This is a genomic window from Methanolobus sp. ZRKC4 (assembly GCF_045291305.1).
Classification (GTDB): Archaea; Halobacteriota; Methanosarcinia; order Methanosarcinales; family Methanosarcinaceae; genus Methanolobus.
Genome location: NZ_CP146983.1, coordinates 230,021 through 287,691, shown reverse-complemented (window position 1 = coordinate 287,691; position 57,671 = coordinate 230,021). Strand labels below are relative to the sequence as shown.

The 57,671-nt window shown below is 41.4% G+C and carries 58 protein-coding genes and 4 pseudogenes (3 of these 62 only partly in view); 32 read left to right on the top strand and 30 right to left on the bottom strand.

The window, feature by feature from the left end; translation table 11 throughout:
* The 4 genes and pseudogenes from mtbB to V7O67_RS01505 form a co-directional block, all read left to right on the top strand.
* Window positions 1-235, top strand: a pseudogene (gene mtbB, locus V7O67_RS01520) ([dimethylamine--corrinoid protein] Co-methyltransferase); it begins 1,169 nt to the left of the window's first position.
* 219 nt (window positions 236-454) lie between these two features.
* On the top strand, window positions 455-1,105 hold the full coding sequence (locus V7O67_RS01515) for a methyltransferase cognate corrinoid protein (protein ID WP_406655942.1): 651 nt from the start codon (window positions 455-457) through the stop codon (window positions 1,103-1,105).
* A 14-nt stretch (window positions 1,106-1,119) separates the two neighbouring features.
* Window positions 1,120-2,496, top strand: a pseudogene (locus tag V7O67_RS01510) (monomethylamine:corrinoid methyltransferase).
* Window positions 2,497-2,659: 163 nt separating this feature from the next.
* Complete coding sequence (locus V7O67_RS01505; RefSeq protein ID WP_342303788.1) at window positions 2,660-2,872, top strand: hypothetical protein; 213 nt, start codon at window positions 2,660-2,662, stop codon at window positions 2,870-2,872.
* A 517-nt stretch (window positions 2,873-3,389) separates the two neighbouring features.
* Here V7O67_RS01505 and V7O67_RS01500 read toward each other — a convergent pair.
* The gene (locus tag V7O67_RS01500) at window positions 3,390-4,763 is read right to left on the bottom strand and encodes a monomethylamine:corrinoid methyltransferase (RefSeq protein WP_406670626.1); all 1,374 of its coding nucleotides are present in this window, start codon (window positions 4,761-4,763) and stop codon (window positions 3,390-3,392) included.
* Between the two features lie 900 nt (window positions 4,764-5,663).
* Between V7O67_RS01500 and mtbA the strand changes: the two genes are divergently transcribed.
* Window positions 5,664-6,683 (top strand): methylcobamide:CoM methyltransferase MtbA, encoded by a 1,020-nt coding sequence (gene mtbA / locus V7O67_RS01495; RefSeq protein WP_406670625.1) that lies wholly within the window; start codon window positions 5,664-5,666, stop codon window positions 6,681-6,683.
* 382 nt (window positions 6,684-7,065) lie between these two features.
* Window positions 7,066-8,514: an IS66 family transposase gene (gene tnpC, locus V7O67_RS01490; RefSeq protein ID WP_406671409.1), complete on the top strand. Its 1,449-nt coding sequence runs from the start codon at window positions 7,066-7,068 to the stop codon at window positions 8,512-8,514.
* A gap of 63 nt (window positions 8,515-8,577) precedes the next feature.
* Here the strand turns inward: tnpC (V7O67_RS01490) and V7O67_RS01485 are convergent, their stop codons facing one another.
* Window positions 8,578-9,354 carry a tetratricopeptide repeat protein gene (locus V7O67_RS01485; RefSeq protein ID WP_342303791.1) on the bottom strand — a complete coding sequence of 259 codons (777 nt, stop codon included), beginning with the start codon at window positions 9,352-9,354 and terminating at the stop codon, window positions 8,578-8,580.
* Window positions 9,355-9,475: 121 nt separating this feature from the next.
* On the opposite strand from V7O67_RS01485, the gene twy1 reads away from it, so the two are divergent.
* The 6 genes from twy1 (at window position 9,476) to V7O67_RS01455 (ending at window position 16,046) form a co-directional block, all read left to right on the top strand.
* Complete coding sequence (gene twy1 / locus V7O67_RS01480; protein ID WP_406670624.1) at window positions 9,476-10,414, top strand: 4-demethylwyosine synthase TYW1; 939 nt, start codon at window positions 9,476-9,478, stop codon at window positions 10,412-10,414.
* A gap of 169 nt (window positions 10,415-10,583) precedes the next feature.
* On the top strand, window positions 10,584-11,828 hold the full coding sequence (gene prf1 / locus V7O67_RS01475; RefSeq protein WP_406670623.1) for a peptide chain release factor aRF-1: 1,245 nt from the start codon (window positions 10,584-10,586) through the stop codon (window positions 11,826-11,828).
* 20 nt (window positions 11,829-11,848) lie between these two features.
* Window positions 11,849-13,552, top strand: coding sequence for an arginine--tRNA ligase (argS, locus tag V7O67_RS01470; protein WP_406670622.1), 1,704 nt, complete (start codon window positions 11,849-11,851; stop codon window positions 13,550-13,552).
* Window positions 13,553-14,041: 489 nt separating this feature from the next.
* Window positions 14,042-14,704, top strand: coding sequence for a dihydrofolate reductase family protein (locus V7O67_RS01465; protein ID WP_342303795.1), 663 nt, complete (start codon window positions 14,042-14,044; stop codon window positions 14,702-14,704).
* Window positions 14,705-14,883: 179 nt separating this feature from the next.
* Entirely contained in the window at window positions 14,884-15,330 is a 447-nt protein-coding gene (locus V7O67_RS01460) for an isoprenylcysteine carboxylmethyltransferase family protein (RefSeq protein ID WP_342303796.1), read from the top strand.
* 86 nt (window positions 15,331-15,416) lie between these two features.
* Window positions 15,417-16,046: a type 1 glutamine amidotransferase family protein gene (locus V7O67_RS01455; RefSeq protein WP_342303797.1), complete on the top strand. Its 630-nt coding sequence runs from the start codon at window positions 15,417-15,419 to the stop codon at window positions 16,044-16,046.
* Here V7O67_RS01455 and V7O67_RS01450 read toward each other — a convergent pair.
* The 5 genes from V7O67_RS01450 to V7O67_RS01430 all read right to left on the bottom strand — a co-directional run bounded on the left by V7O67_RS01450 (window position 16,024) and on the right by V7O67_RS01430 (window position 20,299).
* A complete protein-coding gene (locus V7O67_RS01450) occupies window positions 16,024-16,878 on the bottom strand; it encodes a class I SAM-dependent methyltransferase (RefSeq protein WP_406670620.1) in 855 nt (284 codons plus the stop codon). The genes V7O67_RS01455 and V7O67_RS01450 overlap by 23 nt on opposite strands.
* A gap of 61 nt (window positions 16,879-16,939) precedes the next feature.
* A complete protein-coding gene (locus tag V7O67_RS01445) occupies window positions 16,940-17,554 on the bottom strand; it encodes an ABC transporter permease (RefSeq protein WP_342303799.1) in 615 nt (204 codons plus the stop codon).
* Window positions 17,548-18,189 (bottom strand): ABC transporter permease, encoded by a 642-nt coding sequence (locus tag V7O67_RS01440; RefSeq protein ID WP_342303800.1) that lies wholly within the window; start codon window positions 18,187-18,189, stop codon window positions 17,548-17,550. Before V7O67_RS01440 ends, V7O67_RS01445 begins: the two co-directional genes overlap by 7 nt.
* A 10-nt stretch (window positions 18,190-18,199) precedes the next feature.
* A complete protein-coding gene (locus V7O67_RS01435) occupies window positions 18,200-19,327 on the bottom strand; it encodes a betaine/proline/choline family ABC transporter ATP-binding protein (protein WP_342303801.1) in 1,128 nt (375 codons plus the stop codon).
* A 60-nt stretch (window positions 19,328-19,387) separates the two neighbouring features.
* Entirely contained in the window at window positions 19,388-20,299 is a 912-nt protein-coding gene (locus V7O67_RS01430) for a glycine betaine ABC transporter substrate-binding protein (protein WP_342303802.1), read from the bottom strand.
* A gap of 183 nt (window positions 20,300-20,482) precedes the next feature.
* Between V7O67_RS01430 and V7O67_RS01425 the strand changes: the two genes are divergently transcribed.
* On the top strand, window positions 20,483-20,782 hold the full coding sequence (locus tag V7O67_RS01425) for a DUF427 domain-containing protein (RefSeq protein WP_342303803.1): 300 nt from the start codon (window positions 20,483-20,485) through the stop codon (window positions 20,780-20,782).
* Here V7O67_RS01425 and V7O67_RS01420 read toward each other — a convergent pair.
* The 4 genes and pseudogenes from V7O67_RS01420 to V7O67_RS01405 form a co-directional block, all read right to left on the bottom strand.
* On the bottom strand, window positions 20,779-22,428 hold the full coding sequence (locus V7O67_RS01420) for an acetolactate synthase large subunit (protein ID WP_342303804.1): 1,650 nt from the start codon (window positions 22,426-22,428) through the stop codon (window positions 20,779-20,781). The genes V7O67_RS01425 and V7O67_RS01420 overlap by 4 nt on opposite strands.
* Window positions 22,429-22,430: 2 nt before the next feature.
* Window positions 22,431-23,795 carry an NAD-dependent succinate-semialdehyde dehydrogenase gene (locus tag V7O67_RS01415; RefSeq protein ID WP_342306441.1) on the bottom strand — a complete coding sequence of 455 codons (1,365 nt, stop codon included), beginning with the start codon at window positions 23,793-23,795 and terminating at the stop codon, window positions 22,431-22,433.
* A gap of 82 nt (window positions 23,796-23,877) precedes the next feature.
* Window positions 23,878-25,339: pseudogene (gene tnpC / locus V7O67_RS01410) on the bottom strand (IS66 family transposase).
* Between the two features lie 207 nt (window positions 25,340-25,546).
* The gene (locus tag V7O67_RS01405; protein WP_342303665.1) at window positions 25,547-26,491 is read right to left on the bottom strand and encodes an IS5 family transposase; all 945 of its coding nucleotides are present in this window, start codon (window positions 26,489-26,491) and stop codon (window positions 25,547-25,549) included.
* Between the two features lie 247 nt (window positions 26,492-26,738).
* Here V7O67_RS01405 and V7O67_RS01400 point away from each other — a divergent pair.
* From V7O67_RS01400 to V7O67_RS01390, 3 genes and pseudogenes are all read left to right on the top strand, one after another.
* Window positions 26,739-26,963, top strand: a pseudogene (locus V7O67_RS01400) (DUF3795 domain-containing protein); the annotation flags it as partial.
* 106 nt (window positions 26,964-27,069) lie between these two features.
* Window positions 27,070-27,225: a hypothetical protein gene (locus tag V7O67_RS01395; protein ID WP_342306543.1), complete on the top strand. Its 156-nt coding sequence runs from the start codon at window positions 27,070-27,072 to the stop codon at window positions 27,223-27,225.
* A gap of 80 nt (window positions 27,226-27,305) precedes the next feature.
* Complete coding sequence (locus V7O67_RS01390) at window positions 27,306-27,455, top strand: hypothetical protein (protein ID WP_406671406.1); 150 nt, start codon at window positions 27,306-27,308, stop codon at window positions 27,453-27,455.
* 35 nt (window positions 27,456-27,490) lie between these two features.
* On the opposite strand, the gene V7O67_RS01385 is transcribed toward V7O67_RS01390, so the two are convergent.
* Both V7O67_RS01385 and V7O67_RS01380 read right to left on the bottom strand, forming a co-directional pair.
* A complete protein-coding gene (locus tag V7O67_RS01385) occupies window positions 27,491-28,858 on the bottom strand; it encodes an NAD-dependent succinate-semialdehyde dehydrogenase (RefSeq protein ID WP_406655927.1) in 1,368 nt (455 codons plus the stop codon).
* Between the two features lie 93 nt (window positions 28,859-28,951).
* On the bottom strand, window positions 28,952-29,383 hold the full coding sequence (locus tag V7O67_RS01380) for a DUF61 family protein (protein WP_342303806.1): 432 nt from the start codon (window positions 29,381-29,383) through the stop codon (window positions 28,952-28,954).
* A gap of 178 nt (window positions 29,384-29,561) precedes the next feature.
* Here V7O67_RS01380 and V7O67_RS01375 point away from each other — a divergent pair, with 178 nt between their 5' ends.
* Genes V7O67_RS01375 through V7O67_RS01365 form a run of 3 tightly spaced genes read left to right on the top strand, consistent with a single transcriptional unit; the run spans window position 29,562 to window position 30,580 of the window.
* A complete protein-coding gene (locus tag V7O67_RS01375) occupies window positions 29,562-29,846 on the top strand; it encodes a nucleotidyltransferase family protein (protein WP_342303807.1) in 285 nt (94 codons plus the stop codon).
* A gap of 27 nt (window positions 29,847-29,873) precedes the next feature.
* Entirely contained in the window at window positions 29,874-30,200 is a 327-nt protein-coding gene (locus tag V7O67_RS01370; protein WP_342303808.1) for a nucleotidyltransferase domain-containing protein, read from the top strand.
* Window positions 30,173-30,580 (top strand): HI0074 family nucleotidyltransferase substrate-binding subunit, encoded by a 408-nt coding sequence (locus V7O67_RS01365; protein WP_342303809.1) that lies wholly within the window; start codon window positions 30,173-30,175, stop codon window positions 30,578-30,580. The genes V7O67_RS01370 and V7O67_RS01365 overlap by 28 nt, the downstream gene beginning before the upstream one ends.
* A gap of 29 nt (window positions 30,581-30,609) precedes the next feature.
* Here V7O67_RS01365 and V7O67_RS01360 read toward each other — a convergent pair whose 3' ends face one another.
* Window positions 30,610-31,635 (bottom strand): Fic family protein, encoded by a 1,026-nt coding sequence (locus tag V7O67_RS01360; RefSeq protein ID WP_342303810.1) that lies wholly within the window; start codon window positions 31,633-31,635, stop codon window positions 30,610-30,612.
* Window positions 31,636-31,751: 116 nt separating this feature from the next.
* On the opposite strand from V7O67_RS01360, the gene V7O67_RS01355 reads away from it, so the two are divergent.
* On the top strand, window positions 31,752-32,681 hold the full coding sequence (locus V7O67_RS01355; RefSeq protein ID WP_406670616.1) for a ribose 1,5-bisphosphate isomerase: 930 nt from the start codon (window positions 31,752-31,754) through the stop codon (window positions 32,679-32,681).
* Between the two features lie 3 nt (window positions 32,682-32,684).
* Here the strand turns inward: V7O67_RS01355 and V7O67_RS01350 are convergent, their stop codons facing one another.
* From V7O67_RS01350 to V7O67_RS01330, 5 genes are all read right to left on the bottom strand, one after another.
* Window positions 32,685-32,981 (bottom strand): helix-hairpin-helix domain-containing protein, encoded by a 297-nt coding sequence (locus V7O67_RS01350; RefSeq protein ID WP_342303812.1) that lies wholly within the window; start codon window positions 32,979-32,981, stop codon window positions 32,685-32,687.
* A complete protein-coding gene (locus V7O67_RS01345; RefSeq protein ID WP_342303813.1) occupies window positions 32,978-33,712 on the bottom strand; it encodes a SagB/ThcOx family dehydrogenase in 735 nt (244 codons plus the stop codon). Before V7O67_RS01345 ends, V7O67_RS01350 begins: the two co-directional genes overlap by 4 nt.
* Window positions 33,713-33,984: 272 nt before the next feature.
* On the bottom strand, window positions 33,985-34,638 hold the full coding sequence (locus V7O67_RS01340) for a class I SAM-dependent methyltransferase (RefSeq protein ID WP_342303814.1): 654 nt from the start codon (window positions 34,636-34,638) through the stop codon (window positions 33,985-33,987).
* Between the two features lie 62 nt (window positions 34,639-34,700).
* On the bottom strand, window positions 34,701-35,804 hold the full coding sequence (locus V7O67_RS01335) for a hypothetical protein (RefSeq protein ID WP_406670615.1): 1,104 nt from the start codon (window positions 35,802-35,804) through the stop codon (window positions 34,701-34,703).
* 10 nt (window positions 35,805-35,814) lie between these two features.
* A complete protein-coding gene (locus tag V7O67_RS01330; protein ID WP_342303816.1) occupies window positions 35,815-37,332 on the bottom strand; it encodes a PEGA domain-containing protein in 1,518 nt (505 codons plus the stop codon).
* Window positions 37,333-37,447: 115 nt separating this feature from the next.
* Here V7O67_RS01330 and V7O67_RS01325 point away from each other — a divergent pair, with 115 nt between their 5' ends.
* Window positions 37,448-38,023 (top strand): DNA-3-methyladenine glycosylase I, encoded by a 576-nt coding sequence (locus tag V7O67_RS01325; RefSeq protein ID WP_342303818.1) that lies wholly within the window; start codon window positions 37,448-37,450, stop codon window positions 38,021-38,023.
* Between the two features lie 21 nt (window positions 38,024-38,044).
* Here the strand turns inward: V7O67_RS01325 and V7O67_RS01320 are convergent, their stop codons facing one another.
* The 5 genes from V7O67_RS01320 to sppA all read right to left on the bottom strand — a co-directional run bounded on the left by V7O67_RS01320 (window position 38,045) and on the right by sppA (window position 43,024).
* Window positions 38,045-38,710 (bottom strand): ABC transporter ATP-binding protein, encoded by a 666-nt coding sequence (locus V7O67_RS01320; protein ID WP_342303819.1) that lies wholly within the window; start codon window positions 38,708-38,710, stop codon window positions 38,045-38,047.
* The gene (locus V7O67_RS01315) at window positions 38,710-39,912 is read right to left on the bottom strand and encodes an FtsX-like permease family protein (RefSeq protein WP_342303820.1); all 1,203 of its coding nucleotides are present in this window, start codon (window positions 39,910-39,912) and stop codon (window positions 38,710-38,712) included. The genes V7O67_RS01320 and V7O67_RS01315 overlap by 1 nt, the downstream gene beginning before the upstream one ends.
* A 7-nt stretch (window positions 39,913-39,919) precedes the next feature.
* On the bottom strand, window positions 39,920-41,083 hold the full coding sequence (locus V7O67_RS01310) for a hypothetical protein (RefSeq protein WP_342303821.1): 1,164 nt from the start codon (window positions 41,081-41,083) through the stop codon (window positions 39,920-39,922).
* A gap of 153 nt (window positions 41,084-41,236) precedes the next feature.
* Window positions 41,237-41,719 carry a metal-dependent hydrolase gene (locus V7O67_RS01305; protein WP_406670613.1) on the bottom strand — a complete coding sequence of 161 codons (483 nt, stop codon included), beginning with the start codon at window positions 41,717-41,719 and terminating at the stop codon, window positions 41,237-41,239.
* 6 nt (window positions 41,720-41,725) lie between these two features.
* Window positions 41,726-43,024: a signal peptide peptidase SppA gene (gene sppA, locus V7O67_RS01300; protein ID WP_406670610.1), complete on the bottom strand. Its 1,299-nt coding sequence runs from the start codon at window positions 43,022-43,024 to the stop codon at window positions 41,726-41,728.
* A 98-nt stretch (window positions 43,025-43,122) separates the two neighbouring features.
* Here sppA and metG point away from each other — a divergent pair, with 98 nt between their 5' ends.
* The 4 genes from metG to V7O67_RS01280 all read left to right on the top strand — a co-directional run bounded on the left by metG (window position 43,123) and on the right by V7O67_RS01280 (window position 47,723).
* On the top strand, window positions 43,123-45,162 hold the full coding sequence (gene metG, locus V7O67_RS01295) for a methionine--tRNA ligase (RefSeq protein ID WP_406670608.1): 2,040 nt from the start codon (window positions 43,123-43,125) through the stop codon (window positions 45,160-45,162).
* Window positions 45,163-45,457: 295 nt separating this feature from the next.
* The gene (locus tag V7O67_RS01290) at window positions 45,458-46,324 is read left to right on the top strand and encodes a PAS domain S-box protein (RefSeq protein WP_406670606.1); all 867 of its coding nucleotides are present in this window, start codon (window positions 45,458-45,460) and stop codon (window positions 46,322-46,324) included.
* Between the two features lie 47 nt (window positions 46,325-46,371).
* A complete protein-coding gene (locus V7O67_RS01285) occupies window positions 46,372-46,842 on the top strand; it encodes an ATP-binding protein (RefSeq protein WP_342303826.1) in 471 nt (156 codons plus the stop codon).
* 233 nt (window positions 46,843-47,075) lie between these two features.
* Window positions 47,076-47,723 (top strand): hypothetical protein, encoded by a 648-nt coding sequence (locus V7O67_RS01280; protein WP_406670605.1) that lies wholly within the window; start codon window positions 47,076-47,078, stop codon window positions 47,721-47,723.
* 47 nt (window positions 47,724-47,770) lie between these two features.
* Here the strand turns inward: V7O67_RS01280 and tnpC (V7O67_RS01275) are convergent, their stop codons facing one another.
* Window positions 47,771-49,225 carry an IS66 family transposase gene (tnpC, locus tag V7O67_RS01275; protein ID WP_342306477.1) on the bottom strand — a complete coding sequence of 485 codons (1,455 nt, stop codon included), beginning with the start codon at window positions 49,223-49,225 and terminating at the stop codon, window positions 47,771-47,773.
* 301 nt (window positions 49,226-49,526) lie between these two features.
* On the opposite strand from tnpC (V7O67_RS01275), the gene V7O67_RS01270 reads away from it, so the two are divergent.
* The 3 genes from V7O67_RS01270 (at window position 49,527) to V7O67_RS01260 (ending at window position 52,072) form a co-directional block, all read left to right on the top strand.
* Window positions 49,527-50,756 (top strand): PAS domain S-box protein, encoded by a 1,230-nt coding sequence (locus V7O67_RS01270; RefSeq protein ID WP_342303828.1) that lies wholly within the window; start codon window positions 49,527-49,529, stop codon window positions 50,754-50,756.
* A gap of 62 nt (window positions 50,757-50,818) precedes the next feature.
* Window positions 50,819-51,763, top strand: coding sequence for an IS5 family transposase (locus V7O67_RS01265; RefSeq protein WP_342303665.1), 945 nt, complete (start codon window positions 50,819-50,821; stop codon window positions 51,761-51,763).
* 114 nt (window positions 51,764-51,877) lie between these two features.
* Window positions 51,878-52,072, top strand: coding sequence for an ATP-binding protein (locus V7O67_RS01260; RefSeq protein WP_406671405.1), 195 nt, complete (start codon window positions 51,878-51,880; stop codon window positions 52,070-52,072).
* Window positions 52,073-52,112: 40 nt separating this feature from the next.
* Here V7O67_RS01260 and cyaB read toward each other — a convergent pair whose 3' ends face one another.
* Genes cyaB through V7O67_RS01235 form a run of 5 tightly spaced genes read right to left on the bottom strand, consistent with a single transcriptional unit; the run spans window position 52,113 to window position 56,045 of the window.
* On the bottom strand, window positions 52,113-52,643 hold the full coding sequence (cyaB, locus tag V7O67_RS01255; protein WP_406670603.1) for a class IV adenylate cyclase: 531 nt from the start codon (window positions 52,641-52,643) through the stop codon (window positions 52,113-52,115).
* The gene (locus V7O67_RS01250; protein ID WP_406655913.1) at window positions 52,644-53,033 is read right to left on the bottom strand and encodes a Zn-ribbon domain-containing OB-fold protein; all 390 of its coding nucleotides are present in this window, start codon (window positions 53,031-53,033) and stop codon (window positions 52,644-52,646) included.
* Between the two features lie 5 nt (window positions 53,034-53,038).
* Window positions 53,039-54,211, bottom strand: coding sequence for a thiolase domain-containing protein (locus tag V7O67_RS01245; RefSeq protein ID WP_406655912.1), 1,173 nt, complete (start codon window positions 54,209-54,211; stop codon window positions 53,039-53,041).
* A gap of 9 nt (window positions 54,212-54,220) precedes the next feature.
* A complete protein-coding gene (locus tag V7O67_RS01240) occupies window positions 54,221-55,270 on the bottom strand; it encodes a hydroxymethylglutaryl-CoA synthase (RefSeq protein WP_406655911.1) in 1,050 nt (349 codons plus the stop codon).
* Window positions 55,271-55,304: 34 nt separating this feature from the next.
* Window positions 55,305-56,045, bottom strand: coding sequence for a helix-turn-helix domain-containing protein (locus V7O67_RS01235; RefSeq protein WP_406655910.1), 741 nt, complete (start codon window positions 56,043-56,045; stop codon window positions 55,305-55,307).
* Between the two features lie 290 nt (window positions 56,046-56,335).
* Between V7O67_RS01235 and V7O67_RS01230 the strand changes: the two genes are divergently transcribed.
* Window positions 56,336-56,542 carry a hypothetical protein gene (locus tag V7O67_RS01230; RefSeq protein ID WP_342303834.1) on the top strand — a complete coding sequence of 69 codons (207 nt, stop codon included), beginning with the start codon at window positions 56,336-56,338 and terminating at the stop codon, window positions 56,540-56,542.
* Between the two features lie 24 nt (window positions 56,543-56,566).
* On the top strand, window positions 56,567-56,998 hold the full coding sequence (gene cas4 / locus V7O67_RS01225; RefSeq protein ID WP_342306444.1) for a CRISPR-associated protein Cas4: 432 nt from the start codon (window positions 56,567-56,569) through the stop codon (window positions 56,996-56,998).
* 49 nt (window positions 56,999-57,047) lie between these two features.
* A protein-coding gene (locus V7O67_RS01220) for a PUA domain-containing protein (protein ID WP_406670601.1) crosses the window boundary here: on the top strand, window positions 57,048-57,671 show its 5' portion. Its footprint extends 39 nt past the window's final position; only the first 624 of its 663 coding nucleotides appear in the window; it begins with the start codon at window positions 57,048-57,050; its stop codon lies off the right edge, out of view.
* Window positions 57,641-57,671, top strand: partial view of a phosphoadenosine phosphosulfate reductase family protein gene (locus V7O67_RS01215; protein WP_406670599.1) — the beginning only. The gene runs 1,280 nt beyond the window's last position; 31 of the gene's 1,311 nt are visible here — the first part of the coding sequence; it begins with the start codon at window positions 57,641-57,643; its stop codon lies off the right edge, out of view. Before V7O67_RS01220 ends, V7O67_RS01215 begins: the two co-directional genes overlap by 70 nt.

Below are 57,671 nucleotides of genomic sequence, written 5' to 3'. Positions count from 1 at the left end.
CGAGAAGAACATGAGAATTGGAGAAGCAAAGGAATACGTTGCAAAGAAACTGGAAGTTTCAACTCTTGACCTCAGTGACGAATATGTCATGAGGGAACTCAGAGAAGAGCTTGGTATCGGTGTAATCACCTCTGTTGCAGGAGCTCCAAAGGGAATTGCAGCAAAGATGAACATCGAGAAGATCTTGGATATTAAGATCAACAGCTGTGAGCAGTTCAGAGGACAGTTGAAGTAAATCAATTATTTGGTATTGCCTGATAAGTTCCATTATTAATGGGGCTTACGGCATTTTTCTTTTATACCAATATCGTATTAAACATAAAATATATATAGTAGTGATACGGTACATGGTTACCGTACACCTATAATTAAGGTGGGATGCAGGCAACACTCAGAAAGTCAAAACGTTGCTTTCTACCTTAATCAAAACTACTATCACATAAGGAGGTAAAACATGTCCAATCAAGAACTTTTAGACAAACTCAGAGACGCTATAGTCAATCAGGATATCAACGGCTGTGCAGCAGCTACCCAGGAAGCCCTGGATGCTGGTATCGGTGCAGTTGAAGCAATCGAAGGCGGTCTTTCCGTCGGAATGAAGATCGTCGGTGACAGGTTCGAAGCAGCCGAGATCTACCTTCCACAGATCATGATGTCCGCTAAGGCCATGAACGCAGCAATGGAAATTCTCACCCCTATCCTTGCAGAAGAAAAGACCGGAGAAGGTGCAGGAACAGCAATCACATATGTACAGGAAGGCGACATCCACGATATCGGTCACCGTTTAGTCACAACCATGCTCGGTGCAAACGGATTCAACATCATCGATCTTGGTGTAGACATAACAAACGATGCTGTCGTTGAAGAAGTAGCAAAGAACAAGGGCCAGAAGCTCATCCTTGTAGGTTCAGCACTCATGACAACATCCATGCTTGGTCAGAAAGACACAGTAGAGATGCTCAAGGAAGAAGGTCTCAGGGACGACGTCAAGATCATGTTCGGTGGAGCACCTGTATCCGACTCATGGATCGAGGAAATCGGCGCAGACGCAACAGCAGAAAATGCAGCAGATGCAGCACGTGTAGCTCTTGAGATAATGAAATAAGGGAGAGTTCAAAGATGGCATTTTCAAGATCATTAGATTGTTTTGAATTCTATGAGCGTGCAAAGAAGGGAGAGAAAATGACCCAGGACGACTGGGACCTCATGACAATCCCTATGAAAGCAATGGAGCTCAAACAGAAATACAACCTTGACTTCAAGAACGAATTCGTTCCAACCGACAAGGACATGATGGCAAACCTGTTCAAGGCAGGTTTCGACATGCTTCTTGAGTGTGGTATCTTCTGTACCGACACAAGCCGTGTAGTAAAATACACCGAGGATGAAATCTGGGACGCAATCAACAACGTGCAGAAGGAATTCGTACTCGGAACCGGTCGTGACTCCGTAAACGTCAGGAAAAGAAACGTAGGCGACAAGAAAAAACCAATCGTTCAGGGTGGTCCAACCGGTTCCCCTATCTCCGAGGACATGTTCATGCCTGTTCACATGAGCTACGCTCTTGAGAAGGAAATCGACACCATCGTTAACGGTGTCATGATGACTGTCCGTGGCAAGCCTCCAATTCCAAAGACTCCTTACGAAGTACTCGCTGCCAAGACCGAGACAAGGCTCATCAAGACCGCAGCAGCAATGGCCGGAAGGCCAGGAATAGGCATATAGGGACCAGAGACTTCCCTGTCCGCTCAGGGAAATATCGCTTCAGACTGCGTCGGTGGCCAGGTCTGCAGTGATAGTCACGAAGTATCCCAGCTCAATGAACTTAAGATCGACCTTGACGCAGTTTGTGTCATGGCACACTATCAGGGTAACAGCGACATCATCATGGATGAGCAGATGCCAATCTTTGGTGGCTATGCCGGCGGCATAGAAGAGACTGCTATCGTTGATATCGCAACCCACATCAATGCTTTTGTTATGAGCAATGCCAGCTGGCACCTTGACGGTCCTGTGCACATCCGCTGGGGCTCTACCAACACCAGGGAAACCCTGATGATCGCAGGATGGACCTGTGCAACCATCTCAGAGTTCACCAACATGCTTTCCGGTAACCAGTACTACCCATGTGCCGGTCCATGTACCGAGATGTGCCTGCTTGAAGCATCCGCACAGTCCATGACTGACACTGCATCCGGCCGTGAGATTCTCTCCGGTGTTGCAGCTGCAAAGGGTGTTGTCCAGGACAAGACCACAGGTATGGAAGCAAGGATGATGGGAGAGGTCGCAAGAGCAACATCCGGTATGGATATTGGAGAAGTCAACAAGATTCTCGACTCTCTTGTCAAACTCTACGAGAATGACTATGCAAGTGCACCAGAGGGTAAGACTTTCCAGGAATGTTACGACATCGCTACCGTAACACCAACCGACGAGTATGTGAAGGTCTACGAAGGCGCACGCAAGAAGCTCGAAGAGCTTGGACTTGTATTCTAAGTCCTAAATCCCTGTGATAACTAGTTTATCACTTCCCTAATGGCCAGCGTCTAATCACCGCTGGCTCAACCTATTTTTTGAATTCATATTCATTTGTTGTCCAAAAGACATTATCCTATCAGTACTGTTTATTTAGATAGTAAATATCTAAGGATAGAGTGGAATGGTTAGTGAAGATTTAGAATTGTTCAACGATAATTTATCCGCAGACCGAATTTTACCTTTTGTTAATATTCTTAAAATAGTATCGAAAACAGATGATTTTCAGGAATGGATGAATACTTATCATCATATTGAAGTTGATGAGGATATTTTTCTAGGCTATAAATTTTTCATGTCGGTATGTAGAAATCCTCTATTTTTTGGTGATAATTAAAGTCAACAATTATTCGGAATGTGCTGCATGACACTGATTAAATTTGTGAATTTAATTCTATTGATGTTGATTTCAATAGGTTTTCTACAGAGCCCCGAATTTGGTGATTTATATGCAACGCCCTCGTAGAGACAAAAATGAGCTGTAACTATTCAGCCTACCACAATTAGCCTATTGATACTGATTTAATCAAAACGGAGATGTTTGCTCACTAACAACCTAAGAATCAAAAAAGCAATCAATGGCAACAATCAAAATTAATGATCCTAATAAAATGTAGGTCTCAACTTTTTGTCAAGATTGCTATTGATAGTGTTTTTATCAGGCTGAATAGTTACAATGAGCTTAAAAAAGCAGAGATACGTGTTTATGACGATTTTAAAGTGAATATCTTTGAGAGGCTAAATCAGGAAAGTAAGAAAAAGTTATCTTCTGTACTTGAATTTAAAGTAAATCAAATAACAGAAAAGAAATTTCATAATCGTTTTTGAAAAGAATTCATGGTATTACTTTTTTCTCAAACTGGCTCCCCGGGGAAGTCTCCCAATATATCGTAAGATATCTTCCTGTAAAGTGCCAGATACTCCTCGGTAGGTTCCATATCGTATTCAGAACGGATGTTGTAACATTTCTCGAAGGGTTTCCCTTGTGGTGGGGATTTGAGGCGATCAGCATATTTTGCATATATCTTTGCCACGAGCTTATTAGCTTCAGAGAGGGTCAGGTGGGTTGCCATCTGAGAAATTTCTCCCATGAATCTTGATTCCAGGCCGGATGAGTGGTCTGGTACTCCTCCCCGCGCTCCTACCGGTCCAAGAAGTATGTCCCTTCCGCAGACAGTATCTCCTATTGCCTGGGCGGCAGTCTCATAGAACATCATTTCCGTGCATATGCCAGCTGTATTCCAGTAATATCTTGCGGTGTAATAGTTCATATTGCGGGAGATTGCAAGAGATGAAAGGTTGGAGGCCCACATTACTTCCTTTGTCGAAGATGAACCGGAATCCACATGTACGGCCCCGGAAGCATGGATGCTGGAGTGTGCAAGCACCTTTGATTGAAGTGTCTCTGCCACATCGACGATTGCCAGTCCTTCAGGTGTGCCAATACATGGCCCTCCGAAAACAGGCACCTGGCCGGAAATGTAATGATTGCCATGTTCCTGATGGAAGATACATTTGGAGAGCGTTTCATAATCAATTTTAAGATCATCCATGTAGACTTCCTGAGGATCAGCACTTGAGTATAGTTCGCCGGACGAAAGAAGCAGGTAAGATGTTGGAAGAGTAGGTGTGCTCGGTCCCATAAGTGCAAGCCCTTCACGTCCTGCTATTTTTGTAGCAAGTCTTTCATTTCTTGCTGCCTTCAGGACAGCTAACATCTCCAGAGGGCTCTTTGGCTGAATATATTCCCCACAGAACTGTTTCATTGCTCCACTGTAGATTCCCTGGACAACATTTTCCATCGCTGCACTTAAATTGGTGTATATAAACATCTTCTCGGAGACGCTTCCGCCCATCGGCCCGCCTATGATAATCGGTGGGATTGAAACCATAGGGTAACGATTTGCTACTATTACTTTTTCTTTGAGTCTTCCAATCTCAAGAGGGTTTGTGGTATTCAAAGCCTTCAAAATATCTTCTTCGTCAATATTAATAACTCTCTGGGTGCTTCTACAGAATATCCCTACAGAATGGAGAAGTTCAATACCGGCTTCAAATACAGAATCTGCAGCTTCAAGATCATCAGGCACAAAAATTCTAGGATCATACTCTATCCCATATTTAAGAGCTAATTCTTCTGATTTTTTGAAAACTTTTATGTCATGCTCCCTTTCGGTTCTTTTTTCTCCTCCAATTGCATATTTGAGGTATTTGTAGATATTTTGCATGATAATTCTCCTATTTAGACAAAATAGCCCTATCAGAAGTGAAAGGGGGTATACATTACAGTTTTTTAATTAAGACAGATTTGTTTCTTGTATTTATATATTTCTGTTAAACCCATGATGTATGCTTGATTTTGTATTGTATATTAGCATACTATTATTATTGTAGACATTTATTATAGACATTTGGATTTAGTATCCAGTCCAATTATTTTGCAGTAATTCTTAATACAGATTTCTTTTCAAAAGGAATATAATGAATGTAACTATTCAGCCTGGCACGATTTGCCTATTGGTACTGATTTCATCGAAATAGAGATGTCTACTCACTAATAATCTAACAATCAAAAAAGCAATCAATAGCAACAATCAAAATAAATGATCCTAATGAAATTTACGTTTCAACTTTTTGTCAAGATTGTTATTGATAGCGTTTTTATCAGGCTGAATAGTTACTAATGAATAATCAATTATGTTTTGCTTAATTTTCGATATGTGCATTATATTGGATTATTCTGGAATTCTAACGAAAGTGTCTTTTTTTTGTCTCATCGAGATATTAAATCACACATGTGCAAAATATCATATTTATATTTTATGTATCTTTGCGTTTTGATATTAGCGTCTGTATTTTTGATTATTCTAAAATATATTGTGTAAGTATTTGTTTATGCAAAGCTGTTTTCTTTTGCCTTCATGGTTCAAAAACAGGTGCATAAGCAGTCATTATTTTTTTCATTGTTTTTGAAAATCAGCTTTTGTAAGAATGATCTCATCTCGTATTTATGTCTTTCCAGACACATTCTTTTTCTTTATGTATTTAAACTTATCGAGTGCTTAATCGAAAAATATATATCTAAGTGAACACCATTTGACAATATTACACTATAGGAGTTCACTTCAATGGATGAATATACACCTAAAGAGAGATTGGCACGCGCATTAAGAGGAGAAACAGTTGACAGAATGCCAGCCATCTCTGTTACGCAGACAGGAACCCTGGAACAGATGGAAGCCTGTGGTGCTTTCTGGCCTGAAGCTAACGATGATGCAGAAACAATGGCAAAACTTGCAGAAGCCGGCCACACGGCAGTAGGCTTTGAAGCTGTACGTGTCCCGTTCGACATCAGCGCAGAAGCTGAATTCTTCGGATGTGGTATCAAGGCAGGTACAAAAGAACAGCAGCCATCCGTTGTTGGTCACGTTGTCAAGACCATTGAAGACATCGACAAGCTCAAAGGCTATGACCTCAACGAAGGAAGAATTAACGTTGTTTGTGATGCTATCAAGATCCTTGCAGACAAGTACGGAGACGAACTTCCTATCATGGGTAGTATGATCGGTCCTTTCTCCCTTTCACAGCACATCAATGGTGATGACTGGTTCATGGCTATCATGACAAATGAGGAATTCGGTCTTGCACTCATGGAATTCTCAACTGATTTCAGTGTTGCATATGCCAAGAAGATGGTCGAGAACGGTGCAGACACAATGGTCATCATTGACCCAACCGCAAGTGCACAGCTTATCGGTAATGAATTCTACGAGAAGTTCGTTGTACCTTTCCACAAGAGAATCTGCGACGCAATGCGTGAGCTCGGTGTAACTACCGTACTGCATATCTGTGGTGACACAACCCAGGGTCTTGCACTCATGGAAACATGTGGTGTAGACGGTATCAGTGTTGACCAGAATGTAGATGCTGCAACAGCTGTAGGAAATGTAGAGAGAGCTGTCATAGTAGGTAACCTCGATCCTGTTAACATGCTCTGGAACCAGACACCTGAAGCTATCAGGGAAGAGTCACAGAAGGTACTGGATGCAGGAATTGGCCTCCTCGGCCCTGGATGTGGTATTGTGAGCAAGACTCCTACCGAGAACCTCCAGGCAATGGTCGAGATGGCAAAGAATCACAAATATTAATATCATAGATAGAAAAATAATGGAAAGGGAATAAAGCTGATTTTCCCTTTCATTTTTTAGTAACTATTCAGCCTGGCACGATTTGCCTATTGGTACTGATTTCATCGAAATAGAGATGTCTGCTCACTAACAATCTAACAATCAAAAAAGCAATCAATAGCAACAATCAAAATAAATGATTCTAATGAAATTTACGTTTCAACTTTTTGTCAAGATTGTTATTGATAGCGTTTTTATCAGGCTGAATAGTTACATTTTTTGTAACTATTCAGCCTAACTGTTTTAATGATGCAAAAAACAATATACTATGGCTTCATTCTATGTGTTAAAAAATATTCAGTAAAATATCATAAAAAACGTCTATCAATCTGAGGGGATTTGTATAGACCGCGAAGAAATACTTGCAGTTTATGAAGCTGGTCCAGAAGCAGTAGTAGAACTTGTAACTCGATTACTTGGGATAATTGAACATCAATCTCTCCAAATTGCACAACTTGAAGAGCGTGTCAGGCATTTGGAAGAAATGCTTGAAAAGAATAGTCGCAACAGTAGCAAACCACCTTCTACTGATTCTTATGCACGGAATAAACCAACCGTTAAAAGTCAAAGAAAAAAGACCAATAAGCATGTAGGTGGTCAAAACGGTCATCCTGGTACTACATTAAGAATAAATGATGATCCGGATGAAGTTATTGTTCATCCTGTTAATCAATGCGTCAATTGTGGGAGATCGTTAGCTTCTGTTCCCTCTGACTATGAAAGAAGACAGGTCTTTGACATTCCTCCTATAACTATCAATTGCATTGAACATCGTTGCGAGATTAAAACATGTCCCAAATGTTCTCATGTAAACAAAGCTCTTTTTCCAGATGGTGTAACTCAGCCGACTCAATACGGTCATCGAGTTAAGTCATTTGCAGTTTATTTGCACACTTACCAATTACTTCCTTATCAGCGTGTTACCAAGTTGTTCTCTGATATTTTGGGATGCAAGATAAGTCCTGCTACTTTGGTGAACACGGAACGTAGTTGTTTTGAGAAGCTTGGAGCTTTTGAAAATACAGTGAAACATCTCCTGAAAGAATCTCCTGTCATCAATCTGGATGAAACAGGAATGAGAATAAATGCAGTTCGTAATTGGCTTCATGTGGCAGGTACAGACAAACTGACCTATTATTTTGCACATCGCAAAAGGGGCTCAGAAGCAATGGATGCTATGGGCATATTACCAGGTTACACTGGTGTTGCAACACATGATTTTTGGAAACCGTACAACAAATATGAATGTCAACATTCATTATGTAATGCACATTTATTACGAGAGTTAACTGGAGCTTCCGAAAACAGGGATCAACAGTGGCCAAAGATAATGAGTGATCTCTTGATATGCATTAAACATCATGTTGATAATGATCTTTTAGATACTGAGCTAATTCAAAGGTTCAGTGAGGATTATGATCACATAACTTGTTTAGGAGTGAATGAAAATCCTCCTGATCCGGAATCAAATGTGCGGTCTAAAAAACGAGGACGTAAGAAGCAGACCACGGTAAAGAATTTGCTGGATAGGTTTATTGGCCATAAAGAGGATATCTTGCGATTTATGTACGACCAAAACGTTCCGTTTGATAACAATCAGGCTGAAAGAGATATCAGAATGACGAAAGTACAGCAGAAGATATCAGGTACTTTCCGCAGTAAACAGGGTGCAAAAAATTTCTGCCGTATAAGAGGATACGTGTCTACTGTTAATAAGAATTCTGAATCTGTTATCGATGCAATTAGTGCAATATTTTATGGCAATTCATTTGTTCCAAAGTTGCAGAATTAATCGTGGATGAAGAAATCAGCTTGGTGGAAGTGAGCTAGGCTGAATAGTTACCATTTTTTATTACTATTTTTTATTTTGATCCGATTCTATTTTTGATTTTTTGGAACAAAGTTTCCTGAGTTCTATTGCATTCTCAAACTCCGGTTCTATTTCTAGCAGATTTCCAAGTGCTTTTTTGGCTTCATCATATCTTTTAAGTTCGAAAAGGGCGACACCCTTACAATACCATGCCTGTGCAGAATCTGGCAGAATCTGTGAGGAGGAACTCCTTGATATCCAGGCAAAACGGGGGAACTGAAAAGCCTGAGGATTTGACAATTCTATGGATCTGTCATATGCTTCCAATGCCTCATCGTACCTGCCAAGTTTGCATAAAGTGTTACCTTTGTAGCACCAGGCACCTGGGTCTTCAACGCTTAGGTCCAAGGCATTCTCAAGGCACTTAAGAGCATCTTCATATTTCTTATTTTCAAAGAGTATCAGTGCTTTACTGCAAAAAACTTTAGGGTTACTTGCCTGTTTCTCAAGGGTCCTGTCTATAAGTTCTAATGCCTCTTCATTTTTGCCCATTTTATAAAGTACAAAACTTCTGTCAAACCATGTCTCAACTGCCTTTACATATGCCCTTGAGGCTTCTTTATCCATCCCCTGCACAGAAAATATATCTCCCAGGGAATTCCACAGTTCTTCAGCTTTGATGTAAGAGTCAATGGCTTCTTCACAGTATCCTAACTTTAGATGGACATGTCCTTTGCTATAAGCTTCGACAGCGTTTTTTTCAGTGTTCCTTATTTTTTTCTTATCCAGAGAATCGTCATAGAGTTTTCGCAGCAGGCTCATATCTAAAAGTAGTCTCGTATGCATATATATTTTTGTTAAATAGCACTCTGATCATTTTTCTGTTAATCACATTCAAGACCTTTCCATTCATTATATATATCAAAATTTTAACTACACCAAAATGTCCAGAAGAAAGCAAAAGGTCCGGGATATTACGGATTTCAAGAGCCTTTTGAAGAAACAGGGATATAGTCTTGCAGGTAAGCATTCGGCAGTGAAGACATGTCTCTGGCTTGGAAGAGCCATCAAGGATGAAGGCGAATGCTATAAATCCGTTTTTTACGGTATACAGTCACATCGTTGTTTACAGATGACGCCTACTCTTATGTGTAATCAGAAATGTCTTCACTGTTGGAGGCCTACAGAAATCGATGTGCCTATTCCTGCAGACTGGAATTCTCCAGTGGAAATAGTGGGGTCATGTATTGATTCTCAGCGAAAGTTAATTTCCGGCTTTGGAGGCTCAGCTCCCCGGGAACTCTGGGCGGAGGGCAACGAACCACGTCATGTAGCAATATCCCTTTCAGGGGAACCCACACTTTTCCCACAACTTCCGGAACTTATCGGAGAGTTTAAAAAACAGGGTTTTACTACCTTTGTAGTAAGCAATGGTACGGTACCCCTGATGATTGAAAAAATAAACCCCTCACAGCTTTACATGAGCCTGGATGCACCGGACCTGCAAACTTATGAAAAAGTCTGTGTTCCAAAGTCTCCTGAACTCTGGGACAGGATAAACGAATCCCTGGATATACTTCGGAGCAAAGATACAAGAACTGTCATACGTATAACTTTGATCAAGGGTGTAAATATGTTCAAGCCGGAAGCTTATGCTGAACTTATTAAAAAAGCAGAGCCTGATTATATAGAAGTCAAAGCTTACATGCACCTTGGCTTTTCCAGGAAAAGGTTGCCACGTGAAGCTATGCCTTCTCATGGTGAAGTAATGGATTTCTCAGTAAAGCTGGCCGGACACCTTGATTATAAGGTTGCAGAAGACGTAGAAGTTAGCAGGGTCGTCCTGCTCTCTAAAGATGGTTCTGTTTCTCATCTTATGTAGTATAATATATTACATAAGTTCTATGATTTTTTAGTAGAAGAGTTACAATGCCTACCTGTTACAACTTCTGTCACAATCTATATTTATAGTTAGAAGTACATATGGCATCACAATCGAATCGAAGATAGGAAATAATCATAGTTCACTTCAATCGCGGAGTATTTTCAATATGTCAGAACAATCTGCTCATTCTAAGTACGAATTCAAGAAACAGTTAGAGGAACTGCGAAGCAAGAAGGGTCGTGGTACCGAACTGATATCACTTTATATTCCTCCCGGAAAGCAAATATCCGATATCACCTCCCAGCTCAGGACAGAGCACGGCCAGGCTTCCAACATTAAATCAAAGGTTACAAAAGATAATGTCCAGGGTGCGTTGGAATCCCTGCTTTCGAGGCTCAGGTATGTGGAAGTCCCTGAGAATGGTATCGTTTTCTTTACCGGTGCCGTAGACATAGGTGCCAACAAGACAAATATGGAGTCTATGATAGTCGAGCCTCCACAGCCTATAGTTACCTACAGGTACCATTGTGACTCATCGTTCTTCCTTGAACCGCTTGAGGAAATGCTAAGGGACGCAAAAACATTCGGCCTGCTTGTGCTTGACAGAAGAGAGGCAACAGTTGGTCTGCTGGTAGGCAAACATATCGAGTCATACAGGCATCTCACATCTGCAGTTCCTGGAAAACAGAGAAAAGGTGGTCAGAGTGCTCACAGGTTCCAGCAATTGAGACTTATTGCCATCCATGACTTCTATAAACGAATCGGTGATGCTGCAAGCGAAGTATTCCTTACGGTAGATCATAAGGACTTTGAGGGTGTTCTCATAGGTGGTCCTTCACCAACTAAGGAAGAATTCGAATCAGGAGAATTCCTGCACCATGAATTGCAGAAGAAAATGCTGGGACTTTTTGATGTCGCTTATACGGATGAATCAGGTCTTGCCGAACTGGTCAATGCTGCCAGTGAGAGGCTTTCAGATATTGATCTGATGGTTGAGAAAAAACTCATGCAGCGTTTCCTCACTGAGCTAGTATCTGATTCCGGAAAGGCCGGTTATGGTGAGATTCAGGTTCGTAATAATCTGGATATTGGCGCAGTGGAAATTCTGATGATATCCGAAGATCTGAGGGCAGAAAGACTTACTTTGAGATGTCCCAATGGAGATTACGAGGATAAGGTCACCCGTAATTTCAAACCAGGAGAGCAGGATGCTTCTGGTGGAGCTTGTCCTGTATGTGGAACTAACGTTGAGATAGTTGAAAGAGTTGATACAGTGGATGAGTTGTCTGAACTTGCAGACCAGATGGCAACTGATGTACAGTTCATATCAACTGACTTTGACGAGGGTTCACAGTTGCTCAATGCCTTTGGTGGAATAGTTGCTATACTGCGCTTCAATACAGGTGTATAAACTCATTTTGAGGTGTTATCTTGTTCCTTGAATTTAAAAAACAGGTTACTTCAGCTCTGGGAGATGCCCTTGCATCACTGGGTTTTCAGGTAGATGATCTGGGATTGGAAGCTTCCCAGCATGCCGATATTGCTTCAAAGGTTGCTTTCCGGCTTGCAGCACAGGCAAAGCAGAATCCCAAAGAACTTGCCGATAAAATAGTCGCAGCTATTGAATTGCCCGATGGATCCATGATAGGCGATATCAAGACAGTTGGTCCTTACATAAATATAACTGCAGGACGCAATTATGTTGACAATACGGTACTTGCTATACTTGATGAAAAAGAAGCCTTTGGTGGCAATTTCTGTCAGGGTAAAATATTGCTGGAGCATACATCCGCAAATCCCAACGGTCCCCTTCACGTGGGCCATATCCGTAATTCCATAATAGGTGATACCCTCAAGCGTGTGCTCATGCGTGCAGGCTACGATGTGGAGACTCAATACTATGTCAACGACATGGGTCGCCAGATTGCTATTGTTTCATGGGCTCTTTCGCAGTTTGAGTTTGACACCACGAAAAAACCCGATCATGCAATCGCAGATGTTTACATAAAGGCCAATGCAGAGCTAACTGAAAATCCTGATAAAGTATCTGAGATTGACAGTCGTATGCAGCTGGTAGAAAAAGGTGATGAGGCGACCATTAAGAGCTTTGATGAGGCTGTTTCTTTTGCAGTGGATGGTATCAAGGAAACCCTCTTACGCATGAATGTTGAGCATGACAGTTTCCCATATGAATCCGGTTTTATTCATTCAGGTGCGGTTTCCCGTATAGTTGAGGAAATAAAGGCAACTGGCAGGACTGAAATTGATAAAGGTGCCCTTGTTGTAGACCTCTCAGATTATGGCTTTGAAAAGACACTTGTTATCCAACGTTCCGATGGAACATCTCTCTATACCACACGTGACCTCGCATACCATGAATGGAAGGGTGAGAGGGCTGACAGAATGATAGATGTCTTAGGTGCGGATCACAAGCTGATATCCGGACAGCTCAAGGCAACATTGAATGCTATAGGCAAACGTGAACCGGAGATAGTTATATTCGAATTCGTTTCCCTTCCTGAAGGTTCCATGAGCACTCGCAGAGGAAAGTTCATCTCTGCTGACGAATTGCTTGACCAGATAGAGAAGCAGGCATATACTGAAGTGGATAAACGCCGGCCTGAGATGCCGGATGAGTTCAAAAAAGAAGTTGCCAGAAACGTAGGTATAGGTGCTGTAAGGTATGATATAGTTAAAGTCTCCCCTGAAAAGTCCACGGTTTTCAATTGGGAGGAAGCCCTTGACTTTGAGAAACAGGGAGGTCCCTTCATACAATATTCACATGCTCGCGCATGCAATATTCTCAAGAAAGCAGAAGAAGACGGTCTCTGGGATTCTTCCAGGCCAATTGATCCGTCCTTGCTTGTAGAGGATACTGAAGTGGACCTGATAAAGAAGATGGCTTCCTTTGACAGTGTCATTGAAGCATCTGCAAGGGAATTGAAACCTAATTCAATTGCAATTTATGCAAGGGAACTTGCAGAGTCCTTCAATCAGTTCTATCGTTTTGTGCCTGTAATAAATGCCGAAGAGGAAGAGCTTAGGGATGTCAGGCTCGGTCTTGTGGACTGTGCAAGGATAGTTCTTGCAAGTGTTCTCGATACACTGGGTATCGGTGCACCGGAATCGATGTAATTGGGTTTACACTTCCTTTGAACCCAATTTTTCCAATTCCCTTTTTTTTACGTTTTCATTCTTTATGAGTTAACAATTAAGCATATGATTTTTTGAATCTCATGTTTATGGTTTACTTTTTTTGTATTTGGAAATAACAATTTATTAGAAATCATATTTTGGTTCCGTATAAAAAGAATTAGAATATACCGGAAAATCCAGTTCAATATTATCAGCATACATGGTTTAACATTAATAAGCATCCGAGAATATTATTAAATATGAATAATATGTTCCCGGAAATCATAATGCATAAGTAACTATTCAGCCTGGCACGATTTGCCTATTGGTACTGATTTCATCGAAATAGAGATGTCTGCTCACTAACAATCTAACAATCAAAAAATCAATCAATAGCAACAATCAAAATAAATGATCCTAATGAAATTTACGTTTCAACTTTTTGTCAAGATTGTTATTGATAGCGTTTTTATCAGGCTGAATAGTTACATGCATAATACAATAAGTCTTGATGGAGCAATAAATGAATTTGATATTGATCTGGAATTGCATTATCAGATATTGAGTTCATTCAAACCTGATGCAACACTAGTGGGATCGGTTACAGCTAAAACCGGAATTGAGAGTTTTATAGAGGAAGTACCACCGGAAGAGAGCACAGACTTCAGCAAACCCTCGATAAAATCAAATGATGGCGCCCCACTTTGCAATCCTTACTGGATAATAGTGGATACCTCTGGAATTCTTGAAGGCTTACTGCATGTCTTAAGAAGATCAGAGTACTGTAAGGACGTAATATTGTTAGTCTCTGAAAAAACATCACTTTCGTACCTCAACTATCTTAATGAAAGAAATTATGAATATGTTGTTACTGGAGAGGAATACGTAGATTATAAAAAAGCTCTGGAAATTTGCACTAAGAGATACGGCTTCGAAAAAATAGTCATGGATAGTGGAAGCACCCTTTGCGATATAATGCTGGATGAAGGCTTAATTGACAAAATCGATCTGATCATAACTCCTGTTATAGTAGGGCACAACAGTGAAAATATGTGTGGGGAGGTACTGAAGTCGGGACAAATGCTCAAGATGTTAGATCATGAAGTGCTTAAAGAAGATTTCTTACATGTGCAGTATAAAGTTATGAAATAATGGCTTTGTAGAAATCTTACTTTGCAGATGATTCTGACACAATAAATTAAAGAAGATAAGTCCTTTGGATATTGCTTACCATCCATCAAACCAAACGTATAAATCTCCCAAACACAAAGTCAATATGGGAATTGATTATATGGCAGCATGTGTTCAACTAGTAGGGGAGTAATAGGCAAATGAAACAGAGGATATTGCCACCCGGCTATTTCTTTTTGTTATTGCTCTTGGCCATAACATCACATTTTTTATTTTCGTCCTGGACTTTCATTCGTCCACCATACTCATATTCAGGTATCGTTCCTGTTATTTTTGGTATTGTATTGAACCTGTGGACTGACAGTGCCTTCAAAAACAATAGCACAACTGTAAAACCGTTTGAAAAGCCTTCTTCATTCATTGTATCTGGTCCTTTTCGAATCAGTCGACATCCCATGTATCTCGGAATGACTTCCATATTGCTTGGAGTATCATTGTTGTTGGGGTCGGTAATTAGTCTCATGTCGTTGGTAATCTTTGTATTCCTGATGGAAAAATTGTTCATTTCCGTGGAAGAAAGAAATATGGAAGAGATTTTCGGTGAACAATACCTTGTCTACAAAAGAAATGTAAGGCGCTGGATTTGATTATTTTAATCATTATCCTAAACATTACTCAATAACATAATATATTTCATCAAAGCCAATATACTTCACCAATCTGGAAAATAACCATGACCAAGATAGCTTATCTTTATGTCTTTAACACCATGGCCGACTGGGAGCCAAGCTTCCTGATAGCTGAAATGAATACGGGTCGCTACTTCCAAAAGGATGCTACAAAATACACTGTCAGGACAGTTGGTATCACAAAAGAACCTGTTGTCACCATGGGAGGAGTACGTATTACACCAGATATGAGCCTTGAAAGATGCACAACTGATGATGCAGGAGTATTGATTCTATCTGGTGGTAATACCTGGCTGGAAGATACCCATGCTCCTGTGCTGGATAGAGTAAAGGAGTTCCTGAATGCGGGTGTTCTTGTGGGTGCCATTTGTGGTGCAACAATGGGCCTTGCCAAGGCAGGGCTGCTGGACAACCGTCCTCACACCAGCAATGATTTGGGATATCTGAAAGCAGTCTGTCCCACTTACGCCGGAGATAAGTTCTATCGCCATGAATCTGTGGTTCATGATGATGATCTGATAACCGCATCAGGTGTTGCTCCTCTGGAGTTTGCGCGTGAAGTTCTCAGAGAGCTCGGCGTGTTCTCAGCCCAAACTCTCGAAGCATGGTATCAGTTGTATGTTACACACGAAGCACAGCATTTCTATTCACTTATGGGGTCGCTGGAGGATTGAGATATATTATGGCTATTTTTTGAAAAACTATCAAACCTTTTTTTCTCAGATCAAACACCCATCTGCTGACTCCGGGTGCTACATTACCACATCTTCGATAGAATTCGGTCTCGAATCCCATATTTTCATAAACTTCGACAAGCTCCGGTATCTGTTCTTTGACCTTGAAAGTGTAAAAATGTAAATGTCCGCCAGCTTTCACGAGTCCAGAAATTGTTTCCAGAAAATGATCCATCCCATAAGGAGTGGGAATGATAGCCCTGTCAAATCGTTTTTTGATCATGTTGGGGAGGCGGGTTGCATCAGCATTGATTATGTGGATGTTTTCTTCGACCTTATTGAGTTTGCAGTTGCGTACGAAAGATTTGCATGCTTCGCCGTTCATTTCCACTGCAACTACCCTTGCCCCTGCTGCTGCAGAGGGAATTGCGAAGGGACCTACTCCCGAAAAAGGAACAAGTACATTTTCTCCGGGCTTCACCAGAGAAGCAATCCGCTTTCTCTCAAATGCAAGCCGTCCGTTGAAAAAAGATTTTTGAAGATCAATCCTGTAAGAAAAGCCGAATTCCCTGTGAATAGTTTCGGTGCTGTTACCCACAATGATCTCAAATTCGGCAATCCTTCTGTCACCTTCAAGTTTTGAGATTTTGTTGAGTACCATTCTTATGTTCTTCATCCTTTCCATGATAGCTGAAGCTATGTCCTGCTTGTAATTGCCCATACTTCCGGGAATTGATACTACGGCGATATCACCGATAATATCAAAGCGATTTGGTAGCTGTTCGAGTTCCTTTTCAGGTATAATCCCTTTCAGTTCATCCTTAAGGCTCATTTTTTCAGTCCGTTTTTGCTCTAACGCAACGAAGGATTAAAAGGATTGGTGTATGCCTTTTTTATTCTTTCATATATCCAGGAGTGACCTTTTTCTCAAGTATTGTGAAAGAAAGATCAATTAGTATCGCAAGCATAATCGCAGGTATAGCACCTGCCAGGAGGGTGCGGGTGTTGTAACCAATGAGACCCTGGAATATTATTTCTCCCAGCCCACCACTTCCGATAAAAGCTGTTAATACTGCAATACTGTTCGCAAGGATACCGGCAAATTTAATTCCTGCAAACATTGCCGGATATGCATTTGGAAGTCTTATGTGCATGTTAATTTGCCACTGACTCAGTCCGATACCTTCCGCATAATCTATTAGTGCAGGGTCGACATTGCTCAGACCGATGTAAGTATTTTTGATAATTGGAAGCAGTGCACGCAGCATTATAGCAACCACAGCAGGGGTGAAACCAATTCCAAGGAATGGAACCATAATTGCTACAACGGCAAAGCTGGGAACCGCTTGTACCAGATTTGCAAATTTCATCACGGCAAATTCCAGTTTCTTACTGTAAAGTGCTGCAAAGGCAAGTGGTATTGAAACGGCTATACTCACAAATAGTGTAGTATATACCAGGACAATGTGTTCCCAGGTCGCCTCAAGTACCGTTTCAAGGATTACCATGTTCCATACCTCTCATGGAGTTTTTTCTCAACAATGCCTGCAAAACCGTCAAGAAAAACTGCAAGTAATCCTGTCCACAATCCTGCAATGAGGATCACATCTTTCTGGTAGAGCTGGATCCCGTTCTGCAGTACTGTTCCAAGTCCTCCTGCAGCAACCAGTCCTCCAAGAGTCACAACACCCATGCAGAATACAAGTGCTATTCTGATACCACCTGCTATTAGTGGCAGTGACATAGGGATTCTCACTTTAAACAATGCTTCGCGTGGAGAAAGACCTATAGCATGAGCAACGTAGGTGTATTGCTCATCCACACCTTTTAGCCCCGTGTAAGTGTTCCTTGCAATTGGAAGTATCGAATAGAGCACGCATGCTGCGATGGTTGGACCGGCACCAAGTTTGAGTATTGGAAGAAGCAGTACAATGAGTGCAAGATCCGGTATTGTCTCCACAATGTTAAGGAAATTAAGTACGGTATTTGCAGTCTTAGGTCTCATATATATGAAAACACCAACGGTAACGCCTATTACTATGGACAGCAGTAGAGCTATACTGAACATCTGCAAATGCTCAATGGTACGCATTGTCATAAGGTGCTTATCCCAGACATTCGCTATGATCTGTAATGTTGACATAAGGTTTCCTTCAGATAAGTTTTAGCAATACCTCGTCAGATACAAGGATACCAATAGGATGTTTTGAATCCATGACGATCGCAAGGTGTTCTCCACTTTTCTTAATTTCGGAAAGTGCAAGTGCAACAGAATCCAGCGGCTGGAAAGTTTTCATGGGTTTTGCTATATCAGCCAGTTTCTGAGATTGAGTCCTGCATTTCATAAGGTCCATCATTGTGACCTGTCCCAGGAGTTCATCCCCATCAAATATGAACGCATTTTCGATATCTTTATTTGTCATCTCCTCAACGGCATCACATGCTTCCATTTTTCCTTCAAAGGCATATTTATCTTCAAATGGAGACATCAGATCTTTAACGTTAAGAGTATCCATATGTTTGAATTTACGCTGGGTATCAACAATATCTGCAACAAGATCGTTTACAGGATTAAAAATGAGTTCTTCAGGGGGACCTACCTGCACAAGTTTTGCCTGGTCCATTATAGCTATCCTGTCACCGAGTATTAGTGCTTCTTCAATGTCATGGGTCACAAATACAATTGTCCGGTTGATTTCGTTTTTGACCTTAAGAAACTCTTTTTGGAGTTGTTTGCGCAATATCGGATCCAGTGCACCAAAAGGTTCGTCCATCAGGAACAGAGGTGGGTCCATCACCATGGCCCTTGCAAGTCCGATTCTTTGTTGCTGTCCTCCACTCAATTGTCTTGGATACCTGTTCATAAACATTTCAGGTGGAAGAGATACGAAATCCAGCAGTTCTCGTACTCGTTCTTCTATTCTGTTCTTATCCCAGCCTTCAAGTTTTGGGACAAGGCCTATATTTTCCCCAATAGTCATGTGAGGGAAAAGGCCTATATTCTGGATAACATATCCCATATTACGGCGCAGACGAACCGGATCTGTTTCCCGCGTGTCAAGACCATTGATGGTGACACTTCCAAAATCCTGTTCTATCATCCTGTTCATCATTCTCAGCGTGGTAGTTTTTCCTGAACCGCTGGGTCCGATAAGAATCAACAGTTCTCCACCATGTATTTCCAGGTCAAGATCTTTTACTGCAAATCCTGATCCGTATTTTTTTGTGATTCCCTTGAACTGGATCGAATCGATTCGGTCAAATAGCCTTTCAGTTTGCATATCTGCTCCCTGGGAATTATGCTGTATTTCAAAAAATAGTAAGGGAGAATTAGATTTCCCTTATTCTCCTATCAGTCCTTCATCGACAAGGAACTGATATGCGATATCTCGTGGTTCCTTCTGTTCAATATCGAACTGGTAGTTCAATTGTCTCATTGCATCGGTGTCAATTGCACCGTCGAGTTTCTGCATTGCAGCAACAGCTTCAGGATTTTCCTCTGCGAACTGCTCCGTTACTATAAGGATAGCATCGTAAGGTGGCAGTGCATTTTTATCATCCTGAAGGACCCTGAGTTCGAAAACTTCGTTCCTTGTATCAGTTGTGTAAGCAGAAATGACTTCTACCTCATCACTCTTGATAGCTTCATACATTACGGTAGCAACTGCCTGCTTGTAATCCATGAAATCAATGCCGTATACATCATTTATGCGTGGAAGACCATCCTCACGGGTCGCAAATTCAGGGTCAGTTCCAATTGTCAGTTCTGCAGCATATGGTTCAAGGTCACTTATCTTCGTGACATTATTTTCTGCAGCCCAGTCCTCTTTTACTGCAATGGCATACGCATCCTCGAATCCAAGGTTGCTGATTACAATCACTCCGTCCTGTTCCATCAGACCAGTTTCTGTTGCGTCGTAAACTACCTGCCTGTCCCAGTCATCAAGCTGGCTCAGGTTGAGTATTTGACTGTAAGCAGTACCTGTATATTCAGCATATACATGTATCTGACCGGCTTTCAATGCTTCATAATTGACAAATGTGCCGCCAAGTCCCTGTTTGACATCGGTATCATACCCAGCATCTTCAAGAACAAGAGCTGTCATATGTGCCAGAATATAGGACTCCTGGAATAGTTTAGATCCTATTACAACAGTTTCTTTCATTTCTTCAGTATCAGCAGGCTCCTCAGTGCATCCACTGGCAAACAAAGCCATAATTACAACTAACAATATTAAAATAGTCTTTCTCATAATTCAACACCCCGAAATCGCTTTTTGTTCTAACTGTATTTCGACAACGACTTCCCTTTAATACAGATTAAGTCCACTTTTTATAAATGTATGTATTTTGAAGGAAGTTGGCTAAGAGTCTGAACACTAATTTTTTAAACTATATGAAATGAATTACATATTGGTATTTTAGGAGTGGTCATTATGGCAAAAGCTACATGGAACAAAACTATTCTTGCGCAGAGCAGTGAAACGATAATGATTGAAGGTAACCATTATTTTCCACCGGATTCGGTGAATATGGAATACTTCAAAAAAAGTGACTATCATACAACATGCCCCTGGAAAGGAGTTTCAAATTATTATGACGTTGTCGTTGATGGAAAGGTCAACACAGATGCTGCATGGTACTATCCTGAGCCAAAAGAGGGTTCATCCGAAAAGGTAGGCAAGGACTTCAGCAACTACGTTGCATTCTGGAAAGATGTAGAAGTGAGGGATTAACCCTCATTTCCGACTTCACAGAAACTGCTTTTCAATTTTTCAGTCAGCTTGATGTTTTCCGAGTAATCCACCGGTACATCGAGCAGCCAGACACCACCGGTGTTAAGTGCTTCAATTAGCTTTGGCTTTAAGTCTTCTGCTCTTTCGATCTTCACACCTTTTGCACCGAAGCTATGAGCCAGCATAACAAAGTCGGGATTTGTAAAGTCAATACCCATGGTCTGGTCGAAAGTCTTCTTCTCATGCCATTCGATAAGTCCGTATTTTGAGTCATTGAAAATGACAACAACGAAATTACACCCAAGTCTGACAGCTGTTTCAAGATCCTGGAGGTTCATTAGGAAACCACCATCTCCTGCAATGGCAACAACTTTCTTATCAGGTTTTATCATACTTGCTGCAATGGCACCGGGAAGTGCAAATCCCATTGTTGCAAGTCCATTGGATATAAAGACAGTATTTGGTTCGTATGCAGGAAAAAGCCGTCCAACCCATAATTTATGAGCACCTACATCACTTATGAGCAGGTCACTCCTTTCAAGAGATTCTCTCACATCATAGATTATCTTCTGTGGTTTCATGGGGAACGACAGATTCTCTCTGTAATCCTCAATTTCTGCTTTCATCCTTGAGCGAACGTTAGAAAATCTATCAGGCATCTCTCTTTTGAAATCGCATTGCTGTCTCATATTGAAAAGTGCCTGCCTTATATTGCCGATAAGCATAATGTCCGGAATGTAGCTTTCATCTATCTCCGGGTGGTCGATATGAATGTGGATTATTTTCTTTGAGTTATCAGGGTTCCAGAATTTAGGACTGTATTCCACATAGTCGTATCCTATACAGATAACAAGGTCAGCCATTTCAAACCCACACATAATGTGATCATGGTCTTTAATACCCATTGAACCAAGATAGTGCTCATCATCAGCAGGCAATGCACCCTTGCCCATGAACGTGGTTACGACCGGCAGGCCAGTGAATTCAACAAGTTTTCTCAATTCAGTGGAAGCGTCTCCCCTAAAGATACCGTTTCCTGCAAGAATAACAGGCATTGAGCTCTCTTTAATCATGCCAGCAGCTTTCTTGAGTTCTCTTTCATCATGAATACTGATGTGTGTATATGCCTTTTTTGAAATTGGTTCTTTTGTTGTTTCTTCCTTAGCCACATCTTCAGGAAGCTCTATGTGTGTAGCTCCCGGACGGTCTGAAGCAATATCAAAGGCCTTGCGAATTATCTCAGGGATAAAACTAGGTCTTGTAACCTTTGAATTCCATGTCGTGAACTGTTTGAAAGCAGTCACAATGTCGATATATTGATGTGATTCCTTATGGGTTTTCTCAAGTGCTGACTGGCCTGTGATAGCCACAAGGGGTGCCCTGTCAAGTTGTGCATCGGCAACGCCTGTGATCAGGTTTGTGGCACCTGGTCCCAGTGTTGCAAGGCATACACCTGGTCGGTGTGTAAGTCTTCCATAGACATCTGCCATAAAAGCGGCACTCTGCTCGTGTCTTGTAGGGATGAATTTGATCTTGGATTTCCTGAGGGATTCTGTGAGGTCAATTGTCTCTTCACCTGGCACACCGAATATATATTCAACACCCTCATTTTCAAGACATTTCACAAAGAGGTCGCTACCTTTCATTCTTAATACACCTTCATGGATTTAACAGTCATAAACTCCAGCATTCCAACACGGTATAATTCTCTTCCGACACCGCTTTTTTTCATACCCCCAAATGGCAGTCGTGGATCTGAGCCTACAATATTATTGACAGTGATAAGACCGGCTTCTATATGCCTTGTCATTCTCATGGCTTTCTCAGTTTCCCTGCTCCAGATACTTGCACCAAGTCCGAATTCCGTGCTGTTAGCTATTTCAATAGCTTCTTCCTCATTCTTAAAAGTAATAATAGGGGCTACAGGTCCGAAAGTCTCATCCCGGACAACAGGAGCATCTTTGTTTATATTATCGAGGACTGTTGGCAGGTAGAATGATCCTTCTCCATTTTTGGACCCACCTTCGAGCAGTACGTTAGCTCCCATTTTCAGGGTTTCTGATACCTGATGGCTCAAAAATTCCCTTTGCTTTTCGCTTACCATGGGTCCCATATCGGTCTTCGGATCCATTGGGTCTCCTACATTGAGATTGCTTGTGTTGTCTGTGAACAGGTCTGTGAAGTTTTCTGCGATCGTCTCGTCAACTAGTAAACGTTTGGCTGCAATACAGCTTTGTCCACAGTTCTGGAATCTAGCTGAAACTGCTGCTTTTGCCACTTTTTCGATATCTGCATCTTCCAGCACAATCAAAGGGTCGCTGCCTCCAAGCTCAAGAACGAACTTTTTTATATTCCTACCTGCGGCTTCTGCAACCTTTTCTCCTGCAGGACGGCTGCCGGTGAAAGTAACAGCATTTATTTCGTCTCTTGATATCAGTGAGGATGCTGTAGGTCCATCTACCAGTAGGGTCTGATAAACTCCTTCAGGTAATCCTGCTTCGATAAAGATCTTCTCAATTTCAAGGGCACACATAGGCACATTGCTTGCATGTTTTAACAGTACTGTATTTCCACCTGCAAGAGCAGGTATTCCAAACCTTAATGCCTGCCAGAAAGGAAAGTTCCATGGCATGATGCTCAGAACAACACCAGCAGGTTCATAGACAAAGCCAGATGTTTCAGCATCAGTTTCCACAAATTCTGCTGCAAGGAACTGATCTGCATTCTCTGCAAAATAATCGCATGTCCAGGCACATTTCTCTATTTCTGCAAGAGATTCTTTGATTGGCTTACCCATTTCCTTTGTGATTATCTCTGCAAGTTCCTGTTCCCTGTTTCTCAGAACTTCAGCTACACATTCAATGGAAAATGTTCTTTCAACAATAAGTTCTTTTTTCCATTCAGCTAATGCTTTTCTTGAGTCCTCTATCTTTTGATCGACCACTTGCTGAGAATAGAGATTGAATTCTCCATTCAATTCCCCGGTTGCAGGATTAACAGAACTTATTTTCACCAATTGTAATTCCCCTTTAGTTATTTATAATGTAACTATTCAGCCTAGCTCACTTCCACCAAGCTGATTTCTTCATCCACGATCAATTCTGCAACTTTGGAACAAATGAATTGCCATAAAATATTGCACTAATTGCATCGATAACAGATTCAGAATTCTTATTAACAGTAGACACGTATCCTCTTATACGGCAGAAATTTTTTGCACCCTGTTCACTGCGGAAAGTACCTGATATCTTCTGCTGTACTTTCGTCATTCTGATATCTCTTTCAGCCTGATTGTTATCAAACGGAACGTTTTGGTCGTACATAAATCGCAAGATATCCTCTTTATGGCCAATAAACCTATCCAGCAAATTCTTTACCGTGGTCTGCTTCTTACGTCCTCGTTTTTTAGACCGCACATTTGATTCCGGATCAGGAGGATTTTCATTCACTCCTAAACAAGTTATGTGATCATAATCCTCACTGAACCTTTGAATTAGCTCAGTATCTAAAAGATCATTATCAACATGATGTTTAATGCATATCAAGAGATCACTCATTATCTTTGGCCACTGTTGATCCCTGTTTTCGGAAGCTCCAGTTAACTCTCGTAATAAATGTGCATTACATAATGAATGTTGACATTCATATTTGTTGTACGGTTTCCAAAAATCATGTGTTGCAACACCAGTGTAACCTGGTAATATGCCCATAGCATCCATTGCTTCTGAGCCCCTTTTGCGATGTGCAAAATAATAGGTCAGTTTGTCTGTACCTGCCACATGAAGCCAATTACGAACTGCATTTATTCTCATTCCTGTTTCATCCAGATTGATGACAGGAGATTCTTTCAGGAGATTCTTTCAGGAGATGTTTCACTGTATTTTCAAAAGCTCCAAGCTTCTCAAAACAACTACGTTCCGTGTTCACCAAAGTAGCAGGACTTATCTTGCATCCCAAAATATCAGAGAACAACTTGGTAACACGCTGATAAGGAAGTAATTGGTAAGTGTGCAAATAAACTGCAAATGACTTAACTCGATGACCGTATTGAGTCGGCTGAGTTACACCATCTGGAAAAAGAGCTTTGTTTACATGAGAACATTTGGGACATGTTTTAATCTCGCAACGATGTTCAATGCAATTGATAGTTATAGGAGGAATGTCAAAGACCTGTCTTCTTTCATAGTCAGAGGGAACAGAAGCTAACGATCTCCCACAATTGACGCATTGATTAACAGGATGAACAATAACTTCATCCGGATCATCATTTATTCTTAATGTAGTACCAGGATGACCGTTTTGACCACCTACATGCTTATTGGTCTTTTTTCTTTGACTTTTAACGGTTGGTTTATTCCGTGCATAAGAATCAGTAGAAGGTGGTTTGCTACTGTTGCGACTATTCTTTTCAAGCATTTCTTCCAAATGCCTGACACGCTCTTCAAGTTGTGCAATTTGGAGAGATTGATGTTCAATTATCCCAAGTAATCGAGTTACAAGTTCTACTACTGCTTCTGGACCAGCTTCATAAACTGCAAGTATTTCTTCGCGGTCTATACAAATCCCCTCAGATTGATAGACGTTTTTTATGATATTTTACTGAATATTTTTTAACACATAGAATGAAGCCATAGTATAGAGGATTTCGATATTCCCTCATTTTAGATCATTAAAGTATTCAAACTCAATTATATCCTCTCATTTTTTATCATTTTGTTTAATTTCTCTTCATTAATCCTTATTTTTAGTATAGCTCCCGCTATCCTAAATTACTCCTTTGGTTTTTAGTGTCCTCAATTGATGCAGATTAAAACAAAAAGCTGTCATCAACATTTTTGCATTCACTCTTTCTACAGTTGTAACAAGAACCTTTCTGGTTTTAAATATTTCTTTTGTCACTGCATACACTCTTTCGCAAGGGACTCTTTTCACACTTATTCTTTCATTTCTGAGGATATCCATTATTCCTAAAGGATGTCCTCTTACAGCTCGTTGCATTGTTGCTGCAAAACCTTTTGCTATTGCTCCAAAATATCCTTTATCTCTATACACCACTTCACCCTTTTCAGACAGATCAACCTGTGAATCGTGAAGTGATGCAGTTGTTGTCTCAAATCTTCTGATTAGTTCATAATCCTTATCAATAATTGTATGAAGTTTGTATCCAAAGTGAGATTTACCATTTTTCTTAGTCCAGGTTCCATCTTTGCTTCTTCTTGTTTTCGCATCTTTTCCTCTGAGTACATCTGCTTTTGCATGTCCTGGATCTGAGTGAATAAAAGTTGCATCCTGGATCATTCCTTTTTTAATCTTCAAACCAAGAGCATCAAGCTGATTCTGCATTTCATCCCACACCGCTTTTTCTTTACCATTGTCGATAATTCTCTTCCTGAATGACCAGACAGTTGTACTGTCTGGTACATATTCAGGAAATCCCAGGAATTTCCTAAAGGATATCCTGTCAATACACTGCTTTTCAAGCTCAGCATCAGAAAGACCATGCCATTGTTGCAGAACAAGCATCTTGAACATTACAATAACATCAGCTTCAGGCCGTCCGCCTGAAGCTGTTCTGTTTATGTACATTGACTCCAGAATAGGGCGAAAAGGCTTCCAATCTACTAAATATTCAATTTCAGCAAGCTTATCTCCGACAGATTGGAGACGCTTATATTCTTCATTTAAGGCAAAATCAGTAAAAGAATCCATAATAGTAAATTTGCTTTGCTATTATTTAAATTTTATTAAATTGTATGAGTATTGATGGTAGTTTATCGAAATCCTCTATATTGTTTTTTGCATCATTAAAACAGTCAGGCTGAATAGTTACTTTATAATAAAGATGGGATTTTTCACTCCCTTCTTATATTTAATAGTTGATGTGATATATAATTGATTTAAGATTTTTCCAAAAAGATTTTTGCTTATCGGAACAGCTTTGAAAAATAAAAATAATATGTTATATGCTATGGCAAATTCTAACAAAACATTGCTTATTGCTCCATGTGGCATGAATTGTAGCATTTGTATGGCATATCTGCGAGAAAGAAACAAATGTCATGGGTGCCGGGCATCAGACCTTAATAAACCTGTTACCCGCACGAAATGTAAAATCAAAAACTGCACAACCTTTCAAAAAGGCGATGCACTCTTTTGTTTTGAATGCACTGATTTTCCATGTGATAAACTGAAACATCTGGATAAAAGGTATCGAACGAAATACAATATGAGTATGATCGAAAACCTTGAAAACATTCAAAAACTTGGTCTCACAGCTTTTTTAGAAAATGAGAGAACAAAGTGGACGTGTTCCAAATGTGGTAGTACTATTTGTGTCCATAAAGGCTGCTGTTATAGTTGTGGTGAGCAGCAAAATAAACAATTCAAACTATTTCCTGAAAAGTCTCAGGGTTGATGTTTGCAGTGGCAAAATAAATAAATAAATAAATAAATAAATAAATAAATAAATAAATAAATTGAACACACAATACATAAACATTAAAATTTATTCAAAAAAGTTGCCATAAAAAAGTCGATTCGGAAGATGAGTGTTGAAGCTTCAAAGCTGGCAGTGCCTTTTTTTAAGAAAATGGGTTTTTGCATTTTGAATGAAAACCATATCCTCAGAAACGGGCAGATACTGGTGAATTATACGATGGAAAAAGAAATATGATCCTGCTATCAGGGCAGGAATCATGATGGCAATTATCACATCATCTTTATTGACTTAATGTTCATGAATTCATAGAACCCATGCCATGAAAGTTCCCTGCCTATGCCACTTTTCTTTACTCCTCCAAATGGAAGGCAGGCTTCAGGTTTGCAGAAGGCATTGATTCCAACCATGCCTGTCTCAAGTTCAGATGCAATTCTCATGGCTTGATTTCTGTCCTGACTCCATACGCTGGCACCCAGCCCGAATTCGGAATCATTTGCAACTTCAATAGCTTCGCTCTCATCCTTCACGGTAATTATCGGTGCGAGGGGTCCGAATGTCTCTTCCCTCATAACCTTCATATCCCTGCTAACATCTCCCAGAACTGTTGGGGAATACATATAACCCTCATTTTCCATTCTTCCACCGGGAATGAGAACTTTTGCACCCTTTGATATTGCATCACTGACCTGCTTTTCCAGTATCTTAACCTGTTCTTCCCTTACCATCGGCCCGATATCCGTTTCAGGGTCCATAGGGTCACCGACTTTCAGGTTTTGTGTCTCTTCAACAAACATTTCTGTAAATTCCTCTGCCACGTCTTCCGCAACAATGAAACGCTTGGCAGCTATGCAGGTTTGTCCGGTATTGATGAAACGACTCGCAACTCCGACCTTTGCAGCCATCCCAACATTTGCGTCATCAAGAATAATGAAAGGGTCACTGCCTCCGAGTTCCAGCACAAACTTCTTCATGTTACGAGCAGCAATTTCGGCAACCTTCTGGCCGGCATCATATCCACCTGTGAAGGATACGGCCTTGATTTCATTTCTTGAGATGAGTGAGGATGCTGTTTCCCCATCTATGAGCAGTGTCTGGAAGACACCTTCTGGAAATCCTGCCTCAACAAAGATGTTTTCAATTTCCAGTGCGCACATGGGCACATAGCTGGAATGCTTGAGCAGCATGACATTCCCACCTGCCAGCACATGGGCTGCTGCACTTAGCACCTGCCAGAACGGGAAGTTCCAGGGTTTTATGGCAAGTACGGTGCCCATAGGTTCGTAATGTATCATGGAGTCACATGAGTTTTCTTTCGCAGGCTCGGGTTCAAGCATTCTTTCCGATTTGTCAGCAAAATAATCGAACATGTCAGCACATTTGGTGACCTCTGGAACAGCCTGTTTGATGACTTTTCCCATTTCAGCTGTGATGAGTTTTCCATATTGCTGCTTATTTTCACGTAAAAGATCGGCGAACTTGTGCAGAAGTTCATTCCGCTCGGAAACATCGGTGCTTTTCCATTCCCTGAACGTATCAGCGGACCTTTTGAGCGTCCGGCTGACCTGCTCATCAGAGTGCATTTCCACTTCGCCGATCATTTTTCCTGTTGCAGGGTTGACGGATGAAATAGTATTCATGATAAATCCTCGAAATCAATGATATAATTGAACTGTCCCATATTTGCTATTATTGATTGCGTTTAAAAGTGAGAGTTGTTCTCTAATATTTAATTATCTCATAGCAATCTGTACAACAGTAGGATGCTTTTTCATGATAGTATAAGCAATGGACTTCTCAACCCATAGTTTTCCCTGTTGCATGCGGCGCATATTACTGAGTTCTCCAAGTATCTGTAATGCTTCAAGAGCCAGAGGATCATTGAGATAACAACTGTCAGGAACCTTTATATCCGAAAAGAAAATCATGGGCAGCTTTAGCTTTTCATGCAGGTCTGGAGGCAGTTTTTCGCTGAGATTTAGCAGCACAGCTGTGTCAAAAATGTGTTCTTTTCCTGTTTTCGTTCTGGACTCTGGTCTTTCTTCTGTTAGAAGCTGGACAAGGGTTTTGCGCTCTGAAACAATGCCATCATTTATTTTTCCTATTTCCAGTCTCATCCATCGAGTGAGGATTGAGTCATCGGCAATTGGATGTCTTCCTGACATATTCGCACTTCTTGTGTGAGGATAAAGATACTATCTCGTTTTTCTACATTTTTGTATGTTGTTTTCTCTAAAAAGACTTACATATCAGGCACCGTGTAATTTGGTATTTTATTTGATTGATACCTCATTCTCATTTTTTTGGGGTTAACGATTTAAACTTTGTGGACCAGTATTTACTATGGATCCTCTTAAGCTTTTGAAGCAGCATGAAAACGTTATCAAAGGATGGTTTGGTGTTAAGAGAATAGGTCTTTTTGGATCATTTGCCAGAGGTGAATCACTGGATAAGAGTGATGTAGACGTGCTTGTAGAGTTTGCTGAAGGCAAAAAAACATTTGATAATTTCATGGAATTAAAATTCTATCTTGAAGAGCTTTTTGGAAGAGATGTTGATTTGGTCATTGAAACAGCTATTAAACCCAGATTGAAGAATTACATCATGAGGGAAGCTGTTTATGCCTAAGGATTATGAGTTTGGCAGGTCTTGTCAATGAACAATTCATCTTCTGTTTTTGAAGCATCCATTCAAAAAGTAAAGACAGCAGTTCTTGAAGTTTTTGAAAATGAGGATGTAAGGATAATTCTTTTCGGTTCAAGGGCAAGGGGAAATGCTCACTACACGTCGGATATAGATATTGGCATTCTGCCATCTGGCAAGTGTGATAGAAAAAAGATAACTGTCTTAAGAGCAGATTTAGAGGAAATGAACATTCCCTATACAGTGGATCTGGTGGACCTGTCCATCGTTTCCGAAGACTTCAGACAGAAAGTGCTTGATGAGGGTGAAGTATGGAAAGACAGAATAAACTGCAAATGAAAGCAAGAGTTGCAAAAAGAGCTCTGGGTACCCTGCAGGAGATCATGGATGAGTCATACTCTGTCATAATCAGGGATGCTGCAATCCAGCGATTTGAGTACACATTTGAGGCGATATGGAAACTCGTCAAGGAGTATCTTATTGAAAGAGAGGGTATCGTGTGCAATTCTCCGAAATCGTGCTTCCGTGAAGCTTTCAAAATGCATCTCCTAAATGAGAATGAGAGTATGCAGTCGTTGTACATGACCGATGACAGGAACATGACAACTCACACATATCATGAAGATGTGGCAGAGGAGATATACAAGGAACTTTCAGGATATTACAGTTTGATGAACAGGATATACACGAATATTATCAAGGATTCAGGACTGGATTAATTCCATGATTTCCGCTTGCTATCCTTTTATCAGATCAACTCATCCAGGTGGTCGTACCTGAGTTTATAATAAGTTCCACGTCCTGTTTTTCCCACCTGTACAAAGATCTTTTTCTTAACAAGTTCATGAAGGTCCCGTTTTGATGTTGAAACTCCCAGATCGCAAAGTTTCTGGTATTCCTGATTCGTGATCTTTCCCATCTCACGTGCAAATTTTATTCCTTTGATCTGTCTGTCTTTTAATCCTATCTGAAGATATTTTCCTACATTCCCGTGGTCACGGCTTATGTTCAGCACGGCATTTTCAACCCTTGAGACCTTTAATGCAAGAGCGTAGAGATAGTACTCCAGCCATTCATTGATGTCAGGTTCTTTTCCATTGCTGCCTTCAAGGCTCTCAAAATAGTCTTTTTTTCTCTGGTTGAAGAACTCCTCAATGGTGAACAATTTCTTTGCTTCTTTGAAGTTTTTTCCCAGAATATAGGCAGATATGCTTCTGGCAATAGTCCCACTCGCTTTTTCAAAAGGATGCATGCGATAAAGTTCATAGTGAACTATCCCGGCCTTTAGTGCAGGTAACATTTCGGCAGCTTCGTCACTGTAGATCCAATCGATCAAGTCCCTAACACAATATCTCACTCTTTCAGGTTCCATAAATCCTTTAGCTATAGTTGTTCGGTAACGACCAATCTCATCTTCCGGACCAATTCCTTTCATAGCAATTTTATGAAGTGTGAGTATCATATCCTCGGATATTTCCTCGTTTTCAAGGCTCTGAAGATACTCATTCAGTTCCAGAAAATTAAGGACCTGTTTCTTATCCGTTTCATCCCCGAATATATCCTGTCCGTTTACGAGTTTTGTAACCTGTCTTATGGATAGTCCATTTTCATCAAGGCTGGTTGCATGATAGGCGAGCCTGAAAAGGTTGTTGATCTGCAGTCTTCTTTCCCATGCGGGAGGTACGTGGGTATTGAGAATTATCTCCCTGGCTGCCTGTGTCCTTGCAAGCAGGCGTACCATTCTGTCATTATAGTAAAAATCCGGCTGGTACATATTTCAGGTATTCTCCAGAAGGCCAATGCCCCGATTATTTATTATTTGTTCCGGTCAAAGCTTTTTGATATTAATTGACAGGCTAGATATAAATTCTTTAAGTCCAACTTATAGTCATGGATGATCTACAAAACATAGCGGAAAAGATATGCACAATGGAGATCCGTGGCGCGGGAAGGATAGCTGTTGCAGCTTCAGCTGCACTCAGGGATTATGCAAGAACCCTCAGTTCACTGAACATAGATGAGTTCAATGCAAAAATCGAGAAAGCTTCAAAAACACTTGTGGACACCCGGCCTACGGCTGTTTCTCTTCCCAATGCTGTTACCCTGACAAAAAGACATAGTGCTACAAATGTCTATGATGCTATCGATGAAATTGTAAAGAACTCGGAGAGTTTCATCAAGAATGCAGAGGAAGCACTGGACAAGATCGGCAGGATCGGTGCCCAGAGAATTCATGATGGAGATGTGATTATGACCCATTGTAATTCCCATGCTGCCCTCTCTATTATCAAGACTGCTTTTGATCAGGGCAAGGATATCTCGGTGGTAGCTACGGAATCACGTCCAAGAAGGCAGGGTTTCATTACAATTCGTGAACTGAATGATTATGGAATTCCCACTACACTGATTGTGGATTCTGCTGTCAGGCTTACCATGAAGAAAGTAGATCTTGTGGTAGTTGGTGCGGATTCTATTTCTGTCAACGGTGCCCTCATAAACAAGATAGGTACCTCTCAGCTTGCACTGGCGGCACAGGAAGCCCGTAAAAATGTGATTGTGGCGGCTGAAACCTACAAGTTCAGTCCCAGAACCCTACTCGGGGAAATAGTCGAGATAGAAGACCGTGCAAGTGAGGAAGTCATTGATCCTGAGATATTGACAGAGCTTCCGAATGTAAAGGTCAGTAATCCGGCATTCGATGTTACACCTGCCGAATACATCGATCTTATGGTCACCGAGGCCGGAGCCTTCCCTCCGGCTATGGCCTATATGATAATAAAAGAATACCTGGGGATTGAAATTGTTGAAAATGAGAGTTAATGTTCAATCCTTTCTTTTTTCCATATTCTTATCGGACCAGTTCCACCATTTGAGCAGTTGCGGGTCGTGGTTTTTATGGGATGCATAATAGACCGCTTCCCTGAAACCATATAATACACATCTATCTACGTGTTTGCCTCTCAGTTCAATTAATTCAAGGTACATTAACTCGGGATCTTTACCTTTGAGCTGTGCGATCGAGTGTATCCCCAGTTCCCATAGTTGTTCAGCCGATTTCCTCCCAAATCCTGGCATCTGCATTATTTCTTCCAATCCTTTTTCTTTTTCAGAGTTTTTCATTTTTTACCCACGGTTGCAACATATATGACGAACTCATTTTCTCCATCAAGTCCAAGTGCAGGATTAATTTCCTCGTCAAGGAATGCTGCAATAGCACAAACTCCACAGCCCACTGACTCTGCGCTTAGGTAGAGGTTCTGGCAGGCATGTCCTGCGTCCAGATGCAGATACCTGTATCCCCTCTGCCCGTATCTCCATTCCATCCTGTAGGGTACGGCTGTCCAAATGAATGTAACAGCACTGGTCTTAACGAATGCCTGATCAAGACATCCCCGCATTATCTTATCTGCGATGTCCTTTCCCATATCAATTTCCACAAGTTTATGTTCAATGGGGAGGAATCTGTACAGACCATTTTCCACTCCGTGAACATTATTTACAAGAATATAGGTCTCCAGGGCGTGTCTTGCTCCGGCTGAAGGAACTGTCCTGAAACTGACAACATCCCGGACAACTTCCTTGACTCCCTGTGTGCACCAGAGCAGGTATGAAAGTTCTTCAATCAAAAGTGGCTCAGAGCTGTAATTTCTGACACTTGTTCTGTTTTCTATGGCCTGTCTCAGGCCGATCTCATTTACCTGTATATCTTTTGGTTTGGGGAGGTCTATGATCCTGTTGTTATCCTTTGCTCCCAGTTCCAGAGGTGGCTGAGGATACCCCATTGCCTGGTCTGATCTGTCAAGATATCTATACTGTGTCTTTTCCATGAAATCTTTGCCAATTTCCTTCATTTATTACCCCCACACGTATATTCGTTGCAGCATTGAAATTATTTATGAGTTGTAACTATTCAGCCTACCACAATTAGCCTATTGATACTGATTTAATCAAAACGGAGATGTTTGCTCACTAACAACCTAAGAATCAAAAAAGCAATCAATGGCAACAATCAAAATTAATGATCCTAATAAAATGTAGGTCTCAACTTTTTGTCAAGATTGCTATTGATAGTGTTTTTATCAGGCTGAATAGTTACTATGAGTTTTATCATTCATCATTTTCATCATTCATCATTTTTCTTCAGGTTCTTGCCTGCACTTATCACCACAAATCCACCTTCACCATGACTCCATATTGCCGGTTCTGCAATCGTAATCTCTTCCAAAGGCTTGAAAAGCGTCTGGCAGACGCCGTACTCACTGAGCCCTGCTTCATGAAGGAATGTAAGCGTTTCATCCACTGTCCTGAAGTTCATAGTCTTGTGAGAAGTCCTGCTCTTTTCCTTCTCATCGTAAGCTTTTCCAAGATGGCTATTCCGGTCTATCATTCCGATTACGACCACACCAGAATTTCTGAGTATTCTTGCTGCTTCGTTGAACGCTTGCTGAACATCATCCAAAAAACAAATCACTGTGACCATCAGGATCATATCGAAAGTTTCATCCTTGAATGGTAGTTTTTCAGCCACTGCCTCAACGCATTTGATATTCCTCTGACGTGCCAGTTGAAGCATTCCAGTTGATGGGTCCAATCCATAGCCGAGATGCAACTTGCTGGCAAACCTTCCGGTTCCTACACCTATCTCGATTCCTCTGAGATTCGGTTGCATATTAGCAAGTATTTTTACGATGGCAGAAAGTTCCGAATCGAATACTGCCATGTTTTTATCGTACCAGGCATCGTATTCATTTGCGTGCTGATCGAAATATGTTCTCATTCAGGTTACCTGCCACTATTATGTGGATAGGATATGTAGAGGTATAATTCTCATTTTAATGTCTATATTCTGGTGCCGATGAGTCCCATTACTTTTTCCAGCATATCGGTCACTGTTATGCCTGTCAGGTCTTCCAGTAGGGTTATTGAAGGTATCAGGAACGAACCCGTGAAAGCATATATGGCTTTTTTACTCGAATTTTTATCGTGTACGTCTCTTATCTTTTTCTCTTCCTTCTCCAGCAGGTCAAGGACAAGCTGCAGTTTTTGGAGTTCTTCCTCTTCCCATTCGTATTCTTTTTTAGAGGCAAGTTCAAGCAGTTTTTCGTAGTTCATCCTGTACATATCATCGATTCTGTCCAGCTCGGTTCCTACACCTCTATTTACCAGTGACCCCGTGGTGTTCATCGTAATGAAGAATAGACGTATTCCCAATAGTAGCAATATAAGCAGGAATATTGTCTCGTATGACACCACAGACCTGGGTGAAACGAAGGCTATCATTGCAAGTGCAATGATAATGAAGTAATTACTAACGGCCATAAGCATGAAATGCTGTACTGGTTTGAGACCGCCCATTCCGTCAGAATGGAACACATCTGTTAGAATGCCATTTTTCTTTCCCAGTGAAGCAATGGTATTTGTCAGACCGATCATAAACCATACGATAATTGCCAGCATACTGTACATAAGGTATGCAAGGATGTGGTTTATCACGTCAAGCAGTAAAGCCAAGGTGCTGCCCGGGTCGAAAAGAGAAAAGTAAAGAGGTATCTCACCGCCTGAATATCTCCATTGCCAGAATCTTATTATTTCCAGCGCCATGAACGGTATTATCACCAGCAGGATCGTACGGCTTAAAACGCTTGAATCCTCCAGCCATGTTTTCAGATGATCCTGAAAAGCTGTGAAGTTCCCTTCCTTAAAAAGTGGTATTATACGGTTAAAGGTACCTTCAACACCAGAAAAAAGGTAAACTATGATTGCGAATTGGTATCCTATCAACAGGCTCAGGGCCGATATTGATAGCAGGTTATAGAAGGTCAGGTGCAGGAACTTTACCTCCGAAGAGATAAGCACATACACAGAGAATACAGCCAGAGCTATTGCAAATGAGTAAGTGAGACTATTTTCTGTAAATTTACAAAAGAAATTCCTTGCCCACATATGTATCGTGTTAAAGCTGTCTTTTTTTCTTCCTAATGAGGCCGTATCCACAGATCACGGCCACAGCAGCGATGGTTGCCAGGAATCCAGGTACAACCTCTGGTTCTGTATCGCTGGCGACATCGGAAGTCTCGATATCAGTTGATGGCATTGTTTTTTTCCGCTCACTGTTATCCGTCAGTTGCTCGTTTTCCTCCTCCTCGGATTTCATGAGCTCATTTACCTCCATCTCGGAACTGATCAGCTGTATCTCCTTATTTATCTGGGCTTCTTCTCCCGGTGTGAATCTTATGGTTTCCTCATGGACGCGGTATCCCTCAAGTTTCAGTTGTATTTCATGTTCATCGAAATCCGTAAGGACTATGTCCTGACTGGGACTGGAATCTACCATATTTCCGTCAATGAATATTTCAGCTCCAGATGGCTGTGACACCACTGTCAGAAGCAGATATGGCACGACAAGCATTATGACATGTGTATCTGTTGGCATAGCACCCATGTTTATGTCCTCTACCACGATGTGTATATTCTCTCCTGTGAATTTGGGCAGCAGATAATCCTCACCCTTCAGCAATATCTTTTCCTCAATGACCTTTCCATCCTGTTCAACCAGTACCTGGACTTCACCGGCTCCACTAACCTCACTTATGAGCATTACATATCCATCACCCAGGTCGAAAGTATCTCCTGTCTTCTTTTCCATAGTCTTGACTGGGGTAGCTACACGTAATGGTTTTTCTATCACCTGTATTCTATTCAGTTCCGGGGTCATGAGCGGAATATCTGTAAATGCGGGTGTTTCTACCCCACTGATCTTCTCAGGTTGTGTTTCAAGGCCACTCATATAAGCTACAGTGTTGATAAAAAGTGCTTTTCCGTTATCTGTCATACTTTCAGGAGAAGCTGTAAAACCCCACAAAAAGTATCTGTTCTCTTCAAACAGCAGAGGATAGTGCTCTTTATTCTCAGGTTCCCTGCCTAGCATCAATATTTCTTCCGTCATGGAGGGAATGTAGATACCAATGTGATTTGTAGAAGAGTACAGCTGCAATATGCCATCTCTTGAAATCTTTATAACATTGGGTTCCTGAAAAACAGTATTTGAAGCATCAACTACATAGATGCTGTTTACACTGCCATGCCACCCGTTCGGGTGTCCGCAAACAAGACCGATCTGTCCGAAAAGGGAATATCCTCCCTCTCCGATTCCAATTACCGGTCGACCACTTTTTCTGATGGCAGTTACAGTATCAATATCAATCCATTCTGTGTCTGTTCCTGTAATTATAACATTGTACTGCGAAAGGTCGGTATCCTCCACCTTACTTACGGGTATCATGTTTACTCTATAGCCATTATCTTCAAGCAACGAAACGTAGGATTTTGCATTCGTCGTATCTGCAGAATATATGTAGATAATCCCTGTGTTAGTTTCTGCGCTTGCCACTGTTACCAATGCAAAGATGATTGCCAGTGCTACCACTAAGCTTGTAAAAGATGTAATGACGTATCTCACGTCCCCTTGCATATAATTGCCCCCAATATAAATTATGAGCTCTTCTTATATAATTATCATCTTCTGGAAAGTATAATTCTCAGTTTGCAGGGAAGATTTAATAATTCTCAGTCACACAATTATTTTCATGAAAGTACGATGCGAATGGGCTGAGGTCAATGAATTTGAAATAGAGTATCATGATACCGAATGGGGTGTGCCTGAACATGATGACCGAAAACTGTTCGAGTTTCTGATACTTGAAGGAGCACAGGCAGGGCTTAGCTGGGATACTATTCTGAAAAGAAGAGAGAACTACCGGAAAGCCTTTGATAATTTTGATTACGATGCAATTGCCAGCTATGGTGAAGAGAAGATAGAGGAACTTTTACAGGATAGCGGTATTATCAGGAACAAGCTGAAGGTGCGTTCCGCAGTTCGCAATGCTCAATCATTAATCGAGGTCAGAAATGAGTTCGGCTCATTTGACAATTATCTTCGGGGATTTTTGAAAAAAGGAAAAACTATACAGAATTCATGGAAATCAATGGAAGAGCTACCTGCAAAAACAGAGTTGTCCGAAAAGATAAGCAAGGACATGAAGAAAAGAGGATTCAACTTCGTGGGCCCCACGATAATCTATGCCTTCATGCAGGCTATGGGAATGGTCAATGACCATGTTGTGACATGTTTCAGACACGAAGAATGCAGAAAACTTCAGTGAAAGATCCACAGGAATTCTTATTCAATCTGCAATCAGTCCGTCCTTTAAATTGATGACCCTATCCACATAATCAAGATGCCACTCTTCGTGAGTTACCATCACAATGGTCTGCTCATTTTCTTTATTGAACCTGCTGAACAGTTCAAGGATCTGTCTGGAGGCTTCACTGTCAAGATTGGCGCAGGGCTCATCGGCAAAGAGTATTTTTGGTTCGTGTACCAATGCTCTGGCGATAGATATTCTTTGTTGCTGTCCACCACTCATTTCTGATGGCAGGTGATGCATCCTGTCAGCAAGTCCTACAGCTTCAAGTATAGCAGTAGCTTTTTTCATAACATCCTCTTGTTTTAGTCCCTGCATCATCAGGGGCAGGTAGACATTCTCAAGACCTGTCAGGGTGGGAATCAGCGCATAATCCTGGAAGACGTAACCCAGATTGTCCAGTCGGAATCTTATTTTTTGTTTGTCAGTAAGTTCTGATGCATTGGTCGAGTCAATGAACACCTGCCCGGATGTTGGTGTATCCAGTAATCCGAGTTGGTTGAGCAGGGTGGTTTTCCCACTTCCGCTTGAGCCTACGATGGCAACGAATTCCCCTTTATCTATATTGAGACTGATACCCCTGAGTGCGTTTACTTCCACTTTACCCATGAGGAAAGTTCTTGTGACCTCTTTTGCTTCAATCATCAGTTCGAACCCCATATAAGATCGAGCAGACTTCTCTTTGTCATCCTGTAGGAAGGAATTAAAGATCCTATGACAGCCGCCATGAACAGCATCATTGCACGGATGGCAGCCTCAGAGTTACTAAGGTTCAGGCTCACTTTGCCAATTGGTGCATTGATGGGATGTGATTGCGTATAAGGTGTGAAAACGAACTGCATCAGGCTGTAGCCTATGACCATTGCCACAAAAGCATAGAACATCGCTTGAAACACAAAGGATGAAATTATCACTTCCTCTTCTATACCGATGGCTTTCTGGACGCCTATCTGTCTTTTCTGGCTTACGATGTTGACAAAGATAACCACAAAAATGATAACAAAGGCTACAATGAGACCAACTGCTGTGAATACGTTTCTTATCATTGAAAGTGTGCCTTCTATTATTTTGAGTATTCCGGCAAATTCCTGCCAGGTGCGCACTTCCTCCTGCACTCCCAGGGAAAGTATCTCTTCCCTGACGTATTGCTCATCTGCTTCGTCCTTAATCTTTATGGCGATCTCATGAGCCTTATTCTCAGCGTCAAGCGCTTCCTCAAGGTCTTCCTTGTTTACAAAGGCTGAAGAATCTGACATGAAGAACAAAGTATTGTAGATACCCTTTACCCTGAATTCCATTGCCTGGCCGTTTATCATAACAGTAACAACGTCCCCCACAGACACGTCTTCAAGAGACCTGCTTTGCATTACTGCTCCGTATCCGCCGGACAGTTCTCTTCCAAGTACTATTTCTCCCCTGTCCAGCTTGCTTATGAATTCCCCCTCGACCATCGCGGATTGAAATTTAGTGACGAGCTCCTCTTCATTTGCATCAATACCATAAATTGTTGCACCAACCTCTTTTTCTTTGAAAGATATGGAACTCTTCAGTCGCAAACGCGGAGAGACACCCACCACTTCAGGAAGGTGTTCTATCTTTTTTGTAAGCGAGTCAACATCTGATATGTAAAGTTCATCCTGGCCGGGTTCTACAACAAGGTCTCCTGTCTGGTAGTCCACAAGCACATCATTGAACTTCAGCGTCACTCCGCCTATCATACTGGAAAAGAATACAAGTTGGAGATACACAAGTGTCAGGACTATGATAGTAAAGAAAGTGATACCTTTGTTTCCTCTAAGTATCGACCGTGATGCCAGGAAAAATGAGACCTTTGTTCTCTCAAACATATTCTCCTCATTTATCAGTCTCTTTTTTGAAATGCTTTCTGAGAGTGAAAACCCCAAAGATCAGCAAAACCAATACAATAGCTCCTACTAATAAACGATATGGTGATGTACCTTTCACATTCATGGTCAATTTGTGTTCAATCGAATGGTTCCCGAAATCATCTTCGTATTCGATGAGTGCAGTGTACTCCTGATCACCGCTTTTGCGGGGAATGAAGAAGAACGTTGCAGGAGCATCATCGTTGGCATCAAGCTTTCCGATAAAAGCTTCTTTTGTTCCGGAGATATCAAGTTCTACAAGGCTGACCTTCACGGATCTTGCTTCGCCTTCTCCTACATTCTCTATCCTTATCATCTGGGTGAGCTCTTTACCCTTTTCAGGCATAGTAGGGTCATTCTTTATGTTCGCGATATCGATCTTTGCCCTTCCCTTTGCCTCAAAACCAATGGTCTCTACTGAGTCGATGTTCAGACTTTCAGTATCATCAACTGCAGTTACTGAGATGGGTATGTTGTATGACGTTATCTCTGCGTCCTTTCCAAGGCTTAGCTCGAAAGCTATATGTTCTTCTTCTCCCGCATCAAGGGTGTGGATAAATGCAGTATTATCTTTTACAGCTACAAGGGACGTGACATCATCTATCAGAAGAGTGATACGTATATTCTTGGCATTACCACTTCCAACGCTTGCAACAGTGGTGTACAGATAAAACGTATCTCCGGGAGATATTCCGGATTGTGAAAACGAAGAGTTCATCAGGGCAATTGAAGGAGTCCCTTCAACTTTAACAGATATTGTTCTTGTAACAAACACGTCATTGCTATCAGAAAGCCTGAATGTCACATGGTATGTTCCTGTTCTGGCTTCAGGATCGATGAGAAAATTATAGTTGACCTCCACATTTCCATTGGAGCTTATCCTGTCAATCCTGAAACTGTTGTTGGAGATACTTTTCACACCATATTCCTTTTCCGAGAATCTCAATATCAGGGGGAACTGGTTCTCGACTTCAAGGACTATATTGTTGGCTGTGGTATCATCATAGTTTGCTACACTTACTTTAACAAGCAGTTCCTGTCCGGGTCTTACGGGTTGTGGTGATATCTCTACTGCAAGTATGTCCAGTTTATCAGTTCTTACCTGGTCCCGGCCAAGTACCGGGGATGACATGCATAAAATTAAGATCACTGTTACAAGTGCAAACAATCTATAATGTCTTTTACTGACTATTGTAACTCCCCCACCAGCAATACAAATCTAATTTTTTATAATATGAGTTGAGCACAGGCTAACTTATACTTTTTGTTTCACTGTCAATGAGAATCAGTGCCGTTTCAAGTACTTGTAGCAGTAAATTCCTGTTGCAGGCAGAAATGAGAGAAGGCATATCAAATATATTGCTCCTGAACTTACCAGTCCAAGAAGTGGGTTGTTTGGCAGAGGCCATAATGGCCTGATGTCCGTGTAAAGAAAAGAATCAAGAAACACATGGCTCCAGGTTCCTATGAGAGAACCTGCCAGTAAAGACATGAATGAATATTTCTGTTCTATCTTCAATTTATCAGTGATTCTTTGCAGCCATTTCCTTTGCGAAAACAGCAGCAATGATAGTAGAAAAGCAACTGTGGTTGCACCCAAAAATGTATGCAGTGGTCCGTGAAGGGGCCGGCATCCGGCAAAGAGACAGTATGTTGCTCTCAGGTCTACAACGGTGCTTCCCAGAAGAATTGAAATGAGGGAAATTTTCTTTTCGAATATCTCCCCCAGAAGAAAGGCGGGTCCGAGATGGAATGGTGTGAAAGGCATTTTATCTCAGATTAACTGGCCATATGGGCTCTCTTCGTAATAGCTCAGGAATTCTTCTGCAGTGACCGTTCCTTCGGACTCTGAACCAAAGAGCAGGCTTGAAATGGATGGTTTGTTCATGTAAACGATAGTTGGATCACCTTCGATCTCTCCCATCTCTGCTGCTATGTCAATTGCGTCATAAAGGTTGCCGAATTCATCCACAAGACCCAGATCCTTTGCTTGCCTTCCGGTGTATATCCTGCCATCTGCAAGGCCTTTTACCTCACTGGTGCTCATATCCCTGCCTTCTGCCACATCCCTTACAAAGTTTCCGTAAACTTCTGCAACAACCTTGTTGGCATATTCCTTTTCATCATCTGAGAGACCTCTCCATGCTCCTCCCATATCCTTGAATTCTCCGGATTTTACTATGTAGAATTCAACTCCTTCTTCATCATAGAATGCAGAAAGGTTCTGGAATGTCCATATGGTTCCTATGCTTCCGGTCATGGTTGAAGGGTTAGCAACTATAAGGTCTGCAGGTGCTGACAGGTGATAGGCTGCACTTGCTGCCACATCTCCCATTGAGATTATAACAGGTATTCCACTATCACTCGCTTTTTTGACCTCGGTATATACCTCTTCTCCTGCAGTGGAGGACCCTCCTCCACTATTTACTCTCAGGACAATGGCTTTTACATGATCATCCCTGAGAGCTCTTCTAATGTTGTCTGATATCTCTTCAGAGCTCACATAACCAAGTCCGCCTGGTATGCTGCTTGTAATAAGAGTTCCCTGAACGTAGATAACAGCTACCTTGTCATTTGAAGAGTAAAGGTCACCGTTAAAGCTCTGGTAAATGAGTGCAAAGCTTGCACCAATGATGAACACAAGAACGGCAACAATGGTAATATATTGCCATTTGCGGCTTTTCTTCTTAACAACAGGAGTTTCCCGGGATGGGCTGGTATAACTTGTTGTTGCATTTGTTGTTTTTTCCTGTTCATACTCAGTTTCCTCTTTCTTTCCTTCAACTGGTACTTTGTTAACAGGTGTATCGTTAGTTATGTTGTTTGCTGCAGTTTGGTAACTATCAACTTCGGCAGTTTTCTCTGCAGCTTCGTTTGCTACAGGAGTTTCCTCTGTATCTACGACTTCTGATTTTGCATCATCAGATTCAGCACTGTTCTGGATGTCACCCATGTGGTCCTCTTCATAACTATACGGGTAACGATGATATTCGACATCATCCTCTGTTTTTTTATCTGAATTATCTTCGTTCATCTCTGGATTCCATCCCGGTTGTAAAATGTATGTGAACATTCAAAAACCTTGCCTTATGCTATATGAGCGAAATATATTTTATAATTGCAGGCAATCAACATCAGATATACTGACCATAGCCATAACGGAGAAAATACATGCCAGATATTCCTTCCGAAAAGGCCGTACTTGTGACATGCGGTCTTCCATATGCCAACGGGAAAGCACACGTTGGCCATCTAAGAACATATATTCCCGCTGATATCTATGTGAGATCCCTTAAAAAGAACTCACAGGAAGTAACTTTTGTCTGTGGTTCCGATACTCACGGAACTCCGATCGTTGTGAATGCCGAAGAGCTCGGGATTACACCTAAAGAACTTGTCCAGAAGTACCACGTCCATTTCGACGAGGTATTCAAGAAAATGGAAGTGGAATTCGATGCTTTCGGGACTACAGATGATGAAACAAACCACAAGCGTACACTGGATATTGTTGATAGGCTTATCGAGAAAGGCTATGTTTACCCCAAGATAATAGAGATAGCATATTGCCCTCAATGTGACCGTTTCCTGCCTGACAGGTATGTTGCAGGTACATGTCCCCACTGCGGAGAGCAGGCCCGTGGTGACGAATGTGATCAGGGATGCGGCAAGCACTTAGAACCCGGGGAGCTCAAGGAACCTGTATGTACTATATGCAGAGGCCCTGCTGAGTATAAGGAACAGGAACATTTCTTCTTCAAGCTTTCGGAATTCAATGACTTCCTGCTTGATCACCTGGAACACCTTGGCGGAACCCTGAATGCGCGTAATTATGCACTTGGATGGGTAAAACAGGAGCTTACGGACTGGTGCATTACAAGAAATCTTGAATGGGGTGTGAAATTCCCCGGACATGACGATCTTGTTGTGTACGTATGGGTGGATGCTCCCATCGGTTACATTGCATTTACGGAAGAATGGGCAGAGGCTACCGGTGGAGACTGGGAGAAGTTCTGGAAGGGTGACTGCCCGATAGTTCACTTCATTGGAGGTGACATCATCTACCATCACTGTATTTTCTGGCCGGCAATGCTCAAGGGAGCTGACTACAGCCAGGCATCTGCAGTTGTTGCATCAGGCATGGTGAAGATCGAGGACAAGACTTTCTCAAAGAGCCGCGGTTATGTGGTATGGGTAGAAGAGGATTACCTGGATCATGGTTTCCATCCTGACCTTCTGAGATACTACCTTGTAAGTTATACTTCACATACAAAGGAAGTCAATTTCTCCTGGAAGATATTCCAGGACAAGATCAACACCGAGCTTGTGGGTGTATTGGGCAATTTCCTGTACAGGAACCTGCTCTTTGCTTTCAAGAATTTCGGTGAAATCCCTGAAGGTGACATTGACCCTGAGGTAATGGAAAAGATCAGTTCCACTGTAGAAGAAGTGGTAAAGGCAAATGCGGACTATGAGTTCAAGAAGGCTGCTGATACGGCAATGGCCCTTGCATCATACGGTAATTCATACTTCCAGTCAAACGAACCCTGGAAGCTTATCAAGGAAGACAAAGAGGCCTGTGGCAGGGTCATCAAGAACTGCGTACAGCTCGCCAAGGCATTGATACTGCTTTTCGAACCCATGACCCCGGGTAGCATGGAGAAAGCCTGGAAGCAGATTGGCATGGAATCCGATGTCCACACGGCGACTTACGAGGAAGCAACTATTCCTGTAGTAAGCGGTACAAAACTGGCAAAGCCCGATATCCTGTTCACCAAGCTTGAGGACGACAAGATTGCGGAGATGGAAAAGATATCTGCAAAGCGCATAAAGGATGCAATGGCAAAGGAAGCAGGCATTGAGGAAGTAGAAATTATGGAATACAAAAACGAAATTGAATACGATGACTTCGCTAAACTTGATATCAGGGTCGGCAAGATCGTGACAGCTGAGAAGATCAAGAAATCCAAGAAACTACTACGCCTGGAAGTCGATATCGGTGATGAGGAGCCAAGACAGGTAGTTGCAGGTCTTGCAGAATACTACGAACCTGAAGAGATGGTAGGTAAGATCGTGAACGTGCTTGTCAACCTAAAGCCTGTGAAACTCTGCGGTGTCGAGTCCAGGGGAATGCTTCTGGCAGCGGATGCAGGTGAGCGGGTGTCTTTGCTGACTACCGATAAGGAAATGGGTCCGGGTTCCTGTATTATGTGATTTTTTGGGATGCAGGTGCTGAGTTTGTAGTCCCCTCATTTCCTTCATTTTTTATATTTAACGTCACTGAAGCCCAACTCTTTTATTTATATGGGCTATCTTGGTTGCATAAAAAGATTAATATATACTCAATTATTATATTATTCTTGATACACAAGAAACATTGTTATAGATAACAAAGCGAAATGAAGCCGCATTTGTCGGTTTTCTCTCCAATCTGAAGTATTAGGTATGTGCGTGAAATATGAATCTGCAAAAAAAAGACACTATTCTACATGGCAGTATCTATATCTTAATGGTAGCTTTGATGGTACTTTCAAGCTACTTTATCTTTTCATTGAATATTACTAATTTTGAAGAGCAAGAGAGGCTGATAATAATAATCAGTCTGACTTTGGCATTTTTAATTTTGGGTGCGACCGGTTTCATCGCTCATCTGGTCGTAGCAAATAAAACGACGTATGCAAGATTCAGAGTTCTCATAGATGAACTCGGGTATATACAAAAAAGTGGTGACTTATCTTCCAGAATAATGATTGCCGGAAGCGATGAGGTAAACTGGATTGCTGATAACGTAAATAACATGCTGGACTCCCTTCAGGAAAAAGAAGGAAAATACCATTCTCTTTTTGAACAATCCAATGATGCCATTATGATCCTAGACTCAAATGGCTCGATACTTGAAGCTAACGAAGGTACTTCCAAATTGCTTGGATATGAACAATCCATGTTATCTGAGCTGGATCTTACTTCCTTATCACCTGATGGTTTTTCTTCTAACATGGCTTATATTTTTCAGGAGAGCCTCGAAAAAGGTTCATATCAGTCAGAGGCTAAAGTTAAACTTTATGAAGGAGGTATAATTCATGCAGATATCAGTTCATCGGTAATTGATAGAGAAAAAGGTACAGTTCAGGTTATTATACGTGATGTAACTGAAAAAAAACTTTATGAAGAAATGTTGTTGAAGGCAAAGAACGAAGCTGAATCTGCCAATCGTGCAAAAAGTGAGTTCCTTGCCAATATGAGTCATGAACTGCGTACACCTCTTAACTCTATAATTGGTTTTTCAGACATGTTGCTTTTGGAAACATTTGGAGGACTGAACGAAAGCAGAAACGCCATGTCAGTAACGTATCAAATAGTGGTAAACATCTATTAACTCTTATAAATGACATTCTTGATCTGTCCAAGGTTGAAGCAGGGAAGATGGAATTTTATGTTGAAAATATAATAATCGCTGACCTTCTGAATGATGTCATGAAAATAGCTTCTTCACTTGCATCAAAAAAGAACATAATTCTGATATCCAACATTGATCCACAATTGGTTTCAATCAAAGCCGATAGAAAAAAGCTCAAGCAGGTTCTTTTAAACCTTTTGAGCAACGCCATAAAGTTCACTCCAGAACATGGCAAGGTGACAATCGAGGCAAAAAGGGATGTTGAAAATGTCCGGTTTGAAGTAAAGGACACAGGAATTGGAATATCTAAGAAAGATCAGGCTCTTCTATTTCATGAATTCACTCAGATTGATTCTGCCCAGAATCGTGAGTATGAAGGAACTGGGCTAGGACTTGCCCTGACAAGAAGGTTCGTGGAAATGCATGGGGGCAATGTCTGGGTGGAGAGTAAAGTGGGGAAAGGTTCAAATTTCTATTTTGAGGTTCCTTTGGCTTAAGGAGAAAATATCACATACGAATCAATGTGAATTTGATGGTTATTAGGTATTGTTCGATCGGTTAAATAAAAAGCGTAATATATATTAGAATATAAATTAACTTTCAGTAAATGGGAGATGAATAGGAAACTATTTTTCATCTCCCTTCGTTTGTGGGATTATATGGGATTAGGTTGTCGGAAATGAATCTAGGAAAAAAAGACACTATTTTGCATAGCAGCACATTTATATTGATGATAGTTTTGATGTTACTTTCAAGTTACATTATCTTTTCATCAAGCTTTACTGAGCTTGAAGAACAGTATGCTCTTCATAATACACATATGCTTACTGATACAATTCAAGATGATATGAGTTCTCTCAGTTCAAGTGCATCATATATGGCATTATATGCAGAATTTGACAATATGGATACAGATTCAGGGAAGGGATATGATAAAATATTCCAGGATGAGGAACTTCTTAATAATCATGATATTGACAATCTCCTTATTTATGATCCTTCCAGTGAACTCTTACTTTTCAATTCCGAAGCATTTGATGAGGGAAATGATGTAACCTCAGTAAATGGAATTAAAGCGTACATTGCATCCCACCCGGAGATTCTGCCAAGATGTCAGGAGGAAGTTTGCCTTTCAGGTCTCATTTTTCTTCCCGACAGAACCCTTGTAGTTGCTATGAATTCTTTTGCATCAGGGGGCATATCTGAGCAGGATACATCTATTGTGGTTGCCTCCCGCCTGCTGGACCTAAAAGGGATGAGTGCCATGCAGGAAGGGTCAGGATTTGCGGTCCATCTGGAAAATGCAAGTATTTATCCGAATGATAAGGAAGAGTCCATGACGGGCCAGTTTGCAGGCAATGTGTTTCTTAGTTCGTAACTATTCAGCCTAGCTCACTTCCACCAAGCTGATTTCTTCATCCACGATCAATTCTGCAACTTTGGAACAAATGAATTGCCATAAAATATTGCACTAATTGCATCGATAACAGATTCAGAATTCTTATTAACAGTAGACACGTATCCTCTTATACGGCAGAAATTTTTTGCACCCTGTTCACTGCGGAAAGTACCTGATATCTTCTGCTGTACTTTCGTCATTCTGATCTCTCTTTCAGCCTGATTGTTATCAAACGGAACGTTTTGGTCGTACATAAATCGCAAGATATCCTCTTTATGGCCAATAAACCTATCCAGCAAATTCTTTACCGTGGTCTGCTTCTTACGTCCTCGTTTTTTAGACCGCACATTTGATTCCGGATCAGGAGGATTTTCATTCACTCCTAAACAAGTTATGTGATCATAATCCTCACTGAACCTTTGAATTAGCTCAGTATCTAAAAGATCATTATCAACATGATGTTTAATGCATATCAAGAGATCACTCATTATCTTTGGCCACTGTTGATCCCTGTTTTCGGAAGCTCCAGTTAACTCTCGTAATAAATGTGCATTACATAATGAATGTTGACATTCATATTTGTTGTACGGTTTCCAAAAATCATGTGTTGCAACACCAGTGTAACCTGGTAATATGCCCATAGCATCCATTGCTTCTGAGCCCCTTTTGCGATGTGCAAAATAATAGGTCAGTTTGTCTGTACCTGCCACATGAAGCCAATTACGAACTGCATTTATTCTCATTCCTGTTTCATCCAGATTGATGACAGGAGATTCTTTCAGGAGATGTTTCACTGTATTTTCAAAAGCTCCAAGCTTCTCAAAACAACTACGTTCCGTGTTCACCAAAGTAGCAGGACTTATCTTGCATCCCAAAATATCAGAGAACAACTTGGTAACACGCTGATAAGGAAGTAATTGGTAAGTGTGCAAATAAACTGCAAATGACTTAACTCGATGACCGTATTGAGTCGGCTGAGTTACACCATCTGGAAAAAGAGCTTTGTTTACATGAGAACATTTGGGACATGTTTTAATCTCGCAACGATGTTCAATGCAATTGATAGTTATAGGAGGAATGTCAAAGACCTGTCTTCTTTCATAGTCAGAGGGAACAGAAGCTAACGATCTCCCACAATTGACGCATTGATTAACAGGATGAACAATAACTTCATCCGGATCATCATTTATTCTTAATGTAGTACCAGGATGACCGTTTTGACCACCTACATGCTTATTGGTCTTTTTTCTTTGACTTTTAACGGTTGGTTTATTCCGTGCATAAGAATCAGTAGAAGGTGGTTTGCTACTGTTGCGACTATTCTTTTCAAGCATTTCTTCCAAATGCCTGACACGCTCTTCAAGTTGTGCAATTTGGAGAGATTGATGTTCAATTATCCCAAGTAATCGAGTTACAAGTTCTACTACTGCTTCTGGACCAGCTTCATAAACTGCAAGTATTTCTTCGCGGTCTATACAAATCCCCTCAGATTGATAGACGTTTTTTATGATATTTTACTGAATATTTTTTAACACATAGAATGAAGCCATAGTATATTGTTTTTTGCATCATTAAAACAGTCAGGCTGAATAGTTACCTACATTTTATTAGGATCATTAATTTTGATTGTTGCCATTGATTGTTGCCATTGATTGCTTTTTTGATTCTTAGGTTGTTAGTGAGCAAACATCTCCGTTTTGATTAAATCAGTATCAATAGGCTAATTGTGGTAGGCTGAATAGTTACCTTAGTTCTTTCGATAATGGGAATCCAGCAGGCTCAGTGCAGTTATATGATATCATGGGTAAGCCTGGTAAATTACTCAAGGTCGGTACAATGGGACAAACCGGTGCATCAGGGTTTAAGATGTTATCACATTTGGCCCTTGCATTATTAGTCATAAGCATTCTTGCTTTCTTTGGTCACATATCCATAGCAAAGAACGTGATGCTTGCAAGATTACAAAATTTTATTGGTCAGGTAGGGTATGTACAGAAAAGTGGTGATCTCTCTTCCAGAATAACAATAGATGGTAACGACGACATAAACTTGATCGCTGATAACATAAACGATATGTTTGGATCACTTCAGGAAAAAGAAGGAAATTATCGTTCCCTTTTCGAACAATCAAATGATGCCATTATGATCTTTGATTCAAATGGTTTAGTTCTTGATGCCAATGGTCGAACTTCCGAATTACTTGGATACGAAAAATCCATATTACAGGGACAGCATATTGCTTATTTATCTCCCAAGGGCTATGCTCCCGTTGCACTGGATGTTTTTAAGGAAACACTCAAAAAAGGCTCTGTTCATTCAGAGGTCAAGATGAAACTTTTCGATGGCAATGTAATCGATGCAGATGTAAGCTCTTCGGTGATTGACAAGGAAAAAAACACAGTCCAGGCAATTGTACGTGATGTAACTGAAAAGAAGCGTTCAGAGAAAGCCTTGCTGGACGCAAAGATGGCAGCTGAAATAGCCAGTCGCACAAAAAGCGAATTTATTTCCATTATGAGTCATGAGTTGAGAACACCACTGACTTCTATCATAGGCTTCTCGGATATTCTGCTTGAAGGAATGACAGGAGACCTGACTGAAAAGCAGGATGCATATCTCAAAAATATATCTTCCAGTGGAAAGTGCTTGCTCGATATCATAAATAATATCCTTGATATATCGAAAATTGAATCAGACGGTGTGGAATTGGACTTTGAGATATTCAATGTTTCCGCAGTATTTGAGGAAATAGGGGATATTATAATGCCACTTACTGCAAAGAAAAATCTTTCGCTGAACATGCATAATGATAGCAAACTTTCGGTAATAAATGCTGACAGGCAGGTATTCAAACAGATTATTTACAATCTGATAAGCAATGCCATTAAGTTCACACCAGAAGGGGGTAATATCGCTGTCAATGCAGAATTACATGACAATATAGCAAAGTTCTCAGTAAAGGATAATGGACCTGGTATAGCAAAAGAAGATTATGATAGAGGATTTCGATAAACTACCATCAATACTCATACAATTCAATAAAATTTAAATAATAGCAAAGCAAATTTACTATTATGGATTCTTTTACTGATTTTGCCTTAAATGAAGAATATAAGCGTCTCCAATCTGTCGGAGATAAGCTTGCTGAAATTGAATATTTAGTAGATTGGAAGCCTTTTCGCCCTATTCTGGAGTCAATGTACATAAACAGAACAGCTTCAGGCGGACGGCCTGAAGCTGATGTTATTGTAATGTTCAAGATGCTTGTTCTGCAACAATGGCATGGTCTTTCTGATGCTGAGCTTGAAAAGCAGTGTATTGACAGGATATCCTTTAGGAAATTCCTGGGATTTCCTGAATATGTACCAGACAGTACAACTGTCTGGTCATTCAGGAAGAGAATTATCGACAATGGTAAAGAAAAAGCGGTGTGGGATGAAATGCAGAATCAGCTTGATGCTCTTGGTTTGAAGATTAAAAAAGGAATGATCCAGGATGCAACTTTTATTCACTCAGATCCAGGACATGCAAAAGCAGATGTACTCAGAGGAAAAGATGCGAAAACAAGAAGAAGCAAAGATGGAACCTGGACTAAGAAAAATGGTAAATCTCACTTTGGATACAAACTTCATACAATTATTGATAAGGATTATGAACTAATCAGAAGATTTGAGACAACAACTGCATCACTTCACGATTCACAGGTTGATCTGTCTGAAAAGGGTGAAGTGGTGTATAGAGATAAAGGATATTTTGGAGCAATAGCAAAAGGTTTTGCAGCAACAATGCAACGAGCTGTAAGAGGACATCCTTTAGGAATAATGGATATCCTCAGAAATGAAAGAATAAGTGTGAAAAGAGTCCCTTGCGAAAGAGTGTATGCAGTGACAAAAGAAATATTTAAAACCAGAAAGGTTCTTGTTACAACTGTAGAAAGAGTGAATGCAAAAATGTTGATGACAGCTTTTTGTTTTAATCTGCATCAATTGAGGACACTAAAAACCAAAGGAGTAATTTAGGATAGCGGGAGCTATACTAAAAATAAGGATTAATGAAGAGAAATTAAACAAAATGATAAAAAATGAGAGGATATAATTGAGTTTGAATACTTTAATGATCTAAAATGAGGGAATATCGAAATCCTCGATAATGTATTCCAGGCTTTTACACAATTGGATTCCTCGCATAATCGCTTTTATGGAGGAACAGGTCTTGGACTTTTTCTGGTAAAGAAGTTCGTAGAAATGCATGGTGGCAGGGTCTGGCTGGAAAGCGAATTAGGAAAAGGTTCAAATTTCTATTTTGAACTTCCTATTAGTGGTGAATAAAAAATACTATAACCCAAAATATGATACTAGAATGAGTGAATCATTTGCCTTCTTTCTTTCCAAGCATCATCTCAAGATAAGAAGTCCTGATAGAATCCTCTTCCCCTATCCCGAATTTTTCCAGGAAGGCGAATATCCTTTTTGTATGCAATTCAACGTCCGATTCGGCGGTGATTTCAACCTCGATGAACTCGCCGATGTCTTTTACGTTGTCAAGGCAGATGGTCATATCTTTATATTTTAATATTTCTCTTGTCTTTTTGACCACCCCTGATTCATAGAACCCGAGAGCCAGAAGAATACTGCGGGCATTTCCACCGTCGACATCGGTTTCGAATTCCTCGCGTGTTTTGGATATGGTATCCAGTTTCTTACCCTTGTAAGTCATTACGGACCTGCCGTTGACAGAGCGTATTCTCAGGGCTTCGTCTGTGCTTGCAAAATCCCTGTGCGGGGCATTAAAGTAGGTGTCACAGTGGTGCTGGACACCCAAAAACTCAGCACCCATGCCAAAGAGCAACTCTTTTGCCTGCTCGTGATCGGCACGGGCTTTTACTTCTATTTCTATCATTTATGCCGGGACGAATTTTGTACCATAGTATATCATGCCGCGCTCACCGCTCTGACCGAGCTTCCTGAACACAGGCTTGACTTTCATGCCTATGTGCATATCTTTTGCTTCGCCTACTACCTGGGTAGTAAGCCTTGGACCCTCTTCAAGCTGGACAATGGCAAGTACATAGGGTGTCATTCCCTCGAAACCTTCTGCTGCGGTATGGATCACTGTATATGTCACAAGCTCTCCGTTTCCGCTGAACTTGAAATCCTCGATTTCTCCTTCACGCCTGCATCCGGGACACATGTTGCGTGGCGGGTAAAAATATTCATCGCATTGTTTGCAGTGCGTACCTACCAGATTATACCTGGCGATTTGCTTTCTCCAAAATCTTGGTACTGACATCGTGATCACCTGTTCCTCGAGAAAATGTGCACAACAGCAGTTGCACCTGATCCACCCACATTGTGGGTCATTCCTACTTCTGCTCCTTCAACCTGGCGCTTACCTGCCTCTCCGCGAAGCTGTTCTACTATCTCAACAGCCTGCTTCACACCGGTGGCTCCCACGGGGTGTCCGCATGACTTGAGTCCTCCGGAAGTGTTCACGGGTATCCTTGCACCGATGGCTGTCTCGCCGTTCTGTGTAACAGTCCCGCCTTCTCCCTTCTTTGCAAATCCAAGATCTTCAATAGCACATATTTCCGCAATAGTGAAACAGTCATGGACCTCCACAAGGTCAATGTCCTTTGGTCCCATCTTAGCCATCTCGTATGCACGCTTGCCTGCCATCACAGATGCGTCCAGAGTTGTAATATCTCTCCTGTCATGCAGTGCAATGGTATCGCTTGCCTGGCCGGTACCTTTGACATATATAGGTGTGTCCGTGTACTCATGGGCTATATCCGCAGGTGCAAGTATGACTGCGGATGCACCATCAGTAATTGGTGAACAGTCAAATATATGCAGAGGATCTGCGACCATTATAGAATTGAGTACGGATTCGATCGTGATTTTGTTCTTGTACTGTGCTATCGGATTGAACTGGCCATTGTGGTGATTCTTGACTGCAACGGCTGCAAGCTGTTCGCTGGTAGTGCCGTACTTGTGCATGTGCATCCTTGCTATCATAGCATACAGTCCGGGGAAAGTTGCTCCCATGATACCTTCCCATTCCCTGTCAGCTGCAGCAGCCAGAGCGGAAGAGGCCTTATTTGAGGGCACATCTGTCATCTTTTCTACACCGGCCGCAATGACAATATCATCCATGCCGGATGCCACCGAATAGATTCCCTGTCTCAGTGCCAGCCCGCCGGAAGCACATGCAGCTTCCACACGGGTAGAAGGTACATGCAAGTTCTTCGCGAGACCTGAATAATCTGCAATAAGCGCACCTATGTGCTCCTGCTCCACAAACTGTCCACCGCTCATGTTACCGACGAACATGGAGTCTATCTCATCACCGGTAATACCGGCATCTTCAACGGCACCGACACCTGCCTTCACAACAAGGTCCCTGAAGGAGCGGTCCCACTGTTCTCCATACTTAGTGTTTTTCACACCGATGATTGCAACATCTCTCATTTTCTCACCTCACGCCAGCCTGATCTTTCCTTTATATCTTGCATATGTTGCATAGTCAACGTATATCGGATCTGCAAGCAATTCCTCTACTTTGGGAGCATTGTCGCGTATCTCATCGATCTTGTCGGTGACTGTGATGCTGAAAGCATCGGCACCTGCACCTGATCCAAAGGCTGTTGCAAAGATTCTGTCTCCCGGTTTTGCCTGGTCCAGAGTCGCTGCGATACCCATCATGCAGGAGCCGGAATATGTATTTCCGAGCCTTGGGACGACCAGCCCTGGCTTGATCTGCTCTTTACTGAATCCAAGCATTGAAGCTGCACGTGACGGAAACTTGCCGTTTGGCTGGTGGAATACTGCATAATCGTAATCTTCAGGTTTTGTGTCTATCTTCTGCATAAGTCCCTTTGCAGCATTCGTCACATGCTTGAAGTATCCTGGCTCCCCTGTAAAGCGTCCTCCGTGTTCCGGATACGGCATTCCCTCACGCCTCCAGAAGTCCGGGGTATCTGTTGTAAATGAATATGTATCTTCAATAATAGCTGCAAGTTCTGATTCCTTATTACCGATAACATATGCCACACCGCCGGCAGCAGCTGTATATTCAAGCGCGTCCCCGGGTGCTCCCTGGGCTACATCAGCTCCGATGGCAAGTCCCAGGTCTATCATACCTGAGGATACCAATCCCATACATGTCTGGATTGCGGCGGTACCTGCCTTGCACGCAAATTCATAATCTGCAGCAGTTAACACCGGTGTAGCACCTACTGCCTCGGCAACTATTGTACTTGTGGGCTTTACTGCATACGGATGGCTCTCCGAACCTGTATACGCCGCACCCACTCTCTGTGCATCGATCCCGGCTCTGTTAACTGCAGATCTTGCAGCCTCAACTGCAATGGTAGCTGCATCTTCATCAACATCCGGAACTGATTTTTCATTAACCATTAATCCCGCTTTTAAAATTTCAGCATCGTCTCCCCATACGCGGGCGATATCTTCTATTTTGATCCTATATTTAGGAATATAGGCACCGTATGAGACTATCCCTACACTCATATTAACACCGTTCTGATCTGTTTTAGTCTTAGAACTATTCCATAATTTGGTAATCACTGTATTTTTTCAGTGCTTCTACCATTTCATCGATGTCCATCGTTGTTGCAAGAAGAGGAATCCTGTCTATTTCTGCCATTTTTTTTGCCATAAGGTCTACTTCACTTCCACGCAGGCCGTGTATAACAACGGCTCCTGGCTTCAGGTTTGTGACTCGAATGGCAACCATCGGCGATTTTCCGGTGGTTACTTTTGTAAATATCAATGCTCGTTCTGTGCTCCATCCGTAAAGTTTCTGGAATTCATGGGATGAAAGTTCAAGAATTGCTTTTTTACTGTCGACGACCGTGAACCCGTACAGTGGCTTTTCAATGCCTTTATGAACGACATCAGCTTCAACAAGGCTTGCAAGCTTTGCCATCTGCATGGGAAAGGTGTATTCGTACGTAGCGTAAATGGCTTTTGATGTTTTCTCTGTGAAAAGCATCCCCTCATAAGCATGAATTTTCTGTCCTCCTCGCTGTGCGTCTATTTCGAGAAGAGCCTCGACGATCCTGCTAACAATAAGCGTACCGGGAGATTTCCTCCTGCCGCTTTCGTAATCACTGATGACCGAAGGTGAAACACCCAGGTAACCTGAAAGGTCTGTCTGGGCAATCTCGAAGTTCAACCGCCATTTCTTCAATGCCTCGCCAGGCTTTTCAGACAGGGTAATCTCGCCTGCCATCTTTTCTGCAAGACGCCGGCGAATCATTTCATGCGATTCGTCTTCCTTCATGCTTTATTTTCCTAAGGATAGATTCACATATATATTTAACGAATACAAGTTCGTTAATTGACGATCATGTAATAACCGGATTTGTTACTAATCATTCGGTTATATATACTATGTTCTGTATCCACTATAAAAATATGTTTCTCAAAAGTGCAAAAACAAAAATAACGGTTTCTGAATTATCCGTTTATTTTTCCTGTGCGAGGAAATTATATTATTCATGCCGCGGCCACAATCCAGTAAATCCTTCTTCAATATCCTATATGAAGTATCTTATATTAAAGGAAATGGCCATGTCGTATCCTTACATCTTGAAGTGTTCTTCGTCAAAAGACGATGTATCATTTGAAGACCTCGAAAGTTTGCTTACGCAGGTAATTGATGATATAAACCTGATATATCCGGATGAAGTAGGGCAAGTTACAGCAGAACTCGTCGATGGAGCATCGGAGACTATAAGGGCATACTTTGGCGAGATACAACAAAACCTATCTGCATAGGCAAAAGATCCTGAATTATCAGTTCTGGCTGAAAACCTTTCAGATTCAGATGAAGAGCCGTTCCTTCATTCTGAAAAGCTCAATGTAACAGGTATTCCGTACAGATTGGTGGAAATTGGGGGGTCGTTTGTTCCTGTGCTCATTAAAACAGGCAAAGTTCCCGAAAATGGTGTGTGGATGAATGACAGGTTACACCTTACATCTTTTGCAATGCTTGCTGAGGATATGTATGGTAGCATTATCAAGTCCGGCTTTGTTCTGTATGCAAGGTCAGGTCTTTACAGGAATGTTAACATCCATGCAAATGACCGCAGACAGGTTCTAAAGGCAATCGGACGTGTAAGGAAGATAAAAGAAGGCAGTATGCCTGATAAAAAAGAAAGCTCTCTTTGTGCTGATTGCAGTTATTCTGAGATGTGTAACGTGAAATCATCTCTTGCTTCAAAATTCTTTTAAGTATTTGATTGCCAAAAGTTATTTAATCATTGACTCTTGAGGTCGTACAATGTCAAAACCTCTGTATCTTGGTGAATTGCTCCTTTACTGGTGTCCTTCCTGTAACGTCCCTGTACTTGGAAAAGAATGTTCCTGCGGAAAAGCTACAAAGCATGTGACAATAACTCCTCCGGGGGACATCCGTCCTGCATTCAAGTATGAGATAGACTTGATAAATTCTGTTGCATTAGAACAGTTCAATGCTCCTCTCATAGCAGACGATCGTCTGGTGGTGTTGAACAAGTCTCCATATGATGACCGTATGGACGAAATTATCGTTGATGGTGAGGTTATAGGGACTATCCGTTTTGAACTCGAACAGTTGAAGTGGGTTCTGCTCCTGAGGTTAAATGGTGCGCGTCGTATATTCGATAATGCTGATCACAATACCCTTAAAAGCTGGGTGTCTGTCGATGAAGGTGCTGAAAAATTTATCCTCGGCGGTGCAAGTTTACTTGCCCCTGGAGTTAAAGATGCCGATCCATCTATCAGGGAATTGAATGAGGTAGTGGTCCTGACCCATGATGGAAAAGTTCTTGGTACGGGCCGTTCCCGTATGACCGGGGAAAAAATGCTTGAAAGGGGCAAAGGTGTTGCCGTAAAGTGCGCTCTAAGGAAGAGCCTAAAGCTATTG

Coding starts and splice junctions, on each gene's coding strand:
- V7O67_RS01245 (WP_406655912.1), bottom strand. CDS start 54,211: ATGAGAGATGTTGCAATCATCGGTGTGAAAAACACTAAGTATGGAGAA.
- V7O67_RS01285 (WP_342303826.1), top strand. CDS start 46,372: ATGGAATTTTATGTTGAAAATATAATAATCGCTGACCTTCTGAATGAT.
- V7O67_RS01240 (WP_406655911.1), bottom strand. CDS start 55,270: ATGAGTGTAGGGATAGTCTCATACGGTGCCTATATTCCTAAATATAGG.
- V7O67_RS01385 (WP_406655927.1), bottom strand. CDS start 28,858: ATGAATACTATTTCATCCGTCAACCCTGCAACAGGAAAAATGATCGGC.
- V7O67_RS01435 (WP_342303801.1), bottom strand. CDS start 19,327: ATGCAAACTGAAAGGCTATTTGACCGAATCGATTCGATCCAGTTCAAG.
- V7O67_RS01430 (WP_342303802.1), bottom strand. CDS start 20,299: ATGAGAAAGACTATTTTAATATTGTTAGTTGTAATTATGGCTTTGTTT.
- V7O67_RS01465 (WP_342303795.1), top strand. CDS start 14,042: ATGCATAATACAATAAGTCTTGATGGAGCAATAAATGAATTTGATATT.
- V7O67_RS01230 (WP_342303834.1), top strand. CDS start 56,336: ATGTCGTATCCTTACATCTTGAAGTGTTCTTCGTCAAAAGACGATGTA.
- V7O67_RS01350 (WP_342303812.1), bottom strand. CDS start 32,981: ATGAAAAACTCTGAAAAAGAAAAAGGATTGGAAGAAATAATGCAGATG.
- sppA (WP_406670610.1), bottom strand. CDS start 43,024: ATGTTCACATACATTTTACAACCGGGATGGAATCCAGAGATGAACGAA.
- mtbA (WP_406670625.1), top strand. CDS start 5,664: ATGGATGAATATACACCTAAAGAGAGATTGGCACGCGCATTAAGAGGA.
- twy1 (WP_406670624.1), top strand. CDS start 9,476: ATGTCCAGAAGAAAGCAAAAGGTCCGGGATATTACGGATTTCAAGAGC.
- V7O67_RS01335 (WP_406670615.1), bottom strand. CDS start 35,804: ATGTGGGCAAGGAATTTCTTTTGTAAATTTACAGAAAATAGTCTCACT.
- V7O67_RS01370 (WP_342303808.1), top strand. CDS start 29,874: ATGAACAATTCATCTTCTGTTTTTGAAGCATCCATTCAAAAAGTAAAG.
- V7O67_RS01445 (WP_342303799.1), bottom strand. CDS start 17,554: ATGGTAATCCTTGAAACGGTACTTGAGGCGACCTGGGAACACATTGTC.
- V7O67_RS01455 (WP_342303797.1), top strand. CDS start 15,417: ATGACCAAGATAGCTTATCTTTATGTCTTTAACACCATGGCCGACTGG.
- metG (WP_406670608.1), top strand. CDS start 43,123: ATGCCAGATATTCCTTCCGAAAAGGCCGTACTTGTGACATGCGGTCTT.
- V7O67_RS01330 (WP_342303816.1), bottom strand. CDS start 37,332: ATGCAAGGGGACGTGAGATACGTCATTACATCTTTTACAAGCTTAGTG.
- V7O67_RS01235 (WP_406655910.1), bottom strand. CDS start 56,045: ATGAAGGAAGACGAATCGCATGAAATGATTCGCCGGCGTCTTGCAGAA.
- V7O67_RS01355 (WP_406670616.1), top strand. CDS start 31,752: ATGGATGATCTACAAAACATAGCGGAAAAGATATGCACAATGGAGATC.
- V7O67_RS01485 (WP_342303791.1), bottom strand. CDS start 9,354: ATGAGCCTGCTGCGAAAACTCTATGACGATTCTCTGGATAAGAAAAAA.
- V7O67_RS01405 (WP_342303665.1), bottom strand. CDS start 26,491: ATGGATTCTTTTACTGATTTTGCCTTAAATGAAGAATATAAGCGTCTC.
- V7O67_RS01380 (WP_342303806.1), bottom strand. CDS start 29,383: ATGTCAGGAAGACATCCAATTGCCGATGACTCAATCCTCACTCGATGG.
- V7O67_RS01505 (WP_342303788.1), top strand. CDS start 2,660: ATGGTTAGTGAAGATTTAGAATTGTTCAACGATAATTTATCCGCAGAC.
- V7O67_RS01365 (WP_342303809.1), top strand. CDS start 30,173: ATGGAAAGACAGAATAAACTGCAAATGAAAGCAAGAGTTGCAAAAAGA.
- V7O67_RS01290 (WP_406670606.1), top strand. CDS start 45,458: ATGGTAGCTTTGATGGTACTTTCAAGCTACTTTATCTTTTCATTGAAT.
- V7O67_RS01305 (WP_406670613.1), bottom strand. CDS start 41,719: ATGCCTTTCACACCATTCCATCTCGGACCCGCCTTTCTTCTGGGGGAG.
- V7O67_RS01420 (WP_342303804.1), bottom strand. CDS start 22,428: ATGAAAGGTAGCGACCTCTTTGTGAAATGTCTTGAAAATGAGGGTGTT.
- V7O67_RS01315 (WP_342303820.1), bottom strand. CDS start 39,912: ATGTTTGAGAGAACAAAGGTCTCATTTTTCCTGGCATCACGGTCGATA.
- V7O67_RS01460 (WP_342303796.1), top strand. CDS start 14,884: ATGAAACAGAGGATATTGCCACCCGGCTATTTCTTTTTGTTATTGCTC.
- V7O67_RS01345 (WP_342303813.1), bottom strand. CDS start 33,712: ATGAAGGAAATTGGCAAAGATTTCATGGAAAAGACACAGTATAGATAT.
- V7O67_RS01440 (WP_342303800.1), bottom strand. CDS start 18,189: ATGTCAACATTACAGATCATAGCGAATGTCTGGGATAAGCACCTTATG.
- V7O67_RS01320 (WP_342303819.1), bottom strand. CDS start 38,710: ATGATTGAAGCAAAAGAGGTCACAAGAACTTTCCTCATGGGTAAAGTG.
- V7O67_RS01395 (WP_342306543.1), top strand. CDS start 27,070: ATGAGAGAACAAAGTGGACGTGTTCCAAATGTGGTAGTACTATTTGTG.
- V7O67_RS01450 (WP_406670620.1), bottom strand. CDS start 16,878: ATGAGCCTTAAGGATGAACTGAAAGGGATTATACCTGAAAAGGAACTC.
- V7O67_RS01425 (WP_342303803.1), top strand. CDS start 20,483: ATGGCAAAAGCTACATGGAACAAAACTATTCTTGCGCAGAGCAGTGAA.
- V7O67_RS01360 (WP_342303810.1), bottom strand. CDS start 31,635: ATGTACCAGCCGGATTTTTACTATAATGACAGAATGGTACGCCTGCTT.
- V7O67_RS01500 (WP_406670626.1), bottom strand. CDS start 4,763: ATGCAAAATATCTACAAATACCTCAAATATGCAATTGGAGGAGAAAAA.
- V7O67_RS01250 (WP_406655913.1), bottom strand. CDS start 53,033: ATGTCAGTACCAAGATTTTGGAGAAAGCAAATCGCCAGGTATAATCTG.
- prf1 (WP_406670623.1), top strand. CDS start 10,584: ATGTCAGAACAATCTGCTCATTCTAAGTACGAATTCAAGAAACAGTTA.
- V7O67_RS01375 (WP_342303807.1), top strand. CDS start 29,562: ATGGATCCTCTTAAGCTTTTGAAGCAGCATGAAAACGTTATCAAAGGA.
- V7O67_RS01265 (WP_342303665.1), top strand. CDS start 50,819: ATGGATTCTTTTACTGATTTTGCCTTAAATGAAGAATATAAGCGTCTC.
- V7O67_RS01280 (WP_406670605.1), top strand. CDS start 47,076: ATGATAGTTTTGATGTTACTTTCAAGTTACATTATCTTTTCATCAAGC.
- V7O67_RS01325 (WP_342303818.1), top strand. CDS start 37,448: ATGAAAGTACGATGCGAATGGGCTGAGGTCAATGAATTTGAAATAGAG.
- V7O67_RS01310 (WP_342303821.1), bottom strand. CDS start 41,083: ATGTCATCCCCGGTACTTGGCCGGGACCAGGTAAGAACTGATAAACTG.
- cyaB (WP_406670603.1), bottom strand. CDS start 52,643: ATGATAGAAATAGAAGTAAAAGCCCGTGCCGATCACGAGCAGGCAAAA.
- V7O67_RS01515 (WP_406655942.1), top strand. CDS start 455: ATGTCCAATCAAGAACTTTTAGACAAACTCAGAGACGCTATAGTCAAT.
- V7O67_RS01340 (WP_342303814.1), bottom strand. CDS start 34,638: ATGAGAACATATTTCGATCAGCACGCAAATGAATACGATGCCTGGTAC.